Genomic DNA, 55,131 nt, shown 5'->3' on the forward strand with positions numbered 1-55,131 from the left:
TTCGATGACGCTGGTCGGATGACCAAGCGGGCGTCACCGAACTACCAAGGCTAACATCAGATCCCATCTGTACGGCGGACCGCAGGGGTGGAATCCTCATCTCTTGCGGATGTATTCGTACTCCCTCCGGGGTACATAACCCCTTTGGATCGGAACCATCCAGATTGACGGAGCGAGTTGAACGCCCCGTCGATCACGTCTTCTTTCGCGTTCATATCCAACGACCCTCGTACATATAAGGGCATCGGATCACGTCCAGGCCGGAAATCGCATCCGGCGTGGACTTCCGCGTACTCTGAAATACGCGCCATATTATATAAGGGCGTCGTATCGTACCGCCAACGGTCGGCGGCAGTCGCGTTGAATCCAAATGCCCTCGAGAGAGACGGAAGCGGACCGACCGTTCTCGTCGCGAGGGTGGATATGATGCCTACCTCCGTGCCGGGTCGCGGCCGGAGGGAACGTGACGGAGTGCGCCACGTCGTTCGCATTACTGTCGAAGGCCGGGTGAACAGATAAGGCCGTCGTCTCGGACGCACATTGCTCTCCGTTGGGCATTCACGAGGGAGACGGAGTCCCACGGGACCGAGGTGAGGCGACGAGAGCTGGCAGACTGCGGGTATTCGGCACAAACACGTCGATCGAGTCCGAATCACCGCGCGACGAGCCGGCCGCGTCCGATTACGACACCGACTCATGGAGCGTGGTCTCTTTTGTCAGTAGCCGACGGACACGTGGTATGGGCGAGCGACCAGCATGCGATGGGCGCGGGCGGAGTTCGGAAGCGAGTACGGACCCGACCGATCCGTTTGCGAACGGCGTCGATCGGCGGCGACTGTTGGAGTCGTCCGCGGCCGTGGGTGCGACGGTTTCCGTAGGGGGCTGTCTCTCGCAGGAAAGTACCGAGCGCGCACCGACGATGTTCGTGTTCAACAACGGCGACCGAACGGTGAGCGTCATCGACGCCGAGACGGACGAACACCTCGAGAGCCCGTTCGTCGATACGACGGCGTCGTTTCCCGCCAATCAGTACGGAACGAGCGCCGACTCGGAGTACGACGTGCTCTGGCTCAACGTCAGCGGGGGCGTTCGCGCGCTCGATCAGCACACGCTCGAGGAGATCGACAGCGTCGAGACGGGCTACGGGCCGAACTATCCGAACCTGACGCCGGACGAAGAGCACCTGCTGGTCGCGTCGGGCGGGACGACGACGCTCGATCCCGATCCGAACGAGCCCGAGACGCACGCGATCGTTCGGATCGATGCCGATCGTGAGAGCGACGAGTTCGGGGAGGTGACCGGCGAGATCGAGACCGAGTACACGGGACCCTGCGATGCGACGCTCGGGCCGGACGGCGAGTACGTCTTCGTGCCGGAAATCGCGAACGAGACGCTGGCCGTCGCGTCAGTCGATCCGTTCGAGGTCGTCGCGCGGATCGACGTCGGCGAGCCCGCCGGTGACGGGAAGGTCTTGCCGTTCATGGGAACGGCCTCGTTCGGGGGAGACACCCTGATCGTCGAGAATGGCGAGGGCGAGCTCGGATCCGATCCAGCAGTGCCACGCGAGGGGTCCGAGAGCATCTGGGACGTTTCGGATCCGACGGAACCGGTCGAGCGCGATCGGATCACCCGCGACGACGGACTCCCGGCAGCGCCGATTACGAGCGAGATCGCTCCCGACGGGGAGACGGCGTACCTCTTCACCCCGGACGCCGAGAGCGTGACGGTGGTCGACTGCGAGGCCGGCGCGATCGAGGACGAACTCGACGTCGGCGGGCGGTCGATATCGGGCGCGTGGGGGCCGTTTCGCGAGAAGCTGTACGTTCCGGTACAGACGGCGAACCACGTTGCGGTCATCGACCACGCTCAGCAGGAGATCGCGACGACGATCGATGCGGGCGAATCACCGACGGGTGCGGTCGCCGGAACCGTCCGTCCGGACACGGACGCGAGCCAACGACTCCTCGGGTCGCTCTCGACGCTCGGCGTCGACGTCGGCGACCAGGAGATGGCCTTCTGTCCGGACGGCAACTGTTACTGCGGCTGAGTATCGACGGGAAGGAGTCGGGACCTACCGTCGGTTCGGGTCGTTCTGATTTGAGGCGGTATCCCGTTCCAGCACTGCGGTGACCGCTCGAGCGCTCGCTCGCAGACACTCTCGGAGGACGGGAGCGCCGTCGAGAAGCCAGACGAGCATCGCAAGCCCGGCGAGTCCGACCTGTATCCAGAGGTACGTCGAGAGCTCACCGGCGAGGATGGTACTCGCGTAGCGACCGACCAGCATGAAAAACACGTCGAGGACGTCGGGGCCGGGTGGCTGGCCCTCGACGGGTGAGACGGGCCAGAGCATGATCTCGATGAGGAGAGCGTCCTGTCGGAACACGGAATCCACGACATCGGCGACGGGATGCGACAGGTAGCCGACTCCGAACGCGAGGCCGGCCAGCGGTCGATCGGCCGCGCGTGCGATCGTTCCGACGAAGATTGCCAGCGGCACCGCGAAAAAGATCGAGTGGCCGATCCCGTAGCCGACGTCGAAGACGCCGTACGTCCACGCGAGGGGTTTGTCGATCAGGTCCGGGAGGACCGACGCGAAGACGACGGCGAAGGCGTCGAGCCCACCGGGCGAATCGCGAAAGACGGTGTGACAGAGTAGCGAATACGAGAGATAGGCGACGATCGCGTGTTCCCACGGCCACATACGACGGTGGTGCAGCGGACGCAGAATAGTTATGCAGCGCTTGTCGGCGCTGAACGTGCGCCGGCAGGTCGTTCTCGAGAGCGAGATGGATGCGAGAACGTCGCCGATGAAAGGCCGTCTCGGCGAAAATCGGATTACGGGCGGCGTATAGCGGGCGACCACCGAACGGAAACGGCCTCGTCCGAACCGTCGGATCGTCGCGGATCTCCGTCCAACGGGAGACGGGCCGGGCGACAACGTGACTTCCGACTCACACGTATTTCCCTGTGGTCGCCCTAGCACGACCGTGACCGATTACGCTATCGAGGCCCGCGACGTGGCGGTGACGTACGCGGACGGGACCGAAGCGGTTCGCGGCGTCGAACTCCTCGTAGAGAGCGGAGAGTTCTTCGGCTTTCTCGGGCCCAACGGCGCGGGAAAGACGACGATGATCAAGACGCTGGTGACGCTGTTGCGGCCGACCGACGGTTCGGTGACGGTCAACGGGTTCGACGTCGTCGGGGACCCGAGAAGCGTTCGCGCGACGGTCGGATACATGGCCCAGGAGACGAGCATCGATCCGGAGCTGACGGCCCGCGAAAACCTCCGATTCGCCTGTGACGCCTACGGGGTAGGGCGATCCCAGCGGGGCGACCGGATCGCCGAACTGCTCGAGCTCGTCGAGCTGACCGACGTCGCGGACAAGGTCGCCGACGACTTCTCCGGTGGGATGAAAAAGCGCCTCGACGCGGCAACCGCGCTGGTCCATCGGCCGCCGCTGGTCTTCCTGGACGAACCGACGACCGGACTCGACCCGGCGGCGCGAAACCGCCTCTGGGCGTACTTCCGGCGGATCAACGACGAGGGGACGACCGTCTTCCTGACGACTCAGTACCTCGAGGAGGCCGACCAGCTGTGCGACCGGCTGTCGGTCATCCAGAACGGAGCCGTCGTCGCGGAGGGCACGCCCGACGCGCTGAAACGCCGCGTCGGCGGCGAGATCCTCGCGGTCGAACTGGCGGACGCCGATGAGAGTGACCGGGCCGTCTCGATCGCACGCAAGGAGGGACTGTTCGCGGACGGCGCGGTGATCGAGCCGAGCGAGTCGGGACTGACGGTGACCGCGCGCGACGCGCGAACGCGCGGAACGGACTTGCTGGTCGCCCTTCGCGACGCCGACATCGACGTCGTGGGATTCGACGTTCGGGCACCGACGCTCGACGACGTGTTCCTCGCGGTGACCGACGAACGGGACGGGGGCGCGTCGGGGACCGAAACCGAACCGGGACCGACCGACGACGCTCGGTCCGGAACGGTCAGTGACGGCGGGCGTGACTCGAGCGAGCGGTCGGCGAGCGGCACCGGCGATCGGACGGGGAGCGAGGCGGGCCGATGAGCGCGCCGAGCATCGACCGCCACGGCGGGAGCTTCGCGAGCGACGTGTGGGTCACGTTCGTCCGGTGGACGATCAAGTCGGTCCGGAACCCGTTCGTGCTGGTCGTCTCGCTCGTCCAGCCGATCATCTTCCTCGTCCTGTTCACGCAGGTGTTCGGCGGCGTCGCGACGAGCGCCCTCGAGGGGATCAGCTACGAGACGTACCTCGTGCCGGCGATCGTGATTCAGGTCGCGCTGGTGGCGGCCGCAACGTCGGGGATCGGGCTGGTCAACGACATCGAGAACGGCATGTTCGAGAAGACGCTGGTGAGTCCGATGAACCGCAGCGCCGTCTTCTTGGGTAAGACGCTGGCCGAGGTCGTCCGCATCGTCGTTCAGGTCACGATTGTGCTCGTACTGGGCGTGCTGCTCGGTGCCGAGATTTCGACCGGGGTGGTTGGTGCGGTCGCGATCGTCGGCATTTGCGTCCTGTTTTCGATCTGGTTCACCGCGTTCTCGAACGTCCTCGCCGTGATGACCCGCGACGAGGAGTCGACGATCATCGGGGCGAACCTGCTCCAGTTGCCCTTGCTGTTCGTTTCGAGCGCGTTCCTCCCATTGCCTGCGCTGCCGGAATGGATCCGGACGGTCGCGACGTTCAACCCGATTACCTACGGCGTCGACGCCGCTCGTGCGGTAATGCTCGGCGAGGACACCATGACGGTCATCGAGATCGCGCGATTCGACGGGATGTGGAACACCCTCGCTCCCGCGCTGGCCGTCCTGTCGGGGCTGGCCCTGATCTTCGGATCGGTGGCCGTCTACGCGATCGGCCGTGCGGCGAGCGCCGACGTGCAGTGAAGAGTCCGGCGATCGGACCGAACGTGGCGTAACCGACATGATTTAGCGACCGTGGTCGTAGGATAGCACATGGACCGATCGGGATTCGTCAAACTCGCGGTCACCGCGTTCGGACTCGTGGTTTTGAGCTTCTTCGTGCGCGGTACCAGCCGCCTCGTACTCGGAGCGGAAACCGCCGAGTTGCTGCAGGCACCGCTCGCCGTCGTCGGCTTCGGACTCCTCTGCTATCTCTTCATCAGGGCGACGCTCGACGCCGTCGGGGTCTGGAGCGTCGAAGATCCCGACGCGTGAGCGGAAGGAAACCGTTTTTCGCCCGCCGCTCGAACACTGACTCATGACAATCGACGTGCAGACGGTCGCCGACCTCGGGCCGGACGACCGCGTCGCCTTCTTCGAGCGCGACGCCGGTATCGAGTCGGTCAGGGGAAACGTCCAGGAGATCGTCGAGCGGGTTCGAAAGGAGGGTGATGTCGCCGTCCGCGAGTTCACCAGCGAGTTCGACGACGTCGAGGTCGGCAACCTCGAGATCACCGACGACTGTGAGCGCGCGTACGACGAGATCGACGACGGGATTCGGAACGCGATCGAGACGGCCGCGGCGAACGTCCGCGAGTTCCACGAGGCCCAACTCCCCGAGGACTGGCAGCAGGAGTTCGATACGGGTCGAGAGCTCGGCCGTCGGTTTCGACCGATAGAGCGCGTCGGCGTCTACGTCCCCGGCGGCTCGGCGGCCTACCCCTCGAGTGCGATCATGGGCGTCGTGCCCGCGGTCGTCGCCGGTGTCGACCACGTGTCGGTGGTCACGCCGCCGGCGGACGACCTGAATCCGGTGACGCTGGCGGCGATCCACGCGGCGGGCGCGGACGCGGTCTACAGCGTCGGCGGCGCACAGGCGATCTCGGCGCTGGCCTACGGGACGGAGACGGTCACTAACGTCCAGAAGATCGTCGGCCCCGGCAACAAGTGGGTAACTGCGGCCAAAGCCGAGGTCCGGGGCGACGTCGAGATCGATTTCCTCGCGGGACCGAGCGAAGTGGTCGTGGTGGCCGACGAGAGCGCGGACCCCGACCTCGTTGCCGCGGAACTCGTCGCGCAGGCGGAACACGATCCCAACGCCTCGGTGGTGGCCGTCACCGACGACGAAGACACCGCCGACGCGGTGGCCGCAGCCGTCGACGAGCAGGCCAACGCACGCGAGCGCGAAGACGTGATTCGAGATGCGCTCGGGAACGACGCGAGCGGCGTCCTCTGTGCTCGCTCGATGAGCGAGGCGATCCTCTTCACCGAGGAGTACGCCCCCGAACACCTCTCGATCATCGCCGAGGACGACGAATCGCTCCTCGAGCGCATCGACAGCGCCGGTAGCGTCTTCCTCGGTCCGAACACCCCGGTCGCTGCGGGCGACTACGCCAGCGGGACTAACCACGTCCTCCCGACAAACGGTGGCGCGCGCGCGACCGGCGGGCTCGCCGTCGAGACGTTCCTCCGATCGACGACGGTCCAGCGGCTCTCCGGCCAGGGTCTCGCTGACTTGGGCAAGACGATCACTACGCTCGCGGAGGCCGAAGGGCTCGAGGCCCACGCCGAGAGCGTCCGACTCCGACTCGAGGACGACGCGAATCGGGACGAATAGCCATCGGTAACGTGTCTAACGCGGTTTCAGTAAACGGAATCGCAGACTGGTTTTACGTAGCTGGAGGCCGGAGTAGTGACCGAGATGGAACCGCGTGTCGATCCGATGGACGGGCGCGTCCTCGAGCGCAACTACGATTACGCACAGCGGAACGTGCGGCTCCTCTCGATGTGGTACGACTGTGAGCTCGAGCGGATGCTCGAACTGCTGGCGAAACACGACATCGAGCTCTCTCGGAACGACGAGCGGCAGTTCGGAACGTGCTACCGGTCGCTCCGGCGTGCGAACTGCTAGACGGGTCGGTACTGCACGAGGCCGTACGTAACCGAATTCGGCTAGTTCGGTTGTGCGGGAATGGCGTCACAGTTAACATCGTTGCGCCGGAATGGAGTGGTATGAGCACGGATAGTATGGATGGCGGGGAGGCGGAGACGCGCCCGAAGATCGAAGTGACCGAAGAGGCGGCCGACCAGGCGCTCTCCCTCCTCGAGGGCGAGGATCTGGACGTGACGGAAGCCGGCCTTCGGCTGTTCGTCCAGCAGGGCGGTTGTGCCGGTCTCTCCTACGGAATGCGATTCGACGACGCGCCGGACGAGGACGACACGATCTACGAACACCACGATCTGCGCGTGTTCGTCGATCCGGCGAGCCTGAAGTACATCGAGGGCAGCGTCCTCGACTACGAGGACGGGTTGCAGGCCGAAGGCTTCCACGTGGACAATCCGAACGTCGTCAGCGAGTGCGGCTGTGGCGAGTCGTTCCGAACGTAATCGGGTTCGGCCACACCGCGTTTCGTACCGCTCCCCTTTTTCACGTTTTGACTCGCGACTGGCGACCGACAGTCGGTGGTCTGGTGACTCTCTCAAAGAAGGGACGATCACGAGCGGCAAGCCAGAACCGTCGCTCCGATCGGTTACTCCTCGAGTTCGAAGGCGACGGTGACTTCGGCCTGGTACTCCCGGTCGTCCGCACTAGCGACTTCCACGCCGAGTTCGTCGACCTCGATCCACTGGACGTTCTGAAGAGTCGCTTCTGCGCGGTCGATGGCGTCGTCGGCCGCGGCGTCGAAGCTTTCGGGACTGGTGCCGATGAGCGTTATCTTCTTGAAGACCATGGCGTCAGCGTCTACACCCCGTAGCGACGTAAAACACGGCGTCCGTTCAGGGAGGAATGAGACTATCGTTACCGATGCCGACCGACTCAATCGTCCCGGGCTTCGAATCGGTCGCGAATCGCGCCCTGGACGTCGGAGAGATAGGCACCGCCCCACAGCGCGACGAGCAGGCCGCCGATCGAGTTGAAGACGAAGTCGAGCATCGTGTCGCCGAGGCCGTACTGGGTGAGGACGGCCCTGATACCCAGTGCCTGAGCAGAGAGGGCGATGGCGAACTCGAGGATCTCCCAGAGGACGCCGAAGGCGATGACGAACAGGAGGATGAACACGGCGACGAACTTCCGCGGGAGGTGGACGCCCTCGGCGTGTTCGTCGAACGCGCGGACGGTGGCGTACCCGACGCCGGCGACCAGCGACGCCGACAGCGCGTGGGTCATGTGGTCCCACCACCAGACCTGACTGTAGAGCGTTCTGGTGGCTCCCGGAAGCCCGACGGTACCGAACGCGTGGAGGAAGACGGCGGTGGTAATCCACAGTGTGAGCCGCGGGTCCATCGGAATCTCGTAGTCGCGCTCGAGGATCGGGGGGAGTTGGGTCACGATCAGTGCGACCCCGGTGTTGATGACGATACCGCCGTTGCCGCGCTCGATACCGACGAACAGCATGCCGATCAGGCCGATCTCCATGAGATAGGTGAGCTGGCGCTGGCGATGCCGAGAGGGCAATCGGCTCGCGAGGTTACGCATCGTCCACCTCGGCGACCGACTGGACCTCCTCGGGGAGGCGCTGTTCGGGGCGGGCGAGCCGTCTAAAGTAGAGTTCGAAGACGACGCCGGCACCGAGACCGGCGACGGCGGAGTAGACGAACTCCCACATCACCTCGTCGTGGTCGGACAGAAACGGGACACCCAGCAGCTGAGCGGCACTCCATCTGAGCAGCGCCCACAATCCCGCTGCGGCCATCGTCGCGACGACGACGAGGACGACGGCGAAGCTGGGAGTCATCCCGACTGACGTAAACGACTGCAGTTCGACGGCGAGAACGAGCGCGATGGCCGCGACCGAGAGGTAAGCCGCGAAGTGACCGGTCAGTCGGTCCGCACCGACGGCCATCCCGAGCACGGGCAGGGCCGCCAAGAGCAGGACCTCCCAGGGAAGCATCACGAACGCCGATCGAAAGGCGATCGGGGGGAGCAACGCCAGCGCCACGAGTACCGCGGCGAACGTCGCCCACAGGAACCCGCTGCCGGTCAGGAGTTCGCTGACGCCGATGGCCGCGATCGCGGCGACCAGTACCCACGCGATCGCCGCGTTGGTCCGGCCGTCAGCGATCAGTTCCTCGAGTGAAGGCTGAGACACAATGATCGGTATTGACTGTTCTCACAAAAGCGTATGTAGTCCGTTACTGAAAGAGGGGTGATCGGAGGGGGCCGGATACTCTCACGCCGAGACCACGAGGAGTTGATAGACCGTCGCGTACGCCGCAAGCGCGACGGTCACGGTCGCCAGGGTTGTAAGCGCCACCTCGAGAACGCTATCGGGAGACGGCGGCCCGGGATAGCCCGCGCGAGGCCGTCGCAGCGAAGAGGCCTCTCGAACGACGCCACAGAGAATGCCGACGCCGAGAATGGAGAAGACGAAGTGATAGGACACCGCCAGCGTCGGCGGCGTCACTGCGAGCGCGGCGATGCCGTAGGCCGCACCGATCCCGGCTCGACGGTTGACAGTCGCAGGGATCGACCGGTCGGTGAGCCGGCAGACGACCGCGAGCGCGAGCCAGATCGTCGCGAGTTCGATCCCGAACGCGCCGAGCAGGTGGAGCGTCGGGTCGGAGTGGAGCACGAGACGCGACTCGAGGACGGGGGAGGGAAACGGGAAGAACCAATCGGGTGGCGATCCGGTGAGGAGGTCGCCCCACGGATGCGACCAGAGCCCCCAGAGTGCGGCGATAGCGACCGCCACCGGCGAGAGCGTCGACGCTCGAGCGGCGGCGCGGGCGACGAGGAGGCCGCTCGCCGCGAACAGGCTCATGACGAGCGCGGCGATCGGGCCGTCCCAGACGAACGCGATCGCGACGAGCGCCGCGAGGAGGCAGATCGCAGCGGCGCGGCCGAATCGCGCGCGATTCGAGCCGCTGCGGGCGGCGAGCGCCCCGAACGCCGGCGCGGCGAGCGCGCCGACGACCAGCGAGTGGGTGACCGATCGGTGGACGTCGCGACTCGCGTCCCAGAAGGCCGTCGGTGCCCCCATCGCCCCGTCTGCCGCCTGCCACTCGAGGAGGCCGACGAGCGCGTAGGCGACATCGATGTCCGGAATCGTCGCGAACGCGCCGGCGACGGCACCGACGAGGAGCGCTCGTCGGGCCTCCCAGCCTCGCCAGTCGGCGACGAACGCCGCGACGGCAAACGCGAGGAGCCCGTGACCGATAAACACGATATATCGGTTATGTGTTGAGTGGGCTTAAACGGCTCGCAGCAGTGACAACTGCTGTCAGTCGACGCAGATCGTCTCGTGGGGCAAGCTGGATCGGTCAGTGACATCGAACAGAGCGGGCTCGCTTCACTGCTCGGGACCTTGTAATTCGCCGGTGCCGGTAGGTCTTTGCGAGTGGCCGGCGAGCACACGCCCATGGCTCAGGACGCGTCGAACGAGGCGGCTCGAGCGCCATCCGTCGGCGAACTCACACCACCGGAACGGACCCTCATGGGGCCCGGACCGAGCGACGTGAATCCGCGCGTGCTCCGAGCGATGAGCACGCCGCTCGTCGGCCACCTCGATCCCTCCTTCATCGAGATCATGGACGAGGTCCAGGAACTGCTCCGGTACACGTTCCGGACGGACAATCAGTGGACCATTCCGGTCTCGGGGACCGGCTCCGCGGCGATGGAGGCCGCGATCGGCAACGTGGTCGAACCCGGCGACACGATGCTCGTCCCGACGAACGGCTACTTCGGCGGCCGAATGGCTTCGATGGCACAGCGGGCGGGCGGGGAGGTCGTCGAGGTCGACGCGCCGTGGGGCGAACCGCTCGACCCCGACGACGTTTCGGACGCACTGGCCGAACACGACCCCGACGTCTTCGGATTCGTCCACGCCGAGACGAGTACCGGCGTCCTCCAGCCAGACGTACCGGAACTAACGGCGGCGGCCCACGACCACGACGCCCTCGTGATCGCCGACACCGTCACCTCGCTGGGCGGCGTCGAGTTGCGAGTCGACGAGTGGGACATCGACGTCGCCTACTCGGGCCCGCAGAAGTGTCTCTCCTGTCCGCCGGGGGCGAGCCCGCTCACCCTCTCGGACGGGGCCATGGAGAAGGTCCTCTCGCGCGAGGAAGACCCTCGCTCGTGGTATCTCGACCTCTCGCTGCTCGAGGGCTACTGGGGCGAGGAACGGGCCTACCACCACACCGCACCGATCACGAACGTCTACGCGATCCGGGAAGCTCTGCGACTCGTCGCCGAGGAGGGCATCGAGGAACGCTGGGCTCGCCACGAGCGACTGGCCGGCGCGCTGAAAGCCGGCGTCGAGGCGATGGGCCTCGAGATGAACGCGCCCGACGAGTACTGGCTGCCGAGCCTGAACGCCGTCCGCGTGCCCGACGGCATCGACGACGGCGATGTCTGTGATGCGCTGATCGACCAGTACGATCTCGAGATCGCCGGCGGGCTGGGCGATCTCGCCGGAGAGATCTTCCGGATCGGCTGCATGGGCCACTCCGCGCGCCCCGAAAACGTGATCTACGTCGTGACGGCGCTCGGTGACGTCTTGGAGTCGATGGGCGCGGACGTCGATCCGGGCGCAGGCGTGACTGCGACGCGCAACGCGCTCGAAGAATAGGACGGTAGTCGCTGCCGGTTTTATGCTGTTACTCGCGGTCCTGGTGGCGCTCGTTCGACCTGATAGTCCTCCCCGTCGACGACGATGATGGCCCACTCGTAGTTCGGATTCGTCCGCTCGAGTCGCGCCTCGAGATCGTCTGCGTCCTCGGGTTCGGCGACGAAACAGTGGAACTGTCCCGACGAAGCCGACGGGAGCTCTCCCGTCTCGAGGACGGTGTTTACGTGGACGACTTTCCATGCTCGTTCGGCGCGGAACTCGGGGCCGTTGCCTTCGACGGTGTAACCCAGCTCAGCGAAGATCGACCTGGCCTGCTCGACGAGTCGCATGTTAACAGGACCCATTCACTACCACCTATGTCGGCATCCACCATAAATGTTAGTACGTGACAAGAAGGACCGGCACGTCCCAGCGATTCGGAACTGCCCCGTGGTTTCGCTGTGTCTGTGTCGTACTGTGCGGAGAGTTCGGTCAGTAATAGTCGATTACCGGTAGTCTCGCCGGTCGACTGACTGAGAGGACGTTCGTCGAAGGAACTAGAATGGACTCCAGCGGCAATTACTCGTGGGCGGCGTCCCACTCGGTCGGCTTGCGGAAGTTCCCACACTGGTTGCACTTGATTCGACCCATCGAGTCCATCGCGTTGTCGAAGCTCTCACAGTTCGCACAGAACCAGCCGTACCGGTGCTCCGCGTCGGGCGATTCGAAGGCGACGAGGAACGGACCCTTCGACCCTCTGTCGCCGTCGGTCTCCGAGACGTAGACGGTGTTACCGTCGTCGGTCGACCAGGTTTGCATGCCCGCCCGTACGCTCGCTCACGGTAAATGACTGTCTTTCCGGGTCGAATTCGCGACTGCGTGCAACTCATTGGGACCGCGGGACTCGGACGGGTCCGTTGAATGGTATAGGTCGCCACATGAGACAGGTTCGCAGCGTGGACTGTCCGTACTGAAAGGTTTACCCGCCCGGGAATCGTTCGAACGCCTAATGTCGCTGGTCGTGGTTCCCGTTCGGTATCCGCTGTCGAAGCACTCGCAGCGGACGCTCGAACGGGCGATCGAGGTCGCTCGCGAGCGCGAGGCAGCGTTGACGATACTCCACGTCGATCTCTATCAGAACGGAAAGAAAGTGACGCGTATAGATCTGAAAAACGCCGTCGAGCGGGTCTTCGGACGGCTCGAGAACGCTCGGTACGTCGTCCGAACCGGCTTTCTCGTCGAAGAGAGCATTCTCGACGAAGTCGCCGCGGAGGGGGCCGACGCCGTCGTCATCGGGAGCAAACAGGCGAGTCGCCTGCGGCGGATCTTCCAGCGCTTTACGGACAATCCGGATATCGACCGCTATCTCCGGACCCATCTCGACTGTGAAGTCATTACGGTCGACGGCGCGCGCGCCTAACTCCGTGCGGGAGGCCGGCCGCTACCGGCCGCTTACTCCTCATTGCCCGCGTTTCGAACGACGAACACCGGAATCGAGGCGTTGTCGACCACCCGCTCCGAAACGCTGCCCAGCGACGTCACCTTCTCTCGCGGGCTCTTCCCCCGCGTGCCGATCACGATCAGATCGATTCCTTCCGTCTCGGCGTAGTCGAGGATCGTCTTCGCGGGCGTCCCCTGGCGGACCTCACCGACGGTCTCGAGCCCCTCGGCCGCCGCTCGCTCCTCGACGGCGGCGACGGCGTCACGACCCTCGTCCTCGAGCGAACGCTCGAGATCGGTACTGGTTTCCTCGTCGGCGGCAGCGGTGACGCGGCTATCGACGACGTACAGCGAGTGGACCGTCGCGTCGTTGTCCGCGGCGATCGGCAGTCCGTGGGTGAGCGTCTCGGGAATCGTATCGCTTCCGTCCGTGGGAATGAGAATGTCGTCGTACATCTGTCGGCTGACTGCGAATTGAACCGGCGAGAGCATAAATCACCCCCACGGTATCGGCCGATAGAAAACGCTGACCGCGACATCCCGGTTTGTCCGGGGTGAGACCGACGCGGGTGCCGTCACTGATCGGTCGGATCCGCGGGACTTTCACCCGCCGACCCTGGCGATCGGGGCGAGTCCGCGCGGGGTCGCTCGAAGCCGGAGTCGTCGACGGACACCCGCGCGGTACCGCTGCTCTCGTCGAAGACGTGGTGGCGACGCGGGTAGGCGAACTCCGCGTCGATGTCCGCGAAGCGCTCGCCGATGGCGTCCTGAACTGCCGACCGGATGACGGTCTGCTTGTAGGGATGTTTCATCCAGAAGAACAGTTCGAGCGCGATCCCGTGATCGCCGTACTCGGCGATGTAACAGGAGGGGGCCGCGGCGTAGCGGGCGCTGCCGATCCGGATGTCGGGACCACCCGATATGACGTCGTCGACGCCCCTGGCGGCCCGCTCGGCGGCCTGGCGCGCCGTCTCGAGGTCGCTGTCGTAGGTGATATCGAACCCGACCGAGATCCGCGTCCGTTCGTCCTCCGCGGAGTAATTGATCACGTCGCGCGTGTGGATCTCGGAGTTCGGGATGACGATGAAGGAGTTCTGGAGCGTGAAGATCTTGGTGTAGCGGATCGTGATGTCCTCGACGAACCCGCGGTGGCCGGCGTCGGTGACCTCGATCATGTCGCCGATCTCGTAGGGGCGATCCGCGAGGACGTAGAGGCCGTTGATCAGGCTCCCGACCAGCGGTGCGAGCACGATCGCGATCACGGCCGAGATGACGGTCACCGAGAGGAGGATCTGCGTGTCGCCGACGCCGAGGATGCCGGCGGCGACGACGGCCGACCAGAGGAGAACGGTGAGTCTGACGCCGCGCAGGACGGTCCGCGTGACGCTCGGCCGTTCGATCCGGCGCGCGACCGTGCGGCCGGCGAGCCGGACGACGAGCTTCGAGAGGTACCAGCCGGCGACGAGGACGACGAGGGCCAGGGCGATCTCGACCGCCAGTTCGGGCGTCCTACCCGGAACGGCGCTCCGGATCGCCTCGACCGCTGAACGCTCGTCCATCTGGAGAACCTCGGGCATATCAAGACGCTCAGGCGCGTTGTGGTTAAGCGTTCTGACCGTCAGGTTCGGGGACCGGAGTCATCACAACCCGATTTCGAAAACGCGTGCTACTCAGAATATAATAAATGATTTAGCGGGCGGGAGCGTAACGGTGGATATGGCACCAGACGAACTTCGCTCGACCGTCGAGCGCGTCGGGGATCGGTTCAACCTCGGCGAGTACGAGATCGACGCCTACCTCACCGTCTTAGAGCAGGGACAGCTCACGGCGAGCGAGATCGCTGACCGAACGGAGATCCCCCAGCCCCGCGTCTACGACACCGTCCGTAGTCTCAGCGACCGCGGACTGGTCGAACTGCGGGAATCCCGCCCCATGAAGGTCGTCGCGATCGATCCCGGGGAGGCCTTCGACGACGTCCAGTCCTCCTTCGAGCAGATGATCTCGGAACTCGAGGCCCGGTACACTGCGCCGGCCCGCGATACCGAGGCCGTCTCCCTCGTGAAATCGCGATCGACGATCCTGCGCTACCTCGAGGAGGTCATCGACGCCGCAGAGTACGAACTCTCCCTGTCGCTGACGCCGGACCTGTTGACCCGGTTCGAGGCGGAGTTGCGCGCGGCCGTCGAGGCCGGCGTGAGCGTCGACCTGATCGTGACGCCGGCGAGCGAAGCGCCCGATCCGTCGGAGTTCGCGTACGGCGAGGTCGCGTCGACGGCTCGCGCTCGGCGGGGGATCACGACGCCGGTCATCGCCGTCGCCGACGGCAACTACTCGGTCTACGCGACGCAGGATGCGCTGCGGGACGATCAGGATCGGTACGGCGTCATCTTCAACCGATCCGCGCTCGGCTTCCTCATTTCCGGGTTCTTCGGAACGGTTCTCTGGACGACCGCTGAACGAGTACTCGGCGAGGACGGTTCCGGCCGAACGTACCCCCGGAAGTACGCCTCGATTCGCCGGTGCGTCAAGGACCTCCTCGAGGAGGGCGGGGAGTTCTACGCGACCATCGACGGCCGCGACGTCGAGGTCGGCGGCCAGCGGACCGTCCGCGGCCGCATCCGCGACATCTCGTTCGAAGTCAGCGAGGAAGTCGCCAGCCTCACGATCGAAACCGAGGAGGGTGAGGACGTCTCCGTCGGTGGCCGCGTCGCGGCCCTCGAGGACGTCGAGGCGCACGAGATCCACATCGGCCGAGACGAACCGCCGGCGATCGAAACGCCCTGAGCGTCACAGGCCGAGCAAGGAAGCGATCGAGTACCGCTCCGTAGAGACGCCGTTCGTCGGACTGATTCGCACCGTCGGACCGAACTCGTTCGACAGATTTGCGCAGTAATGGACGGCACGTGGCCACGTAGTCCATCGGCCGGCACCTGCCGACCGACGGCCGGCAATAGGTGATTAGAGAGCCGTTCGCGATTCTCACTGACAGCGAATCGACGGCCGGTCTCGAGGCGTTCGACAATGGGTGATCATAACTGAAACGAGATCCGAACACTCCCAATTTATTACCATATTTATAGCTAACAATTAAGGTGGAGAACGTAGTCCGTTGCTGCGCATGGGACGCGATGTCACCGGCCAGCGCGACCGCGCCCGTCTGAGACGACGGTCGTTCCTGAAGGCTGCATCGGCATCGACGGCGGGGGCGGTCGCCGTTACCGGCTGTCTCGGCCGGGGTCGCAGCCCGGACACCGTGGTGATGACCGCCGACTCGGGTGTCGCAGGGATCATACACAGCGACGGCGACGAACCCTCGGTCCAGCAGGCGCTCTGGGACGCCGGGCTCGACGAGGACATCCGCCTGGAGATCCAGACCGTCGTCAGCGACTCCGCATCGCGGATGCAAACGGCTCAGTCGGCGCTCGAGGCAGGACGCGCTCCGCCCGACATCCACATGATGGACAGCGGCTGGACGGTTCCGTTCGTCCTCCGGAACCAGACGGTCAACCTGACCGAGGAGCTCTCGGACGACGTCCTCGAGCGCGTCAACAGTAACTACCTCGATGCCATCCTCGAAACGGCGCGTCATCCCCAGACCGGGGACCTCCACGCCCTGCCGTTCTTTCCGGACCTGGGGTTCACGCTGTACCGCGAGGACCTGATCGAAGACGCCGGCTACGACACCGGCAACTGGCCGTCGGAGCCGCCGTCCTGGGAGGAGTTCTCGGCGGCGGTCCGCGATGCGCGCGATCAGGCGGGCCTGGACTACGGGTTCACGACGCAGGCGGCCGCCTACGAGGGACTGTCCTGCTGTACGTTCAACGAAGTGATGACGTCCTGGGGCGGGGCCTACTTCGGCGGCGTAGATAACCTCTTCACGGCGGGCGACCGGCCGATCACCGTCGACGAGGAGCGGTGCATCGACGCGATCCGAATGATGCGCTCGTTCATCGCGGGTGAGGAGGAAAACACCATGGACGGCTACGCCCAGATCTGTCCGTCGGCGATCGTCCAGTGGACCGAACAGCAGTCGCTCAACCCCTTTGCGGCCGGCAACGCCGTCTCGAACCGCAACTGGTCGTACGCGATCGCGGAGACGGGTGGCGAAGACGCCTTCGGTGAGAACCTCGGGGTCACGACCCGGCCGTACGCGGTCTCCCAGCAGGAAGCCGAGTACGACGGTACCGGCGGCACCGTCGCAGCGCTTGGCGGCTGGAACCTCGCCGTGAGCCCCTTCTCGGAACGACAGGAGCAAGCGCTGCAGGTCCTCGAGGCGTTCGCCACCGAGGAAGTGATGCTGACGGTCTTCGAACTCGGAGGCTATTTGCCGCCGAACCTCGATCTGGTCGCGGAGGCCAGTCCCGACGAGGTCGGCCCCGTCGCCCGCTACGGCGACGTGGTCCAGCAAGCCAGCGAGAACGCGATCCCGCGGCCGGCGACCGACCTCTGGCCGGAACAGTCCGCGCTGATCTATCAGTCGGTCAACGCCGCGTATCGCGGCGAACAGTCCCCCGAGGTGGCGATGAACGATCTCGCGCAAGAACTCGAGCAGAGCGAAGCGGAGGTGGAAACGAATGGCAACTGATACCGATACGGACGGGTTGATCGGCGGTGAGTCCGGACGGGAACAAGACCGTGAACGGTCCGGAAACGCCGTCGTCAACTGGATGGAGGGGCTGAGCGAGGCGGCATACGCGTACCTGCTGTTGCTACCGGCGTTCGCGTTGCTGACGCTGATCGCGTTCTATCCGATGATACGGACGTTCGTCATGTCGCTTCGCGCCAATCAGACGCGGGGACTTGACCCCCTGGGCGGCTTCGTCGGCATCGAGAACTACGTCGACATCCTCACCGGGAACGCGCGACTGGCGCGACAGTTCCTCGACGTCGGACTGACGTCGTCGTTCCCCTTTATCGAACTCGGTACCCCGTTCTTCCAGCAGGCGCTGTTCGTCACGCTCGCCTTCGCGGTCATCAGCGTCGTCGTCGAGACGGTGATCGGGTTCGGCCAGGCCTACGTGCTCGACCAGGAGTTCACGGGGCGTCGCTGGGTCCGCGTGGCGATCATCCTCCCGTGGGCGGTGCCGATCGTCATTCAGGGCATGATCTTCTTCCTGCTGTTCCAGCCGACGGTCGGGTTCGGCTCCGACCTCATGCAGAGCATCGGCATCTTCAGCGGGACGCCACTGGCCAACAGCCGGGACGCGTTCATCATCATCCTCGTGGCCGACATCTGGAAGTCGTCCGCGTTCATGGCCCTGCTGATACTCGCGGGGCTCCAGAGCGTCGACCGGAGCCTGTACGACGTCGCGCGCGTGGCCGGGGCCTCGCCGTGGCAGCGGTTCAAACTGATCACGCTCCCGCTCGTGATGCCGGCGCTGCTGGTCGCGATGCTGTTCCGAACCATGGACGCGATGCGGGTCTTCGGGCTCATCGAGTCGACTGCCGGCTGTACGACCGTCCCCTCGCTGAGCTGTCTCGTCGTCGAAGCGATGTTCGGCGGGACCCGCATCTACGCGACGGCCGCCGCCGTGGCCTTCGCCACGGCGCTCGTGATCGGCCTGATCATCGGCGGCTACGTGCTACTCTTCCGTGACACCGAAGGAGGGATGTATTAATGTCCGATCCAAGGGATTCCACCGATCCGAACGACACCGGAGGCATCGACGACGCGGGCAGCGGACCGCCGCGAGACCCGACCCTCCGCCGACCCGACGGCGGCACGTCCGTCCTCGAGGACGACCGCGACGCCGAACTCGACCGCGGCCCGTTCCAGCGGTGGGTGGCGAACTCGATTTCCCACCCAGAGCGGGTATACCGGGCGATGTTCTACGTCGCAGCGATCTTCTTCCTCGTGACGACGCTGTTCCCGTTCTACTGGCTGCTCATGGTCGCGTTGACGCCGGAGGGACAGCTGCAGGATATCGTCTTCACTCCCAACGGGTTCAATCCGGGCGCGTTCGTCGAGGTATTCCAGGTCATCCCATTCCACGTCTACATGTTCAACAGCTTCGTGATCGCGCTGGCCTCGACGGTCGTCGTCCTCGTCATCGCCAGCCTCGCCGGCTACGCCTTCGGCCGCCTCGAGTTCCCCGGTCGAACGCCGCTCATGCTGCTGGTGTTGATCATTTCGTTCTTCCCGCCGGCCGCCTTCTTCATCCCGCTGAACGACCTCTTCAACACTTCCTTCGCGTTCCTCAGACCGATCACCGGCGACGGCACGCTCTACAACACACCGTTCGCCCTCGTGACCCCGCTGTCGGCGATCTTCATGCCGCTCGCGATCTTCATTCTCACGACGTTCTACGGACAGATCCCGGACGGGCTGGAGGACGCGGCCCGCGTCGAGGGAACGACCCGGCTCGGCGCGCTGTTCCGGGTCATCATCCCGCTGTCGGCACCTGGCGTCGCGACGGCCGGCGTGTTGACCTTCATCGCCGTCTACAACGAGTTCTTCTTCTCGTTCCTGATGACGGACGGCCAGCCGGAGAACTGGGCCCCGATCCTCGACGGGATCCTCGCGTATCAGGGACAGTACGAGGTGCTGTACAACCTCATGGCCGCCGCGAGCATCCTCGGGGTGATCCCCGTCGCGATCCTCGTGGTCATCGCACAGGAAAAGATCGTCAGCGGACTCACCGCAGGAGCACTCAAGGAGTAACACAATGGCACGAGTACGACTCGAGAACGTCACGAAACGGTACGGAGAGGAAACGGCGGTCGACGACATCAGCCTCGAGGTCGAGGACGGCGAGTTCGTCACCTTCGTCGGCCCCTCGGGCTGTGGGAAGTCGACCACGATGGAGACGGTCGCGGGACTGACCCAGCCGACCGAGGGCCGCGTCTACATCGGCGATGACGACGTCACTACCCTCGCTCCCAAGGATCGAGGCGTCGCGATGGTCTTCCAGAACATCGCGCTGTTCCCGCACATGGACGTCTACGAGAACATCTCCTTCGGACTGCGGCTCCGCAAGTACGACGACGAGGAGGTCCGGCGCCGCGTCGAGCAGGCCGCCGACATCGTCCAGCTCGAGGGAATGTTAGATCGGATGCCCAAAGAGATGTCCGGCGGCCAGCAACAGCGGGTCGGCATCGCCCGCGCGATCGTTCGCAACCCGGACGTGTTCCTGATGGACGAGCCGCTGGCCAACTTGGACGCGAAGCTGCGGGTCCACATGCGGACGGAACTCCAGCGACTCCACCGGGAACTGGACGCGACGGTCATCTACGTCACTCACGATCAGGCCGAAGCGATGACGATGTCGAACCGGATTGCCGTCCTGAACGACGGCAAACTCCAGCAGATCGCGCCGCCGCTGGTCTGCTACAACGAACCCACGAACCTGTTCGTCGCCGGCTTCATCGGCTCGCCGTCGATGAACTTCGTCGAGGGCGAACTCGTCGAAGGCGGCCTCGAGACCACCAACTTCACCGTCGATCTCGATCCGTCCCGTCTTCCGGGCGTGACCGTCGGCGATGACGTCACGCTCGGTATCAGGCCGGAAGACGTCCACCTGTCGGAGTACGCCGACTCGCTCGCTTCGTCGACCGACAGGATCGACGCCCGAACCGACGTCTTGGAACCGATGGGCGACGAGGTCTTCGTCTATCTCTTGCTCTCCGAGGCGACGGCGGGATCGATGGAGCAGGATCCCGCCACGTCGCCAAACCAGTTACTGATGAGCGTCACGCCCGATACGGATATCGAGGCGGAGCAAGACGTCGACGTCGTGCTGGACCGATCGAAGATCCACCTCTTCGATACCGCGACCGGCGACGCGCTGGTCCACGGTATCACCGACCTCCCGGAGCGAGAGCCCGGAACGACGCCGACGGAAGCGGACAGCTGAATGTCCGACATGGTGGTGGGGCTGCTCGAGGGGGTGCTCGTCTCCGGTCCCCATCGACGAGTGCTCGCCGTTTGGCGACGGACGGAAGTCCCTCGAGCCAAAGAATTCGATATAGCGGTGGGCGGTGTATCGGACCGGAACGAGACGAACGCCGGCAGTGCCAGAATAACAGGGAAATGACACGAGATCGATCAGAGATAGAAACCGGGATCGTTGGCCTCGGCAACATCGGCCAGTACCACGCCGAACGGCTCGTCGACCTCGGCGTGAGCCTCGCCGGGGGAATGGACGTCGCGGCCGAGGCGCGGACGCGCTTTGCACGACGGTACGACGTGGACGTCTACGACGACCACCACGAACTGTACGACGCCGTCGACGCGGTCATCATCACGACACCGAACAAGTATCACGAGGGGTACGCGATCGACGCGTTCGAGCGGGACCTCCACGTCCTGCTCGAGAAACCGCTCGGCCACTCGATCGAGAGCGCCGAGCGGATCGCCGACGCGGCGGCGTCGTCGGACGGCTACGCCATGGTGGGGTTCAACAACCGATTCGCGAACACGGTCCAGATCGTGAAAAACCGGATCGATCGGGGCGATCTCGGTGACGTGTCCCACGTCGAAGCGAACTACGTGCGGCGGCGCGGCATTCCGGGGCGGGGCTCGTGGTTTACCCGCCAACAGATCGCCGGTGGCGGCGCGCTGATCGACCTCGGCGTCCACGCCATCGATCTCGCCCTCTACCTGCTCGGCTATCCCGAGGTCGAGGAAGTGAGCGGCGTCGCCCGCAGCGAGTTCGGCTCCCGCGAGGAGTACGCCTACCTCGATATGTGGGCCGACGACGCGGGCCCCGAAGGGTTCGACGTCGACGACTCCGCCAGCGCGTTCATTCGCTGTGCGGGAAACCGAACCATTTCGCTCGAGGTTGCGTGGGCGACCAACCGGCCGGCGACCCACGAGTTCGTCGCCCGCGGGACCGAGTCGGCCGCCCGCTTCGATCTCCTCGACGGCGATCTCACGATCCACTCGGCGAGCAAGGTCGGCCCGGACCACCTCGAGGACACGACCATCGAGACGCGCCAGAACGACACCCACTCCGACGAGCAACGGGAGTTCTTCGATCGGATCGCCAACGAGGGAGACCACGGTAACAGCGTCGAGGAGGCCCTCGCGGTGCAGCGGGTCATCCACGGTATCTACCGCTCGAGCGAGAACGGACGGACGTTCACCGTCGAGGAGTAGCGGGTCGTTCGTCGCGGACCGGAATCGACGCCGCTCGGCGGATCGCCGAGTCGAGACGCCGCCGGACGGTACTGGCACTGTCCGACGGGGCAATTTCGTGCACGACGTTTACGGCGGGGAGTCACCAACGCCCGAATATGGAAACGCCTCCCGAACTGAGAGACGCGGCCGGTGGTGAAGACGAAATCACGATCAGTAACCGCGAATACGAGGACGAGAGCGTCATCGCCGTGGACTTCGGCCCGACCGGGGAGAAGCCGTCGGTCGACGTCGTCGGCGAGACGGCGATCGTCACCGTCGGCGAGAACCAGTTCGAGTTCGACGTTCCGGCCGGCGCGAGCGACGTCACCGTCAACGACGGTATTCTGACGATCAGGGGCTGACGAGTCCTCGAGTCGCCGACCGGAGCCGCCGAGGCCGTCGACCGATCGGACCGACTGCCTGCCAACCCCCGTTTTATTTTCTCGGGGATAGTCGGTCGTCCTATGGATATCGGTGTACACACGCCACCGTTGGCGGACGAACCGCTCGAGAGCGCGCTTCCCTACCTCGACGGCCTCGGCGTCGGGGCGATCGAGCCGGGCGTCGGTGGCCATCCGGGACAGGACCACCTCACTCGGTCGGAGTACCTCGACGACGAGACCGAACAGGCCGAACTCCGCGACTTGCTCGAGGAGTACGACATGCGGATCAGCGCGCTCGCGACGCACAACAACCCGCTCCATCCCGACGAGGAGCGGGCCGAGGAGGCCGACACCGAACTCCGCGAGGCGATCCGACTGGCCGCCCAACTCGAGGTCGGGACCGTGACCTGTTTCTCCGGGCTCCCGGCCGGCGGACCGAACGACGAGGTTCCCAACTGGATCACCGCGCCGTGGCCGCCGGAACACGCCGACGCGCTCGAGTATCAGTGGGAGCGAGCCGTCGAATACTGGGGCGAGATCGCTGACGTCGCCGCCGATCACGGGGTCGACATCGCGATCGAGATGCACCCCAACATGCTGATCTACGAACCCCACGGAATGGCGCGGCTGCGCGAGGAGACCGGCGAGCGGATCGGCGCGAACTTCGACCCCTCACACCTCTACTGGCAGGGGATCACGATCACCGACGCGATCCGCTATCTGGGCGAGCGCGAGGCGATCCATCACGTCCACGCCAAGGACACCAAGATCTACGACGCACAGGCCCGCGAGAAGGGAGTGCTGGACACGACGGCCTACGACGACGAGCCGAATCGGTCCTGGCTCTTCCGTTCGGTGGGGTACGGCCACGACGAAACCCACTGGAAGGACATCGTCTCGACGCTCCGGATGGTCGACTACGACGGGGCCCTGAGCATCGAACACGAGGACTCCCTGACCAGTTCGCGGGAAGGCCTCGAGAAGGCGATCGATCTCCTCGAGCGAGCGATTTTCGAGACGCAGCCCGGAGAAGCCTACTGGGCGGAATAGGCCGCTCCCGACGCCTACTCCTCGATCGGACTGTTGACCGAGTCGCGAGACGAGGAGTCGCGGATGTCGACGTCGCTACCCGGGCGGACAACGATGTCGTATCCCTCGTACTCGAGTCGGACCACTACGTCGCTCGCGGTGCCGGCGGTCGTGTGGAACAGTTCGTCGAGCGCCTCCGGATTGACGACCGTGAATAGCGGGTCGTAGGCGGGGGGCTCGACCTCGGTGACGTCGACGCCCTCGTGTGCGGCGATCGCCTCGATGATGGCTTGGGTTGGCGGTACCTCACCATCGGGCGTCGACGTTTCGTCCCGGGAGGACATGCTAGCGCCTAAGATATTCCAGCGGATAAGGGTAATGGCAAATATAATTGATCGATGTCTATCAGTAATATCTGCTTCGACCGTCGATTACCGAATCGGCAACCGTTCCTGGAGGATAGTCGGACGCTCGTTACTCCGGGGCCTCGCCGCGAGCCCGCTCGAAGAGTTCGATGGCCCGCTCCCGCCGATCGGCGTGGTCGACGATCGGTGCCGGATAATCGGGGGCGATCCGCTCGCACTCGGCCGGCTCGAGGTCGTGCCAGCCGTGGATCTCATCGGCGGTCGAGTCCGCGAGCTCGGGGACGTGCTCACGGATATACTCGGCGTCCGGATCGTACTCGCGGCCCTGTTTCATCGGGTTGAACACCCGGAAGTACGGCTGGGCGTCGGTGCCGGTCGAGCCCGCCCACTGCCAGCCGCCGACATCGTTCGCGGTGTCGTGATCCGCCAGCATCTCCCGGAACCAGTCGTAGCCCGCCCACCAGTCGGTCAGGAGGTCCTTCGTCAGGAAGGAGGCGACGAGCATTCGCACGCGGTTGTGCATCCACCCCTCCGTGCTGAGCTGTCGCATCCCCGCGTCGACGATCGGATACCCCGTCTCTCCGGCCTTCCAGGCCTCGAGCGCGTCGGGATCGTCGCGCCACTCGATCTCGCGTTCGTACCCGTTGAAGTTCTCGGTGACGGTCTCCGGGTTGAACGCGAGGACGTGGGCGTAGAATTCCCGCCAGGCGAGCTGGCGCTGGAACTCGCGGACGCTCTCGCGGTCGCCGTCGCTCTCGGCCCGGTCGGCGGCGCGCTCGGTCGCGGCGTACAGTTCCCGCGGTCCGATCGTTCCCCACTTGAGGTGCGGCGAGAGCCGCGAGGTCCCGTGCTCGGCCGGGAAGTCGCGCCGGTCGGCGTAGTCGTAGATCGGCCCCGCACGGAAGTCGGCGACCCGTTCTCGGGCCGCCGCCGTCGTCACCGTCGGCGGCGTCGCCTCGGGCTCGTCGAATCCGAGATCGGCGAGCGACGGGATCGGCTCGCCGGAAACGTCCGCGAGGTCGCTCGCCTCGGGTTCGTCGGCCGGCGCTCGCTTGTCGCGGTCGCGCCACTTCTTCCAGAAGTAGGAAAAGACCGAGTAGTGGTCGCCCTGATTCGGCGTTATCGATCCGGGTTCGTGGTGGATCGCGTCGTGGACCGACTCGGCTGCGACCCCCTCGTCCTCGAGCGCCGCCCGGACCGCCCGATCGCGTTCCCGTGCGAGTCCGCTGTAGTCCTCGTTCCAGACGACCGTCGCGGCGTCGTACTCGGCCGCGACCCGCGGCACGGCCGCGCTCGCCTCGCCACGGACCACGAGCAGGTCGCTCCCGTGGTCGCGGTACTGCGACCGGAGGCCGTCGAGGGCCTCGAGCAGACACGCGACCCGGACCGGTGAGGCGTGCGCGAGGACGGTCGGGTCGAGTACGAACAGCGGGACGACTGGATCGTCGGACGACGCGGCGCGTGCGAGCCCGCGATTGTCGGCGGGACGGAGATCCCGACGGTGCCAGTGAACGATCACACCGGATCTGACGGCCGGAGCACCGAAAGCGTGGGGATGTCGGCGATCCGCGAGCGATGAACCGCCCGGAGCGCGATCGGAGAGCCGGATCGACGATGGAAGCGACCGACGCGAGGAGTGCTAGCTATCGATGAAAGTCTGTATTAGCTGATAGTAATGAGTTCATGAGCGTATTTTCTTCGTCTATATGTCGAGCATAACAATACCCGTTTCCGCGGACTCACGGGACGTGGAACCCGTTCCCCTCCCGGCCGATCCGGCCGGTCCACGACGGCCGGTCGCGATCGCGCCGGGGAACGGCCACGACAGACAGCTATGAAACTCGCACTCATCGGCTTCGGTCAGGCGGGCGGGAAGGTCGTCGACGAGTTCCTCGCCTTCGACGACGCGATCGACGGCGGCTTCGTCGAATCGGCAATCGCGGTCAACTCGGCGACGACGGACCTCAAGGGCCTCGAGCGCGTCTCCGAGGAGAATCGCGTCCTCATCGGGCAGGCGCGCGTGAAGGGCCACGGCGTCGGCGCGGACAACGAACTCGGCGCGGAAATCGCCGAGGCGAACATCGACGAACTCCAAGGCGCGATCGATCGGATCCCGATCCACGAGATCGATGCGTTCCTCGTCGTCGCGGGGATGGGCGGCGGCACGGGAAGCGGCGGCGCGCCCGTCCTCGCGAAACACCTCCAGCGGATCTACACCCAGCCCGTCTACGGGCTGGGTATCCTCCCCGGAACGGACGAAGGCGGCATCTACACGCTCAACGCGGCCCGCTCGTTCCGGACGTTCGTCGACGAGGTCGACAACCTGCTGGTCTTCGACAACGACGCCTGGCGCAGCGCCGGCGAGTCCGTCGAGGGCGGCTACGACCGCATCAACCGCGAGATCGTCGAGCGGTTCGGCCTCCTCTTCGCCGCCGGCGAGGTCCGAGAGGGCGATCACGTCGCCGAGAGCGTCGTCGACTCGAGCGAGATCATCAACACGCTCTCGTCCAGCGGCGTCTCCACGATCGGCTACGCCAGCGAGACGGTCGAAACGGGCGGCGGCCTGCTGTCCTCGCTGACCGGCAGCGACGACGCCTTCGACGACGGAGCGGCGACGAACCGGCTGACCAGCCTCGTTCGCAAGGCCACGCTCGGCCGGCTCACCCTTCCCTGCGACGTCGGCAGCGCCGACCGCGGCCTCGTCGTCGCGAGCGGCCCGCCGAGCTACCTCAATCGCAAGGGCGTCGAACGCGGCCGCCAGTGGCTCGAGGACGAGACCGGGAGCATGGAGATCCGCGGCGGCGATTACCCGATCACGGATCGGGACGAGGTCGGCACCATCGTCCTGCTGTCGGGCGTGACCGACGTGCCCCGGATCGACCAGCTCCAGCAGGTCGCGATCGAGGCCCAGGAGACGACCGAAGACGTCCGAGCGACCGCCGAGGCGGACTTCGCCTCGCTGATGGACACCGGCGGCGAACTCGACGCGCTATTTTAAACGCCGCTGCGGCTCGATCGATTTTCTCGCCGGAGGGACGGAGCGACTCCCTCGAGAACCGTGTGAGGTCGTCGCCGGCGGTCTCGTTCCACTCGCAGAGTCGTCGCCTCTAGGAGCCACTGAAACGATTTACACACTGATCGAAATGTCATCGTTCGATCAGATGTGCGATGACTTTCAGTGGCTCCTATCGCGTCACGTCCGCTCCACCGTCGGCTGATTGATCTCGCCCGGAGCTGTCGCCTCCTGACGGTTCTTCGCCGCGAGTCCGACGAACAGGACGAACCCGATGCCGCGAAGCGCGAGATCGAGCAGGAGCGCGTCGACCGAGACGGTCACGCCGACGAGTCCGAGGAGGTCGAAGACCGACGTCGACAGCAGTCCCGGTGCCATGAGCAGCAGCGAACTGAGCGCGAAGCCGGCTCGCTCGAGCCGATTGGCACCGGTATACAGCGTTCCGATGACGGTCGCCCCGAGGGCGATCACGCCGAGGAAGACGCCGGCGACGGGGATCAGGATTTCCGGAACCGAGTACGAGAGTTCCGCGAGGTCGGAGAAGCCGACGACGCGGTACTGCTCGCGGATCGGCAACTCGGTGGCGTTCTCCTTCTCACGAAGCAGCACGATCCCGGGGACGAGAACGAACGCGAAGGGGACGATCGCCTTGTTCAGCGACAGCGAGAACGCCTTCACGCCCGTCTCGAAGGGGTCCGACTTGGCGACCCCGCTCGCGGCGTAGGCGGCGACGGCGACCGGGGGCGTGATATCGGCGATAACGCCGAAGTAGAGGATGAACAGGTGGGCGGCGAGCAGCGGGATGCCGAACTCCACGAGCGGCGTTGCGAGCATCGAGATGAGGATGATGTAGGTGACCGTCGTCGGCATCCCCATCCCGAGGATGATGCTGGCCACGGCGGTCACGAGCAGCATGATCACGAGCGAGCCGCCCGACAGCGCGAGCAGCAGCGACGTGAGGTTCGGACCGAGCCCGGAGACGCTGATGACGCCCGGGATGATGCCGGCGGCCGCGACGGCGATCACGACCGGAACGGCCGTCCGCGCGCCCTCGTCCATCGACTTGACGACGAACGTTCCGAGACGGAACGGCTGGCTATCGCCCAGATCGCGACCGGTCCGATTGCCGATGGAGTCGGCGGTGGTCTTGACCGTCGGGTTGAGATCGAGCAGCGGCGCGTCGAGATTCGGACGAGACAGCAACGTTAGTGCACCGGCCAGCATCGCGTACCATTCGATCCGAGAGACGACGAGATCGATCGCTTCCCCAGTGGGTAGTAGTCCGGCCCCGCCGGCTCCGGTGACGAGTCCGGTGACCGGGACGCCGGCGTAAACGTAGCTGGCCAGTTCGACGCCGACGATCGCCGCGAAGACGCCGAGGAGCCGCCCGCGCGTCTCCTCGCTGTAGGCCGAGACGAGCGCGATCAACGCCACGAGCGCGACGAGGGTGAACCACGCCGATCGCGAGACGGACAGCCGCTCGATGATGAGGTAGTACAGCAGCAATCCGATCGGGACGAGGTAGAACCATCCGCGTTTGAGGTGCGACAAAAGCGGGACGGTGTCGGCGTCCTCGACGCCGCCGATTCCCTCCTCGACCGCCTTGAGGTGGACCATCACCCAGACGCCGAAGAAGAAGACGATCGCCGGAATCGTCGCGAGAATGATGATGTCCGCGAACGGCGTCGCCGTGTACTGGACCATGAGGAACGCCGCGGCCCCCATCACCGGCGGGAGGATCTGTCCGCCGGAGGACGCCGAGGACTCGACCGCGCCGGAGAACTCCGGCGAGTACCCCGAGCGCTTCATCAGCGGGATCGTGAACGCGCCGGTGGTGACCGTATTGGCGATCGACGATCCCGAGATCGTCCCCATAAAGCCGCTCGCGAGAATGCTCGCCTTCGCCGGGCCGCCCTTGCGGTTCCCCGTGGCCGCGTACGCGAGGTCGATGAACCACTGGCCCGCACCGCTCATCTCCAGGAACGAGCCGAAGAGGATGAAGATGTAAATGAAGCTCACCGATACCGTCACCGGGATACCGAAGACCCCGTTTTCGGTGTTATACCAGAGGTTCTGTACGATGTCCGGCCAGGTCAACTCGGGGATCGCGAGCAGGCCGATAAAGGGCGTCCCGCCGCTGATGAGGTAGCCCCAGCGCGCGTAGACGATGAAGGTCGCGACGATGATCATGAGCGGGAGCCCGAGCGTTCGACGGGTCGCCTCGAGCACCAACAGGACGCCGATCGCGCCGAGCGCCATCGCGTAGGAGTACTCGCTGACGAACGGAATGCCGCCGAGGAGGGGCTGGAGGAACGCGTACACTTCGGTGATCGGCCGCCCGGACTGAAGGCCGAACACCCGCATGTTCTGGATCTCGGAGAACTCCGTCATGAAGTAGAGCGCCGACAATATCGACGCACCGATACACAGGACGTCGAACGGCGTCACGCGCTCCCGGTCGGGATCGAGGAACGCCCACCGGGACGCGGCTCGAGCGCGCTCAAGAAGGTTCGTGAGGGGGTTTCGTTCCCCGAGCCTGCTGGACGCGGCGGGAACGATCCGACCCAGGTTTCGCGCGACGATTCCGTCGCCCATACTCGCCGGGAACAACAGGAACGTGAGCACGAGCGCGAACGAGACGTGGATCGCGTTCGCCTGCAGGAGCTGTAGCGAGACGTCCCAGTTGTCGACGATCGGCAGCCAAATCGTGAACGAGAAGCTGCGTGCGGCCAGGAAGAGCTGGAAGACCGAAAACAGGATACCGATCGCCGCGACGGCCACCGCGGCAGCGCCCTGTAGCGACCGCCGGCGCTCGATTTCCTGGATTAGCTCCTCGGCCTCCTCGTGTGAGACCTCTTCGGTCGGTTCGTCGTCCGTCCCGTTGCGGTCGGCGTTCGGTCCGTCGGTACCGTCGTCCGATGGATCGTTCGTGTTCATGAAATAATCTCAAGTAGTGATCGTCGTTCGACGCGAATGTGAACGTCGCTGGCGTTCGTCGCTTCGACCAGATCGTACCGTCGATCGTCGACGATCAGCGTGTGACCGGCGACCCGTCCGGGTGAGACGGAGAGGCTCCGAAGTTCCGCGATCGGCTCGGGGGGCTCGTAGACGAGCGTCCCGTTCACGTTCGTGACGTCGACTCGCGAGGGCAGTCCCCAGCCGTAGGACTCGAACTCCATTCGAGTGTTCACCAGCGTTCGATCGTCTACGCGGTACTCGTCGTACACGCGAGATTTCTCCACGCTATGCGTGTACTCGAGGGCCACGGTACTCCCGTCGTCGACCGGTGTAGTGAGGTACCGATCACCGGTCTCGACGTCCTCGACGACGAGTACCGGCTCGATCGGGACCGTCGCGGCGACGGCGACGAGAATCAGTACCGCCGCTACGAGGAGTGCGGCGAGGACGTTCGGACGGGGAACACGGCCCATTCTCTCGTGAAACTCGGTGACAGTCGATCGATTACAGGGGAGCGCAGACGGCCACGAGGGCAGTGCGGCCGAACCGGCGCTGTCTCGTCGGCCGGGTTAGGCGTCGAAGTACGCCGCCGCACCCTCGTGGAGTTCGATGGACATCCCGTCCTGTGCGCTGTCGACCGAGATGAAGTCGGTCTTGATCGTGAGTTCATCGACGTTGTCGAAGATGGCCGCGGTGACCGTCTCGACGGTATCGGCCGGCACGTCGGCGTGCGTCGCGATCATCGCTTGCACCGCGACGGTCTCGACGTCCTCGTCGACGCCGCTGTAGGTTCCACCGGGAATGGTGTCGTCGGCGAACCAGGTGGCGTCCTCCTTGACGGCCTCGCGGTCGTCGCCCGCGATCGGAACGATTTCGATGTCGTTCGTGTTGGCGAGGTCCTCGATCGCACCGACCGGCCAGCCGCCGACGACGAAGGCCGCGTCGATGTCGCCGTTGGCGAGCTGTTCGGACGCCTGCGAGAAGCCGGCGTTCTGCTCGTCGAACTCGGAGATTCCGACCGACTCCAGAATCTGGAGGGCGTTGACCTGCGTCCCGGATCCGAGGTCGCCGGTGTTGATCGTCGCACCGCTGAGGTCCTCGAGCGACGAGATGTCGTTTTCGGCGAGCGTGACGAGCGTGATCGTCTCCGGGTACAGCGTCGCGACGCCCTGCAGGGTATCGATCTGGTTGTCCTGGAAGGCGTCGATACCGGTGCCGTTCTTCGCGAAGGACGCGATGTCGTTCTGGATCAGCGCGAAGTCGGCCGAGCCGTCCGCGAGGCTGCCGACGTTCTCGACGCTCGCGCCCGTCGACTGGACGTTCAGCGAGAAGTCGGTGTTCTCCTCGACGACGGTCTTGAACTCGTTCGAGAGCGGATAGTACGTCCCACCGGTACCGCCCGCGTGCCAAGTGAGGCGATTGCCGTCACCGTTGCCGTTCCCCCCATCGCCACCGATACAGCCAGCGAGTGCGGCAACACCGGCGGCACCGGTCAGTTCGATAAATCGACGTCGGTTCGTGTCGGATGGCATCTCTACGTATTTTTCACCACATCGGTATATATACCTAATTATTTTAGAGATGAATGCCAACTTCGTATCATTATGCCGTTTTATGTACATCGTCGTTATCATGTTCCTATGGGCGTAGCAGCTAGAAAATGCTTTTAACCATTCTAAAATTTATATGTTATCGTATCTATATATGATTGGAATATTATAGGAATAGCAGAACGGAAGGCAATCGGGCCGTCAGTGAGGATACTGTTCGCGCCTTCGAGACCGAGAGTCGGTTCATTGGTACCGTCCCGACTTTCAGACGGCGTCTCTGTGAGATTCATCGATCCGCGTCGTATCGGGGTACCCGTCCGTCTGACCCGTTTTCCCAGTGGAACGGCCGAACCGACGACTGACTGCGCGTCCGAGGCTATAGGGACCGATTACCACGAATCGGAGCTATCCTTTCCCGTGTCAGTCAGTATAGTAAGACAATAACGAATTGTTATATTCCCGACTGACCGGGCATGAGGGGTCAGGAGAACGGTACCACGACGCGATCGACGATGCGGAAAGCGCTCGAGCGGGTCTTGCTCCGGAGCAACGACGGAACGGTCATCGAGGAGTGTCGCCGGTGTGGCACGACGCTCGAGTCGACGCTCGCGAACTGTCCGTCCTGTGGCTGTAGCGATATCGTCGAGTATCGGATCCAGTGATCGGGTCAGTGGCGTCGATCGATGCGGAAGCCGGCGTCATCGGTCAGGCGGAAGCCGGCGAGTATCGCTACGCGATCGGGAGTGCGGTCGTCTCGATCCCGTCTCGTCGTCCGTTGAGCACCGCAAATCGCTCGTCGCGGCGCACCTCGAGCCAGGAGAGGAGCCGTTCGGCCCACTCGAGTTTGCGCGCTTTCAGCGGGTCGACGGCGGGGTCGTCGAAGTCCCAGCCGACGAACGTGAGCCGGGCGGCCCCGAGGTGATCCGCCAGAAACGCCGCTCGGTCGCCGTCCGTGAACCCGCCGAAATTTCGGACCGCTCCCCGAGGTGCGGCCTGCGTCGTCGGCAGGACGTACTCGTGGTCGCAGTCCGGAACGACCGCCCGGATCGCGTCGAGATTGTCGCCGTGGCCGTGCACCGCGACCGGAACGCCCCGTTCGGTGAGTCGCTCGACGGTCGCCGGGTTCTTATCGAGATCGGTCACCATGCAGTCGGCGGTGACGCCATGGCTCGCGAGCGTGTCGACGGCCGTGGACGCGGCGACGACGACGTCGGCCTCGCGAGCCCGCTCTATGTCCCGGTCGGTCTCGAGGGACGGCCCGGCACCCGCGACGGCGACGGTCGTGTCGGGACCGATCGGCAGCTCGTCGGGGTCGAACGACGCCTCGAGAAGGGAGTCGAGGCAGTCACGCCCTCGTTCGTCGCCGACGCGCTCGTAGCCGAAGTCCCGGAGAATCGCCTCGTAGACCGGCTCCCACTCGTCGAACTCCATGGTCAGTACCCGTACTCGTCGCTCTATCCGTTTGTGTGTTCGGTGTCAGAGAATCGGCTGTATTCGCGTGTCCGGTGTCGGAAACTCGGCTGCGTTCGCGTTCGGTGTCACAGAACCAACCCCGCTCGTGTTCAGTATCGGAGAACGCTCGGTCGGCACCGACGTCAGTTCGAGTCGTCGAGACGTCGGGGAAACCGGCGTCGAATCCGCCCGGAAGAGCGCCGTGAGCCCGCGAGTAGACCCAGTCGAGACTGGGCGACGTAAGAGCACAATAATTCCGTGTTATGGGCCGGGGGTCGCCTCCAAAGTACCCCTACCCGGGAGGCTGCCCGGCGTCCAATCCCCCCTTTCGAAGCATACGGCATAAGCTTTCTCTTAACGCAGCAGCTTTGACAGCTTCTGGCCGAGGCCGCCGAGGCTGCCACTTTTTCCGTCGAGACGATCTGAAACATCGGAAACGGCCGTCGTCGATCCCATGAGGAGGAGACGACCGTCGGACGCGCGTTGGACGACCGCGCCGTGGTCGGCTGCGATCGACGTCAACCGCTCGCTCGCGTCGGCGTCGAGCCCCTCGACCTCGAGGAGTTGCGCCTGCCAGTCGTCGGCGAACGCGGGATCGATATCATGCTCCCTGAGCTGGGTGCGGAACTCGCGGGTCGAGTTCACGTCCAGTCGCGAGATCGTGACCCCGTCAACGGTGGCGCTCGCACGCTCCGTGAAGGCCTTCCCGATCAGGGCCGCGTCCCGCGTTTCGGCCACGTCGTGGGTCCGGATCACGTGTGCGCCGCGCTCGACGGCCATCGAGGTCGCCGCCAGACTGACCGGCAGCCGTTCGTCGGTCTCGCGACCCGCGATCTCGCCGAGGAAGTTCTTGCGATTGATCGAGACCAGCATCGGCCGGTCGAGCGCGCGGAACTCGCGGAGCCGGCGGAACGTTTCGCGGTCGTCCTCGAGCGTCTGGGCCTCGCTCCACCCGCCGAACGCGGGGTCGACGATCGTCTTGTCGGTCAATCCGTTCTGTTTCAGTGCTTCGTACACTCGGTCGACGTAGTCGGCGTTCGCCGCCCACTCCGGGGACTTCCGCGCCGCCCAGTCGGTCTCCTCGACGGCACCCGGTCGTTTCAGATCCGGTGGGCTCGCCATCTTCGCGACGGCGACGTCGTGGTCCTCGCAGACGGTCGGCATCTCGGAGTCGGCGAAGCCGCAGATGTCGTTGACCATGTCGAACCCCTGGGAGAGCGCCTCGTCGGCGACCTCGGCGTACCGGGTCTCGATCGAGAAGATCGCATCCCCGGTGACGCTCTCGATCGTTTCGAGCGCGACGTGGAGTCGCTCGAGCTCTTCGTCGGCCGAGAGCACGTCGAAGCGCTTGTTCGCCGACTCGAGGCCGATGTCGACGATGTCGGTACCCTCGCCGATCAGGTCCTCGTCGACGTAGCGGGCCGCTTCGCCGGGGTCGTTGAAGACGCTCGGGTCGTACGGAGACTCTTCGCTGACGTTCAACACGCCCATGATTCGGGGCGGATACTCGTCACCGATCCCCAGGCCGGCGGCGTCGACGCTGTTCATACCCGGTCTGCGGAAGCGAGACAAAAAGGCACCGCGGTTCCGGCGAACCGTGGCGAACCGCGAGGGCCGAGAGCCGCCTAGTCCTCGTCCTCGAGGACGGCCAGCCGCGAGTCCCGGAGGAGTACCTTCTTGACGATCGAGGGGTTCTCGAGGAGGCGGTGTTTCGCGTGCGCGCCGCGGCCGCGGCCGCGACCCTCGCGCTCGGACTGGATCACGTTGAGGAAGTTCTGTTCCTGAAGGATCTCCTGGACCCGGCGTTCCGAGAGGACGTCGAAGTCGAGCCGACGGGCGACCTCCTTGTACTGGTTGTAGATGATCTTCGTGGGGAACTCCTTCTCCGAACTGTTCTCGGTCAGCAGCGTCAGCGAGTAGAGGATCGCCTTGGCCTGCTGGGGCGAGCCCTCGATCAACTCGTTGAAGCGGTCGGCCTCGGTCTTCTCCTTGGCGTCCCGGACGTGGTCGGCGGTGACGCGCGTGTCGTTTCGCTTCTTCGCGATCCGACCCGCGTTCCGGAGGATGTCGATCGCCTTGCGCGCGTCGCCGTGTTCCTGGGCGGCGAGCGCAGCCGTGAGGGGGATCACGTCGTCGGAGAGCACCCCGTCGTGGAAGGCGTCGCGCCGTTTCTCGAGGATCTCGACGAGCTGGTTGGCGTCGTACGGCGAGAAGACGAGTTCGTCCCGCGAGAGACTCGACTTGACGCGTTCGGAGAGGTGATCGGGGAAATCGATCTTGTTCGAGATACCGATGATGCCGATGCTCGAGTCCGAAATCCGTCGGTTTTCGCCGGCCCGAGAGAGTTTCCGGAGAACCTCGTCGTCCTCGAGCATGTCGATCTCGTCTAAGATGACGATGGTCACGTCGGTACAGTGATCGATGGCCTGCCAGAGGCGCTTGTAGTAGTCGCCGGTACCCAGTCCGCGGTCGGGGATGGTGACCCCGCTCGCGTCGGGCTCGTTGACGATCTGGGCGATCGTCTTGACGATGGAGGCCTCCGTGTTCTGTTCGCCGCAGTCGATGAAGGCGTACTTGACCGTGATATCGTCGTGCTCGGCCTCGGTGATCACGCGCTGGGTGACCGACCGCGAGATGAGTGATTTGCCGGTGCCGGTCTTGCCGAAGATGAACAGGTGGTTCGGCTCGCTCCCGAAGATCGCCGGATTCAGGGCGTCCGCAACCCGTTGCATCTGCTCGTCGCGACCGACGATCCGATCCGGACCGGGCAGGTGCGTGATCTCGAGCAGGCGCTCGTCGGCGAAGACCGGATCGTCGTACCGAAAGAGCGGGTCTCGATCGTCGTTGGCGGACATTGCGATATCCGGCTCCTTCCGGCTGGATTGAAATAAAGGTATGGAGATCGATCGCGTATGTAAATAGGTGGTGTGAGCGCTCGATGCGAGGGATAACGGCAGTATAATCGGAGGAGTGGTACAGGGCCACCCTCGCGTGTCTAACTGTAGGCGGGACCGCACCCGGGACGGACACCCCCATCGCGGATGTAAGTTCGGACGGTTGGGTCGGTATGAGAGCCACTCGATTCGGTTTCGGGAATCGGATTCCGTCCGAGAGAGACGGACGAAATAGCTGACATTCTCGAAAAAGAAACCTTTCAGGCCGTGAGAAGGCAATCCATTGCTTCCGCACGGGGGACACACCCCCCTCGCGTTTGTAACGGCAATAGCGTGGTGGCGTGAGCAGTTATTTTCGAAATATCCGGATCGATGCCCGCATTTCGGATCGAATTTACATCCGCGGTGGAGGTGTGTTTCCGAACAGGGACCCCACACGAAACTGCCGTTACAAACGCGAGGGGGGTGTGTCCCTCTCTCACTGAATAGGTTGTCGGACTCTCCTGCAGAAAACCCCAACAAGCGTGTTCGAGACGGCGTCTTTCCCTCGAAGAACTCTAGAAACTAGCTACTAGTACTAGTGTAGGTGATAGAGAAGTAAGAGAAAGAGAGAAAGGCAGAGAACCAGAGAGAGGCAGCAAGGAGGAGAACAAAGCAGCGATCCGTTCCGTTCGGCGATCCATCCCGCTCAGCAATCCGTTCCGCTCGGCGCGGTCGATCGAGCGAGGCGACGAACGCGCTCCTTTTTGCGTTCCCGCTCGCTATTCCGGATATGAACGCGATCACTGACACATCGTTTCCGCCGACCGTGATCTCTCTCGGTCGCTCCGGAACCGAACCGAGACGGAAACTCCCTCGCCTCGAGTCCACGACACCGACGGACCAATGAGCGACGAATCGTCCGCTCCCGATCGGTCCGCGGATCGAACGTCGCCGGCCGTCGCCGTCGTCGACGCCCAGTCGCCGGGCAACGTCGGTACGATCGCTCGCGCGATGAAGAACTTCGGCTTCGAGGACCTCCTGCTCGTCGACCCGCCCGAACTCGACCCCGACGGCGAGGCGTACGGCTTCGCGGGGCACGCTCGAGAGGACGTCCTTCCGAACGCCGAGGAGATTACGTTCGATCACCTCGCGGAGAACTACCACACGATCGGCTGTACGGCGGTGACCAACGAGGACGACCGCAGCCATATGCGGTTTCCCTACTCGACCCCCGCCGAGCTGGCCGATCGACTGCCGACCGTCGAGGCACCGACCGCTTTCGTCTTCGGCCGCGAGCGCGTCGGCCTGACGAACGAGGAACTCGCACGGATCGACGAGATCTGCTCGATCCCCGCGAACGCCGAGTATCCCGTGCTCAATCTCGGACAGGCCGCCACGATCACCCTCTACGAACTCCGCTCGCTCGCCCTTGAGGAGACGCAGTTACCTGATCTCGAGCGCGTTCGCGCCCCCGAGCCGACGATCGATCGGCTCTACGACCAGTGGGCGGCGCTGCTCGAGGAGATCAACCATCCCGAGGAGAAGCGCGACAAGACGATGCGGATGCTGCGACGGGTGTACGGCCGGGCCGACCTGACCGAACGCGAGGCGAACACGCTGCTGGGACTCCTCCGGCGGGCGACCGAACGACCCGCCGAGGACTGATGCTCGAGCGGAAGGTGTCAAATCTATCACCACAGCCGCTCTCGACGGCCATTACAGTAATACGGCCCCAGTGAACACGACTACTGGATGACCGAATTTCGCCGACGGAGCGCGTTGCAGTTGCTGGGCGGTGGCATGGCGTTTCTGGCCGGGTGTTCGGAGACCGCCGACGGAAACGGGAACGGGACCGACGACACCGGCGAGAGCGGATCGAACGGCGAGACCGCCTCGATCGAGGGCGACCTCCCGCCGTACGCCTCGATGCTCCCGACGAACGATCGCTCGGCGTACTTCTACGGCGCGATCGACGTCGAGACGATGAGTACCTTGCTCGAGGACGAGGGCGCCGAAGCCGGAGCGGAACCGACGGACCCGCTCGTCGGCAACCCCGTCGTTGTCGCCCTCCTCTGTTCGTTCGGACTCCGGCAACTCGGTTCCTCGGCCGGACGCCGTGCGTACACCGACAACAACGAGACGGCCGACGGCGAGGAACAGTTCGTCTACGCCGACGGCGTCTACGCCCTCGTCGGCTCGTACGATCGCGACGGCCTCGCGACGGCTCTCGAGGCGGCGGGCTACACCGCCGAGAGCGAGGCGGAGGCGTACGCCGTCTACACCGACGACGAGAGCGACGAGGTCGTCGGCGTCTCGGACGACGTCTACGCGTACTCGTATCCGAACGAGGGCGAGTCCGCGTTCGATCCGGTCGACGCGGTCGAGCGAACGGTCGCGACGGCGGCCGGCGATCGAACGCCGAAACACGAGGCCGACGACGGCTTCGATCGCTTGCTTCGGGCCGGCGAGAACCGCGGCATTACGAGCTGTCTGTACACCGACGCCGACGAGTTCGACGCGGACTCCCTCTCGAGCGATCGGGCGACCGACGAGGATGGCCTGCAGTTCGCGTTCGACGCCTTCGAGGGGGCGAACGGCGTCCACCAGCAACTCGCGGTGGCCGACATCGACGCGGCCGCGACCGCGAGCGCCGTCGTCACCTACGACAGCGAGGACCGGGTCGACGAGGCCCGCCTCGAGTCGTCGCTGGGAACGGAAGCGGAGACGGTCGATTTCGTCACAATCGGCTCGAGAGTCGAAATCGACGCCGAGTACAGCGGGGAGTTCGCCCGCGAATAGCTCCGAAATTACCGACTGAGTCTGGCCCGACTCGGTTTCCACAAATTCGGGGGTTTCCGGTTCAGCCGTTCCCTCGTCCCTCGAGTCCGACTGAACTCCGTTTCTCGAGCGTTACCGGGTTTCAGCGACCGACGGCTCGCGCTCTTCTGCGGACCGGTCCGATTGCGGTTCGTACCGTCCGAACTCGGTGACGGTGCCGACCCAGCCGCAGTCGCTACAGCCGAACAGCCCCTGCCCGTCGATCAGCGACCCGCCGCAGTCGGGACACGTATCCGTCGTCGCCGACTCGAGGTCCTCGTCCGCCTCGGCGACCGATCCGAGCGGCGTCGGCAGTTCGCCGGTCCGGAGCGTCGCGATCGCCTCGTCGGTGGTGTAGGTGTCCTCGGTCGCCTCGTCGGAGTGGGGGAAGACGCCGACCAGTTCGTCGTCGGCGTAGAGCTCGAGACACAGCAGCGGCGTTACGAGCAACTCTCGCGTCTCGCCGGTCACCTGCGACGTCGTCGAACGCTCCCGGAACGGCGGGCGGACCGTCACGCCTCGCTCGTCGGCCCACTCCGCGAACCGCTCGTAGTTCTCGAGGACTTCCTGGTGGGGGCTCTCCGCGGACAGCGAGACCTCCTTGGGCCAGCTCCGGAGCAACAGGTCGTCGATCGCGCCCTCGGACTCGCAGGCCTGCAGCGTCTCGATCTGTGCGTCGACCGGCTCGAGCAGCAGCGGTGCACGCACGTGACAGACCGCCGTTATCTCTGATGTCTTGTCAGTCATGTGTTCTCGTTGGCAACTTCTCCAACGGACCTACTAATAAAGGTTTCTGGGTGGAAATTAATGTCAGCTAGGGGAATATTAGGGAGTACTAGGCAAGCGAGAGCCGGTCCGCCTGCGGACCGAGTACAGCGACCGACTGAATATGGCGACCGACCCGAACGAGACCGCGATCAGCGGTTCCGAAACCGGCCGGGAAACCGGTTTCAGTCGGTCGGGGAGCCGATTTCGGTCGCTCGAGGCTTCGGGATCGACGAGGGGATTACGCCCGTTTCTGGATCTCTTCGCGCAGGAGTTCGCTCACGAGGTCGCCGTCCGCCTTCCCGCGGAGCGCGCCCATGCACTCGCCCATGAGTCCCGAGAAGGCCTGCATTCCCTCTTCTTCGACCTGTCCTTCGTTTCGTTCGACGACCTCGGCGATCGCCTCCCGGACCTCGTCCTCGTCGGCGCCGCCGAGCCCGGCGTCTTCGGCCGCCTCCTCGGCCGTCCGATCCGGCTCCTCGGCCAGCGCCGTGAGCAGGTCCGGAACGCCCTCGTTGGGGAGATCGCCCGCCTCGACCATGCGGAGGACGCCCTCGAGGTGGCCCCGAGTCAGGGTCTCCACGGGCACGTCGTCGCGCCGGAGTTCGGTCAGCGTCGACTCGAGCGTGGTCGCGGCCAGCGTCGGATCGATGCCCTCGGCGACGACGTCCTCGAACAGCGGCATGTACTCGCCGTAGGCGACCTGTTCGGCCAGCCCCTCGCCGAGGCCGTACTCCACCTGATAGCGATCGACTTTCTCGGTGAGCAGTTCGGGCTCGGGCACTTCGCTCGGGTCCGGCTCGACCGGCGGTACGTCCGTCTCGGGGTACATCCGCGCCGCGCCGGGCAGCGGTCGCAGGTACCGGGTCGTCCCGTCGTCGTTCGCGCCGCGGGTCTCCTCGGGGACGCCCTCGAGTGCGGTTTCCGCGCGCTCGGCGGCGGCCTCGATGGCCGACTCCGCGACTTCGGTATCGGCAGCGACGATCGCGACGGCGTCGTCGGGGCCGGCACCAACCGCATCGCGCAGGGCCGCGACCTCGTCCTCCGTGACGCCGTACGCAGGCAGTTCGTCGGTGTGGAAGATGCCGCCCGCGCCGTGGCGCTTCGCGTGGTCCGAGAACTCGGTCCCCAGGCGGCGGTCGGGCGCGATCTCGCGACCGACGATACCGTCGAAGCCGTAGAGCGGGACCGCGGTGACGGACCCGCCCGAATTTAGTGCCCCCGAAATAACGCCGCTATCGGTGTCCTCGAAGACGTCGGTCACGTCCCGAACCTCGCCCACGGAGGCCTCGCGGTCCCGCAACTCGTCGGCGATCTCGACGAGTTCGGCCTGTCGAGCGACCTCGTTGCGGACGATGTCGTCGATGTCGTCGAGGCTCTGGACGCCCTTGATCTCGACGCGCGCGCCCTCCTCGATCGAGACGTTGACGTCCTGGCGGATCGTCCCTAGTCCCCGCTTGACCTTCCCCGTCGAGCGCAGCAACATCCCGATCCGTTCGGCCGCCTCGAGCGCCTGCTCGGGGCTCGAGATGTCCGGGCTCGTCCCGATCTCGACCAGCGGAATCCCCAATCGGTCGAGGCTGTAGCGCACCCCGTCGTCGGTCTCTTCGACGCGCTGGGCGCTCTCCTCCTCGAGCAGCATGTCCTCGATCCCGACGGTCCCCTCGCTGGTCTCGATCGCGCCGTCGGTGGCGATCAGCGACGAGCGCTGGAAGCCCGTCGTGTTCGAGCCGTCGACGACGATCTTGCGCATGACGTGGGCCTGATCGACCGGCTTCATGTCCATGAGCTGGGCGACCTCGAGGGTCGTCTCGAGGGCCTCCTCGTCGAGTTCGTGCGGGGGTTCATCGTCCTCCTCGACGAGACAGGTCGTGTCGTAGGCGAGGTACTCGAACTCGCGTTCGACCTTGCTCTCCTCGACGGCAGCATCGTCGAGTTCGCCCAGTTCGCTCCGGGTGGGATGGAGGTAGCGCGTGAAGCCGCGCGTCGACTCCTCGGGCTCGCGAAGCTCGGTCGGACACTGGCAGAACAGCTTCGTCGCCGTATCGAGTTGCTGGTGAATCTCCAGCCCGGCGACGAGTCCGAGAGACTCGTAATCGTAGTCGGTCATTGGCGGCCACTCGGTGGCGGAGGGGTAAAAAACCGTCCAGTCCGGCTCGCCGCGCGCCGGTCAGCCCCCTCAGTCGTCGGCCTCGTCGGCCGACGAGGCCGATCGCGACCCCTTCGCGGCCGCCTTGGCAACCGCCTCGAGAACCGTCTCCGGCGTCGCCGCGAGCGCTCGCTCTCGGATCCGTCGGTCGCCGGTTCGCAGCGCCGTCTCCGCGTCGGTCTCTTCGCCGCCGGCCGCTCCCGCCGTGACGAGCACGAGCGGCGTCGAGCCGTCGAGGCGTAATCGGTCGAGGATCTCCCCGTCAGAGCCGTCGATCGCCGCACGGACCGCCACGTCAGCGTCGCCCACCAGTCGCTCCGCCTCGGCGCGATCGTCGGCCGAGAGGGGCGTGAACGGTTCGAGCGTGAGCGCATCGATCCCCAGCGAACGGGCCGTCTCCGCCGCCGCGTCGCCCCTCGAGACGGGCCCGAGCGTGACCTCGATACCCGCGGCCGTGAGTCGGGCGATGACGCCAGCGGCGGCCGTTCCCGTTCCCAGCACGTGTACCCGATCCGGGAGCGGCACTGATTCGGCGTCGTTCGCGAACGCGGTCACCGTTTCCGTCCCCGTCACCGGGTTCGGCGTGACCACCGCGTTCGCGTCGAACGACGCCGCGAGCGCGTCGCCGGTCAGCACCGCCGAGGGCGGCCCGTCCCGGCTGACCGCTCCGTCGGCGAGCATCACGAGCCGATCGCAGTACCGCGCCGCCAGGTCCAGATCGTGGATCGCCGCGATCACGGTCCGACCCCCGTTGACCAGTTCGCGGACCAGCTCGAGCGTCTCGACCTGATGGTTGACGTCCAGACTCGCCGTCGGCTCGTCGAGCAGCATGACCGGCGTCTCCTGGGCGATCGCCCGCGCGAGCACGACCCGCTGACGCTGGCCGCCGCTGACCTCGTCGATCGGTCGGTCGGCGAGATCTGCCGTTCGCGTCCGCTCGAGGGCGCGTTCGACCGCGTCGCGGTCCTCGGGCGTCGGCGAGGAGAACCGCGAGCGGTGCGGATGACGCCCCATCTCGACGACGTCGCGAACCGGGAAGGAAAACGAGAGCGTCGTGTCCTGCGGGACGACGGAGACGAGCCGACTCGAGTCCCGCGAGGAGAGGTCGTGGACGTCGACGCCGTCGATCGAGACGGTTCCGGAATCGGGCTCGAGCGCGCCGCTGATGAGGCGAAGCAGCGTCGTCTTTCCGGCCCCGTTCGGACCGACGAAGCCGACGAACTCGCCCGGCTCGATCGTGAGAGAGACGTCCTCGAGCACCGAGAGGTCGCCGAAGGAGAGCGAGCAGTTCGCGACCGAGACCGTTGCCGGCTCGGGATCGGCCCCGTCGACCTCGGATCTGCGGTCTGAGGTGGTCACAGCGAGTGCACCTCCCGGCGGGTGAGCAGGAACAGGAAGAACGGTGCGCCGAGCGCGGCCGTGATGATACCCACTGGAACGACGGCCGGCCCGGTTCGGGCGAGCGTGTCGGTCGCGACGAGGAACGACGCGCCGGCGAGCGCGCTGGTCGGCAACAGGATCCGGTGGTCCGGGCCGACGATCAGCCGCATGATGTGCGGGACGACGAGGCCGACGAAGCCGATGACGCCAGCGACCGCGACGCCGGCCGCGGTGACGACGCTCGCGAGCGCGAGTAAGAGCAGTTTGGTCCGCTCGACCTCGATCCCGAGGTGGTGGGCGTCTTCCTCGCCGAGCAGGAGGACGTTCAGCTCCTGCCGGAACGCACAGAGGACGAGGACGCCGACCAGCGTGACCGGCAGGGCGAACCGCACGTCGCTCCACTGGCTGTTGTTGAGATGGCCCATCATCCAGAAGACGGCCTCCCTGAGCGAGTCGCCGCTGTGGACGAGCATGTAGGAGATCATCGCGCCGAGGAAGGCCTGAACCGCGACGCCCGCGAGCAACAGCGTCGCGACCGGCGTCCGGCCGCCGTCGGTCGCGATCGCGTAGACGAGAAACGCCGTCCCGAGCGCGCCGACGAACGCCGAGAGGTGGAGGCCGCCGAACGGGATCAGGGCCGGAAACGCGATCGCGGCGACCGCTCCCGCGGCGGCACCCGACGACACGCCGATGATCGACGGATCCGCCAAGGGGTTTCGAAAGAACCCCTGCATCACGGTCCCCGCCGCAGCGAGTGCGAGCCCGACCGTCGCCGCGAGCGCGATTCGGGGCAACCGAATGTCCGCGACGATGATCTGGCGGGTCTCGGGCACGTCAAAGGAAAAAATCGCGGCGTACTCGAGCCCGGGAACCGGAACCGAGACGCCGAGGACGGGAACCGAGGCGCTGCCGACCGTCACGCCGACGGGGACGACGATCTCGTTCAACATCGCCATCCCGACCGTGAGGGGGTCGATCCTGACCGGGCCGAGTGCGGCGCTGGCGAGGGTGACGGCGACGAGCAGGACGACCAGTCCGGCCGACCACGCCGCCGTTCGGGCCGGTCGATACATACGACAACCAAACTTGCAGTGGGCAAATATTTGTTGAAGTAGGGTGGAGGATGGTGCGATGCGACGATACCTCCCCGTCCTCTTGGCCGTACTGATCGCCGTTTCGGCGTTCGCACCCGCTGCAGCCGGACAGTCGAACGGCGAGACCGAATCGACCGTCGAGTGCGAGTTCCCGCTCGAGGCGACCGACGCCACGGGCGAGACGATCACGCTCGAGGAGCAACCCGAGTCGGTCGTCGCGCTTCAGCCGAGCGACGCCCAGACGGTGTTCGAAATCGGTGCCGAGGATCGCCTCGTGGGAATGCCGGACAACCCGGCGACGAGCGGCCTCGAACTCGGGAATCGAACGGCCGTCACCGATACGTACCAGCTCGTCCCCGAACGGGTCGTCGATCTCGACCCCGACCTCGTCCTGGCCGCCAACGCGACGGACGAGGGGAACGTCGAGCAACTCCGCGACGCCGGTCTCACCGTCTATCACTTCGCGAACGCCGAATCGCTCGACGACGTCCGTGAGAACGTCCGAACGACCGGCGAACTCACCGGCGAGTGCGACGGTGCCGAGGAGACCGTCGACTGGATGGACGAGCAACTCGAGATCGTCGAAACGGCGCTCGAGGATGAAGATCGTCCGCTGGCGTACTACGCGATGGGCGACGGCTACACCGCCGGAACGGGGACGTTCATCCACGAAGCGATGACGACGGCGGGTCTCGAAAACGTGGCGGAACGCGCCGGGATCGAGGGCTACGGCACGATCAATCCCGAAACGGTCGTCGACGAGAACCCCGACTGGATCGTCTATCCCGACGACAGGGAGGAGCCGCCGATTCACGAGTCGGTTCGGGCGACGACGGCGTACCAGGACGACAACGTCCTCGCCGTTAACGCGAACCAGATGAGTCAGCCCGCGCCGCAGATCGTCACCGCGATCGTGGACATCGTCGAGACGGTCCACCCCGAGGCCTACGAGCAGGCGAGCGACGAACTCGAGGCGGCAAACGAGAGCAGCGACGGGAGCGACGAGGGTGACGACACGAGCGGTGAGAGCGCCATTCCCGGCTTCGGCGTCCCCGCCGCGCTGGTCGCGTTGCTGGCCGTTGTCGGAGCCGCCGTTCGGCGACGATAACCCGCTATCTTCGTCTCCGTCCCGTTCCGACCGTTTCCGCTGCCGTCGTCCGCCGACGTATCGTTTTGAAAAGGGTTTACTCGCCGGACCTCCCAGGAAAGCGCATGGTCGAGAACGTCATCTGGCCCGCCTATCTCGATGCGGCCCTCTCGCGGGCCGAGGGACGGCGCGTGTCCGAGGACCTGGCAGTCGAGGAGCCGACGGTCGACGAGATCGCGAAGGCCGTCCAGCAGATCGGGTACGACGCCACGATCGAGCGGGACAAAGCCTACTCTCGAGAGCACTGGGCCGATCGGGGGCGGGTCGTCGTTCGCGGGGCCGACGACTCGACGAAGAACGACCTCGTCCAGGCCGTCGCGGCGTACGTCGTCGCGATGCGTGAGTAACATGCATCGGGTTGGCACAGTCGTCCGTACCGCACAGGGGCTCGCGATCCTGCGGGCGGACGAGGTCGACGGCGGCGGGAGCGACACCGATATCGACGGCCATCGTGACGACATCGGGACGATGGTCATCGACGACGACCTCGAGACGGTCGGCCGCGTCGTCGACGTCTTCGGGCCCGTCTCGCGGCCCTATCTGGCGGTGACGCCCGACGACGGCGTCCACCTGCCGTCGCTGGTCGGATCGACGCTGTACGCGCGGTAGAGTTACGGTCCGGCCGTGTTCCGTTTGAGACTCGTCCGCTTTTTTCGGCGACCGCGAAGTGGAAAAGCCAATAGGAGCGGGGTGCAAACCCCGCGCCATGAACGACCGAACCCGGATCCTCGCCGCTGTCGGCGCGACGGTCCTCCTGTTTCTCGGCGTCCAGCTCGGCGCGCTGGCGCTGGTCGACCCGTTCACCGAATCGGGTCGGCAGGCCGTCGAGAACCCCGAGGATCCGACTAATAGCATCCTCTACGTCGGCGTCATGCTCGTCGCGACGGGACTCATGCTCGCCGCATTCAAGTACGACCTCGACCGCCTCATCAGGCTCCTGCTCATCGGCGTCAGCGTGATGATCTCGTGGTACGTCTTCGCCGAACTCGTCCCCTCGATCGTCGGGCCGTTCGTCTCCGAGGGAGTCGCGAGCGGCCTCGCGATCGCCGCCTCGCTGGCCGTCGGCGGCGCGCTGCTGTGGTATCCCGAGTGGTACGTCATCGACGGCGCGGGCGTCGTGATGGGTGCCGGTGCCGCCGCCCTGTTCGGGATCAGCTTCGGCCTTCTCCCCGCGCTGCTGTTGCTCTCGGTGCTCGCGATCTACGACGCCATCAGCGTCTACGGCACCGAACACATGCTCGACCTCGCCGAGGGCGTGATGGATCTCAAGATTCCCGTCGTCCTCGTCGTCCCGATGACCCTCTCCTACTCCTACCGCGCGGCCGGTAGCACCGACGACGTCCTCGAGGACGGCGGCACCGAGGCCGAGTCCAGCGAGACTGGCGGCGATACTCCCGGAGCCACCTCCGGCAACACCACCGCTGGCGACACCGCCGGCGAGATGACCGGCAGCGATGCAGCCGAAACCGACGATACCGCCACGGCCGAAGACGACGGACCGGCCGAGAACGGGGCGCTCGACCGCGACGCGCTGTTCATCGGGCTCGGAGACGCCGTCATTCCGACGGTCCTCGTCGCCAGCGCGGCCGCCTTCCTCGACGTCGGTACCATCGACGTTCCACTGATCGCGCTGAATCTGCCGGCGCTCGGCGCGGCGCTCGGAACGATCGCCGGCCTGCTCGCGCTCATGTACATGGTCCTCGAGGGGCGGGCCCACGCCGGACTGCCGCTGCTCAACGGCGGCGCGATCGGCGGCTACCTGCTCGGCGCGCTCGCGAGCGGGCTCTCGATCGCCGCCGCGATCGGCCTCTGAACGCGATCTCGGTCACTCCTCCCCGCCGTCCGCACCGTTCTCGACGAGATCGACCTCGAGATCGTCGTAGTGCTCGAGACCGCGGACCAGCGTGTCGATTCGCCCCTGCTCTGACCCGCCGGGAAAAACGTCGTCGGCGGGGTAGACGGCGGCCACGACGATATGATCGTCCTCGTGGTTGCGCTGAACGATGTCGAGGACGACGTCAACCTCGTACTCGCCCTGCAGCATCGCCGTGCCGGCGTACGACTGGACCGAAAAGCGTTCGCCCAGCGCCTCGAGCGCGCGGCCGCCGACGGCTCGATCGATCTCGAGTTCCTCGTAGTGGCCCTGAAGGCGGCCGGCGATCTCGCGGTTCGAGAGGTCGCTGACCGGGTTGAAGTCCTCGTCACCGACGCGGACCTGTGGCGTCGTGAGCACGCCGAACGCGCCGGATCGAACCGGCTCCTCGCCGAATCGATCGGCCGGCAGATCGATCGCTCGAGCGTACGTGCTGACGTAGCTCGTCGCCTCGACGGCCTCGCCGCCGACGCGTTCCTCGTCGAGCCGTTTTCTCGTGCCTTCGTACTCGTAGCCGACCTCCGCCGTCGCGTCCTCGCCGACGCGCGCCGGTGCCGCGGAAAACGTCGTCGCGTCGTCGACGACGTCACTGAGGCAGCCGGCCGCCGTTCCGAGACCGCCGACCGCGAGCGCGCCGATGAACTGCCGTCGATCCATATCACTCACTCCGACCAGCGTCGAAGAAATAAGCGCCGCGGTGGTCTTCACGTCCTGATGACCGCTCGAGTCGGCGACACGTCTCCCTCACGGACCGATCATCGGGACGCCACGAACCTCGAATCTGGCACCGCCGTTAGACCCGGTCGTCGCCGAAACGGACCAGCCGTGTGCGTCGGCGACCGTCCGAACGATCGCGAGGCCGAAGCCGGATCCGCCGTCGCCCGAGTACCCCGACTCGAACGCCCGTTCGCGCCGGTCGGCCGGAATCCCCGGTCCATCGTCTTCGATATAGAACCCGTCGAACGCGGTCGTCTCGCCCGGCCAGTCCGCGACCGCTTCCTCGAGGCCGTTCCCTCCCGCCGGATCGAGAGCGCTCTCGGTCCCGGTGTCCCTCTCGAGTGCCCCGATCTCGACGTGCGGGTCGTCGCCCGCGTGGTCCACGGCGTTTCGGAACAGGTTCTCGAAGAGATGGCTCACGAGCGAGGCGTTCGCGCGGATCGCGACGTCGTCGCGGACCGAGAAAGTCGCCGCCCCCGTTCGGACGTTCGCCCACGCGGTTTCGACCGCCGTCGCGAGCGGAATCAGTTCGGTCTCCTCGACCTCGTCGGTGGTGACGAGCACTAACGCGTCGTCGATGATCGACTCCATGCGCTCGAGCGACGAGCGCAACGGACTGGGATCGTCGCCGTCGGCTTCGAGGCCGACGTCGTCGTCCGACTCGAGCATCTCCGCGTGCGCCAGAGCGACCGATAACGGATTGCGCAGGTCGTGCGAGAGCAGTTTCGCGAACGATTCCATCCGTTCGGCCTGATCCCTGTTCCGCTGCTCGAGCAGCCGTCGCTCGGTGATATCGACGTGCATGACGAGCACGTACGCGTCGCCGTCGTGCTCGTACGGCGTCGCCTGCATCATATACCAGCCGTCCTCGCCCGGCGCGTGGCAAGGGTACTCGAGGGAGAACTCCGCTCGTTCGCCGGTCGCGACTGCCCGAATGCCCCGCGCCGTCGCCGTCGCATCGGGATCGTCGCTGGCTTCGCAGACCGCGAGATAGTTACTGCCGATCCCGCCCGCGTCCTCGGCCAGACCCTGTTCAGCGCCGAACGAATCCCATGTCTGGTTCGTGTAGACGATTTCACCCTCGTCGTCGAGAATAGCGACGCGTGCCGGGAGAGCATCGAACCCGGTCGCGACGAACGAGCCAGCTGTCATGACGTTCTCCATGAGCGCCACCTACTTGAGACATGTTGCTAACGGGACTGTCTCACGCAGAACACTGGTCAGTCGACAGTACTGTCAACCGGATCATCAATCGAACACGACAGGGACGGGCCCCTCTGCGGAGGCCGAGCCGTCACTCGCCGGAGGGCAGCCGATACGTCGAGCCGTCGTCCGTGTCCTGGACTTCGATTCCCAGCGCCTCGAGTTCGTCGCGCAGTTCGTCGGCGCGCTCGTAGTTGCCGGCCTCGCGCTCTCGCTCGCGGACGTCGAGCACGAGGTCGACGACGTCGCCCGCGAGTTCCGCGGAACCGGTCGTCTCGCCGGTAAAGGAGAGCCCGAGAATTTCGCCCAATTCCTCCAGCGTCTCGACGGCCCGCCGAAGCCCGCGGTAGTCGTAGCCGTCGGTCTCGGTGTCCCGCCCGCTATCGTCGGTCGCGTCCTCGAGATGGCGGTTGATCGCCGTGGCGACCGACAGCAGCGCGGACTGTGCCTCCCGCGTGTTGAAATCGTCGTTCATCGCGGTCGTAAACGCCTCGCGTGCGCCGTCGACCTCGTCACGCAAGGACTCGTCCGTGACCTTCGAACTCGCCGCCGGGGAGTCGAGCGCCTCGACGGCCGCCTCGTAGCCCCGCTCGAGTTGCTCCCACCGCTCTTCGGCTTCGGCGATCGTTTCGTCCGAATAGAGCTGCTGGCTGTTGTAGGAGCCAGCGGTCAGGAACGTCCGCATGATATTCGCCCCCCAACGGTCGATCGCTTCCGCGACCGTGACGAAGTTGCCCAGGCTCGAGGACATCTTCTCCTCGTCCATCTGGAACAGTTCGCAGTGGAGCCAGTAGTTCGCGAACTGCTGGTCCGTCGCGGCTTCCGACTGTGCGATCTCGTTTTCGTGATGGGGGAAGACCAGATCGCGACCACCGACGTGGATATCTAAGGTCTCGTCAAGGTGGGTCATGCTCATCGCCGAGCACTCGATGTGCCAACCGGGGCGACCCTCGCCCCACGGCGAGTCCCAGATCAGCCCTTTCGGCGGATCGCTGCCGTGGTCGACGCCCTCGTGGCGGTGCTCTTCGACCGCCTCGGGGTCGACGCCACCGGCCTTCCAGAGCGCGAAGTCCGCGGGATTGCGCTTCTCGGTTCGCTCGTCAGGGTCTCCCTGAGACTCGATCTCGTCGAGTTCCTGATTCGAGAGCTTGCCGTACTCGTCGAACCCGCTCACGTCGAAGTAGACCGAGCCGTTGGACTCGTAGGCGTAGCCCTTCTCGATCAGGGTCTCGACGAGGTCGATGATCTCGGGGACGTGTTCGGAGACGCGGGGGTAGACCTCGGCCCGCAGGAGGTTCAGCGAGCGCATGTCGTCGATCGTCCGCTGGATGTAGGTCTCGGCGACGTCAGCCTCGCTCTCGCCGATATCGTCCTCGCCGACGCGGGCGACGATCTTCTCGTTGACGTCGGTGAAGTTCTCGACGTGACGCACGTCGTAGCCGAGGTGCTCGAGCCAACGGTGCATGACGTCGACGTGGACCCACGAGCGCGCGTGGCCCAGGTGTGGCGGGTCCGAGACCGTCAGGCCACAGTAGTAGAGGAGAACGTTCTCGGGATCCCGTGGCTCGAACGGCTCTTTCTCGCCCGTCAACGTGTTCGTCACGTGCAGGGTCATTACCCTCACTTCCCCCGGACGACAGTTAAACGGTGTGATGCCGCCCGAACGCGGCGCTTCCCCTTTCACGACGCGCCGCGTGACGAACCCGACGAGACGTTTGGACGCATTCGTCAGAATCCATTTTTCAGTATCGGACGAAGCCGTGAGCGAGAATGATTCGAAACGACGTCCCCGTCTCCGCAGCTGTCTGCACTGACGCCGGCACGACCCCCGCCGAGATTCGGTGGGAATCGAGGCAGCGTCGCCATCGACTCGTCGCACACCTCGAGTCCCGACCCGACGGCGCGACCGTCGACGAACTCGTCGACGCGCTCGCGAGCGACGACGGAGAGTCCCTCGAACCCACCCGGCTTCGAATTCGGCTCGTCCACGTCGATATCCCCCGACTTGAGGACGCGGGGGCGATCGGTCACGATCCGGAACGCGGGTCCGTTCGGCTCGTCGGCGAGCCCGATTGGTATCGAACGGAGACGTGAATCGCCGCGGTTTCCCCGGGATCGATCGAGAGTAGGGCGGTTACGTCTCACTCGCTATTCCGCGCGAGGAGTGGCCTGCGCGTCGCCCACGCTAGTCGGCTGCTTCGTCCACTTCTTCTCGACGTCGCGATTGGCGAGCACGACCAGCGTTTCGTCGTCGGCTCGAATTCGCGTCTTGCGGAGGTCGATCCGCGTGACCGTCCCCGTGACCGACGCCGTCTCGACGGTATCGCCGACCTCGAAGTCCGGATCACGGAGCAGGTAGACGCCTGCCACCGTATCGGCGATCATCTCCTTGAGCGCGAACGCGACGCCCAACCCGACGAACCCGCCGGCGGTCCCCAGACTGGCCGCCACGTCGCCCAGCCCGACGATTTTCAGAAACGCCAGCACAGCGCCGAACCAGAGGAACAGGCCGACGATCGTCACGGAGAGGTCCACGATGAGCGTCTGGTCGGCGGGGTGCATCCGCTCGAGGACGGACCGCGTGAGCAAGAGCGCGAGTTTGATCACGAAGTAGGCGAGCACCAGGAAGAGTGCCCCGGAGATGACCTTCGGAATCGCGGTGACCGCGTCGTCGATCAATTCGGAGAGGATCGTTCTGGGGATCGGTTCGGCCGTCGACTCCGCGGCCGCCTGTATCAACATACACGACAGTTCGGTATGAGACACAAGTCAGTTCCGCCGGTCCGAAGCCGCCTCCGTATCGACCGTCCGCGAGCCGCCTCCGCAACGACCGTCCGCGAAATCGGCCGCTCGCCGTCACTCGAGGGCCTCGAGATCGCCGAACCGCTCGCGATTCATCGTCGTGACGACGAACCGACGCACCGTATCGATCAGTTCCGTCTCCGTCCCGTACGTTTCGATCCGGAGGTCCCAGCGACGTCGCGCCGACCGGATCATCTCGCTGGTCACGTTCGCCTCGTGAACGAAGACGATCCTCTCGCCGTGCGTCTCGGCGACGTTCTCGAGGATACTCCCCGCTTCCTCCCCCACGCCGAAGTTGTGTCCGAGGAAGGGGAGGACGAAGACGGTCGCGTTCGCCCGTCGCGCGTACTCGATGCTCTGGGTCACTGCATCGATCTCGTCGGTGTCGATGTCGACATCGACCGCGAGGAAGGCGTTTACCCCCGGGTCGGTCCGAAGCGTCCCCTGCACCCGCCGGAGCAGGGCCGCCGCCTCGTCGATCGCGTCCTCGTTCTGGAAGAGTTTCCTGAACGGGCCGGGCAGGTCCTCGACCGAAATCTCCTCGAGTTCCTCGTCGCTCAACACGTAGTTCAGGTTGAACGACTTGTACGGCCCCATCAGATAGAGGAGGAACCGATCGTACGCCACGTCACCGAGTCGATTCGCGACGACCTCTCTCGTAATTTTCCGGGCCACGTTCGGAACGATCCGAGCCGCAGTATATAAAAGACTGTGTTTTCAGCAATGGCTGGCTTGACAAGGACTAAGAGTCGAGCGCGAGTACTCCTCGGTACGATGGGGACGAAACGCACGCGGATCACCGACGACGCCCCGGAGGATCCGGCCGACCTCCTCCCGGAGCGAAGCGTACTCTCGCTCGAGGAGTACCTCGAGATGCAGGCCGCGGTCGGGAACCGGACTCGGTTCGAGATCCTCTACCGGCTCGCTCACACGGACGAACTGACCCCCACGGAACTCGATTCGGTCCTGGACGTCGACGACAGCACGCTCCACTACCATCTCGGGAAGCTCCGGGACGTGGGACTCGTCGAGAAACGCGTGCGGACCGACCGCGACAGCGAGGGGCTCTACGCGTACTACCGGGCGACGATGCTCGGCGACGTCCTCCTCGAGCACGGCGTCGAAGAACTCATCCGACGCGAACGGGAGTTCAGCGAGGCGTACGATAGCGACGCGCGTAACTGAGCGTCCGAAAACGGGTCCGAACGAGCGATCGGCGGGTCTATTCTCGGTCGTTACTCGGACCAAACGGTCGCTCGCTCGAGCGCGTCTTCGATCGCTCGGAGGGCATTCGCTCCCTCGAGGCGGTCGACGACGATTACCAGCGTTCCGTCGGCGACGCCGGCCGCTTCGGGTGCAATATCATCGACGGAGAGTCGCGCGAGCGCGTCGGCGAGCGCGGACGTGTCGACGTCACCGGTCGCGACGAGAGCGGTCCGGTCGCCACCGTCGGGACCGAAAGCCGCGCCATCGACCGTGACGAGCGCGTCGCCGTCCGGTTCTCCCGCCTCGAGCCGCCCGATCCCGCTCTCCATCCGCACGCGGACGTCCCGCGACTCGGTTTCGTGCGACGGCAACTCGTCGGCGTACCGGCGCAGCGCCGTCGCGATCGCGTCGGTCTCGCCGTCGACCGCGAGCGACCGGGCGGCGGCGGTGTAGTTGACGACGCCGGCTCGCAGGGCGGTCCGGAGGAACGGACGGCGGTCGACCGCTCGGCGCGTCTCGGCTGCCAGTGACATATCGGGGACGGGGTCTCGAGTCAGCATAAAGTCGCCGCCATCGGGTCGGACGGCTCGCAGCCGCTCGGTCCATGCCGTTTCCGACACGTGGGACCCTTTGCCCGACAGTATATATCGCTCCAGTCCCTCGTCTCTCCCATGAGCGAGTCCGACACGGAGCAGTCCCCCGAGGACGCGGTCCGCGAAGCGGTATCGCTGTTCCTCCGACGGAACTTCCCCCAGATCGAGATGCACGGCGGCGACTCCTCGATCACCGACGTCGATCTGGACGAACGCCGCGTTTCGATCAATCTCAGCGGCGCGTGCAGCGGCTGCGGGGTCAGCCCGATGACGACCCAGGCGATCCAGCGGCGGCTCCCCGACGAGATCGACGCGATCGATCACGTCTCCGTGAGCACCGGCCTCGATGGGCTAGCCGACGATGGGTCCTCGGGCCGGGACGTCCCGCCGGATACGCCGTTCTGAATCGCCCGGATCACCGTCTCACTGGCCGCGACCGCGGTACTTTTGGCTCGAGCGGTTCAGTTGTCCAGTATGAACCCGACCGCAGTCGAGGAACTCATCGAATCGAATCTCGAGGACGCCGAGGCGACGGTCACTCACGCGCGCGACGAACACGACGAGGACCACCTCGCCGCGACGGTCGTCTCGCCGGTCTTCGACGGCTTGTCGCTCGTCCAGCAACATCAGGAAGTGTACGACGCGCTCGGCGATCACATGACGACCGACATCCACGCTCTCGAACTCTCGACGTACACGCCCGAGGAGTACGAGGACCTCGAGGCCGACCAGTAGGGACGGTACGTCTTCGCTACGCTCTCAGTGCCGTGCCGTCGGAGCGGGCACGAGTCCGTTCTCGTCCGACCTACCACCGATGACGAGCAGCGCTTCGATTCTGGCGCCCGATAGCGGAGCGAGAACCGATCAGGAGCGCCGCTTTCACGCCGTGAATCGAATTCACGACGCGAAATTCCGTTGGAATGTGAAAAGTCGAAAGGGATTGAACGGTTTTCTGGACAATTATATATCGATCCCGCCCGTGTTACGTACTAATGGCATCGTCATCTCTGGGAACGACGGAACCGACAGTCCTCGAGGATCGCGGGTCGGCAAGCGGAACGGCGAGCGACCCCGGGTCGTTCGACCGCATCCTCGTCGCGGTCGACGGCGATACCGACGACGGCGTCGGCGCGGCGGCCGTCTCGCTGGCCGCCCGTCACGACGCTCGAGTCGACGCGCTGTCGGTCGTTCGGATGACCGCGTCCGTCGACCACTGGGACGTACGGGTCGAGCGACGGGAAGCGAGTGCCGAAGCGGCGCTAGATGCAGTCGGTGACGTCGCCGACGAAACCGACGTGTCGGTCGCGAAGCAACTCCGCTACGGCGATCCGGCCGAGGAGATAGCCCTGTACGCGAGTCACAACGACGTCGACCTCATCGTCGTCGGCGAACCGACCCGATCCGGCCTCCGACGGTACCTGTCGCCGACGAGCGTCACCGAGCAGGTCCACCGATCGGCGTCGGTGCCGGTGCTCACGGTTCCCACTGCCGACTAATTGGCACCGTCTCCCGTCGCCGACTGACTCGCCCGATCCTCATCCGCGACTGATTCACATTGGTCCACACCGCAGACTCGTTCGCGCTCGAGACGCCGTCCCCGTCGGTGATTCCGATCGCTGCGCCGTGGGGCCGCTCGGAACCGTAAGTTTATCCCTCAGTCTTGACATGATACGGACATGGAGTCGCTTCATCCCCGCATTCGACTGCTCTGGATCGCCCG

General features: G+C 65.5%; 58 protein-coding genes (1 of these 58 only partly in view). 31 read left to right on the plus strand and 27 right to left on the minus strand.

The window, feature by feature from the left end; translation table 11 throughout:
• Positions 1 to 739: 739 nt before the first annotated feature.
• Complete coding sequence (locus LDH66_RS20090) at positions 740 to 2,047, plus strand: beta-propeller fold lactonase family protein (RefSeq protein WP_226482862.1); 1,308 nt, start codon at positions 740 to 742, stop codon at positions 2,045 to 2,047.
• 24 nt (positions 2,048 to 2,071) lie between these two features.
• Here LDH66_RS20090 and LDH66_RS20095 read toward each other — a convergent pair whose 3' ends face one another.
• A complete protein-coding gene (locus LDH66_RS20095) occupies positions 2,072 to 2,701 on the minus strand; it encodes a metal-dependent hydrolase (protein ID WP_226482863.1) in 630 nt (209 codons plus the stop codon).
• Positions 2,702 to 2,987: 286 nt separating this feature from the next.
• Here LDH66_RS20095 and LDH66_RS20100 point away from each other — a divergent pair, with 286 nt between their 5' ends.
• From LDH66_RS20100 to LDH66_RS20125, 6 genes are all read left to right on the plus strand, one after another.
• Entirely contained in the window at positions 2,988 to 4,076 is a 1,089-nt protein-coding gene (locus tag LDH66_RS20100; RefSeq protein WP_226482864.1) for an ABC transporter ATP-binding protein, read from the plus strand.
• Complete coding sequence (locus tag LDH66_RS20105; RefSeq protein WP_226482865.1) at positions 4,073 to 4,915, plus strand: ABC transporter permease; 843 nt, start codon at positions 4,073 to 4,075, stop codon at positions 4,913 to 4,915. The genes LDH66_RS20100 and LDH66_RS20105 overlap by 4 nt, the downstream gene beginning before the upstream one ends.
• Before the next feature lie 69 nt (positions 4,916 to 4,984).
• Positions 4,985 to 5,206: a hypothetical protein gene (locus LDH66_RS20110; protein WP_226482866.1), complete on the plus strand. Its 222-nt coding sequence runs from the start codon at positions 4,985 to 4,987 to the stop codon at positions 5,204 to 5,206.
• A 43-nt stretch (positions 5,207 to 5,249) separates the two neighbouring features.
• On the plus strand, positions 5,250 to 6,548 hold the full coding sequence (gene hisD / locus LDH66_RS20115) for a histidinol dehydrogenase (RefSeq protein ID WP_226482867.1): 1,299 nt from the start codon (positions 5,250 to 5,252) through the stop codon (positions 6,546 to 6,548).
• A gap of 84 nt (positions 6,549 to 6,632) precedes the next feature.
• Positions 6,633 to 6,842 (plus strand): hypothetical protein, encoded by a 210-nt coding sequence (locus LDH66_RS20120; RefSeq protein ID WP_226482868.1) that lies wholly within the window; start codon positions 6,633 to 6,635, stop codon positions 6,840 to 6,842.
• Positions 6,843 to 6,943: 101 nt separating this feature from the next.
• Positions 6,944 to 7,318 carry a HesB/IscA family protein gene (locus LDH66_RS20125; RefSeq protein ID WP_226482869.1) on the plus strand — a complete coding sequence of 125 codons (375 nt, stop codon included), beginning with the start codon at positions 6,944 to 6,946 and terminating at the stop codon, positions 7,316 to 7,318.
• Positions 7,319 to 7,461: 143 nt separating this feature from the next.
• Here LDH66_RS20125 and LDH66_RS20130 read toward each other — a convergent pair whose 3' ends face one another.
• The 4 genes from LDH66_RS20130 to LDH66_RS20145 all read right to left on the minus strand — a co-directional run bounded on the left by LDH66_RS20130 (position 7,462) and on the right by LDH66_RS20145 (position 10,095).
• Positions 7,462 to 7,662 carry a dodecin gene (locus LDH66_RS20130; protein WP_006180927.1) on the minus strand — a complete coding sequence of 67 codons (201 nt, stop codon included), beginning with the start codon at positions 7,660 to 7,662 and terminating at the stop codon, positions 7,462 to 7,464.
• A gap of 86 nt (positions 7,663 to 7,748) precedes the next feature.
• On the minus strand, positions 7,749 to 8,408 hold the full coding sequence (locus LDH66_RS20135) for a DUF2238 domain-containing protein (protein ID WP_226482870.1): 660 nt from the start codon (positions 8,406 to 8,408) through the stop codon (positions 7,749 to 7,751).
• The gene (locus LDH66_RS20140) at positions 8,401 to 9,021 is read right to left on the minus strand and encodes a hypothetical protein (RefSeq protein ID WP_226482871.1); all 621 of its coding nucleotides are present in this window, start codon (positions 9,019 to 9,021) and stop codon (positions 8,401 to 8,403) included. The genes LDH66_RS20135 and LDH66_RS20140 overlap by 8 nt, the downstream gene beginning before the upstream one ends.
• 81 nt (positions 9,022 to 9,102) lie before the next feature.
• Complete coding sequence (locus LDH66_RS20145; RefSeq protein WP_226482872.1) at positions 9,103 to 10,095, minus strand: metal-dependent hydrolase; 993 nt, start codon at positions 10,093 to 10,095, stop codon at positions 9,103 to 9,105.
• Positions 10,096 to 10,290: 195 nt separating this feature from the next.
• Between LDH66_RS20145 and LDH66_RS20150 the strand changes: the two genes are divergently transcribed.
• Positions 10,291 to 11,502: a pyridoxal-phosphate-dependent aminotransferase family protein gene (locus tag LDH66_RS20150; protein ID WP_226482873.1), complete on the plus strand. Its 1,212-nt coding sequence runs from the start codon at positions 10,291 to 10,293 to the stop codon at positions 11,500 to 11,502.
• 20 nt (positions 11,503 to 11,522) lie between these two features.
• Here LDH66_RS20150 and LDH66_RS20155 read toward each other — a convergent pair whose 3' ends face one another.
• Entirely contained in the window at positions 11,523 to 11,831 is a 309-nt protein-coding gene (locus tag LDH66_RS20155; protein ID WP_226483035.1) for a DUF7116 family protein, read from the minus strand.
• Positions 11,832 to 12,060: 229 nt separating this feature from the next.
• Entirely contained in the window at positions 12,061 to 12,300 is a 240-nt protein-coding gene (locus tag LDH66_RS20160; protein WP_226482874.1) for a DUF5816 domain-containing protein, read from the minus strand.
• A 190-nt stretch (positions 12,301 to 12,490) separates the two neighbouring features.
• Here LDH66_RS20160 and LDH66_RS20165 point away from each other — a divergent pair, with 190 nt between their 5' ends.
• Positions 12,491 to 12,901 (plus strand): universal stress protein, encoded by a 411-nt coding sequence (locus LDH66_RS20165; RefSeq protein ID WP_226482875.1) that lies wholly within the window; start codon positions 12,491 to 12,493, stop codon positions 12,899 to 12,901.
• 32 nt (positions 12,902 to 12,933) lie between these two features.
• On the opposite strand, the gene LDH66_RS20170 is transcribed toward LDH66_RS20165, so the two are convergent.
• Both LDH66_RS20170 and LDH66_RS20175 read right to left on the minus strand, forming a co-directional pair.
• Positions 12,934 to 13,377, minus strand: a complete 444-nt coding sequence (locus LDH66_RS20170) for a universal stress protein (RefSeq protein WP_226482876.1) — start codon at positions 13,375 to 13,377, stop codon at positions 12,934 to 12,936.
• A gap of 119 nt (positions 13,378 to 13,496) precedes the next feature.
• Positions 13,497 to 14,498 (minus strand): mechanosensitive ion channel family protein, encoded by a 1,002-nt coding sequence (locus LDH66_RS20175; protein WP_226482877.1) that lies wholly within the window; start codon positions 14,496 to 14,498, stop codon positions 13,497 to 13,499.
• 139 nt (positions 14,499 to 14,637) lie between these two features.
• Between LDH66_RS20175 and trmB the strand changes: the two genes are divergently transcribed.
• From trmB to LDH66_RS20215, 8 genes are all read left to right on the plus strand, one after another.
• Entirely contained in the window at positions 14,638 to 15,705 is a 1,068-nt protein-coding gene (gene trmB / locus LDH66_RS20180; RefSeq protein WP_226482878.1) for an HTH-type sugar sensing transcriptional regulator TrmB, read from the plus strand.
• A gap of 334 nt (positions 15,706 to 16,039) precedes the next feature.
• Positions 16,040 to 17,506: an extracellular solute-binding protein gene (locus LDH66_RS20185; RefSeq protein WP_226482879.1), complete on the plus strand. Its 1,467-nt coding sequence runs from the start codon at positions 16,040 to 16,042 to the stop codon at positions 17,504 to 17,506.
• The gene (locus LDH66_RS20190; RefSeq protein WP_226482880.1) at positions 17,496 to 18,539 is read left to right on the plus strand and encodes a carbohydrate ABC transporter permease; all 1,044 of its coding nucleotides are present in this window, start codon (positions 17,496 to 17,498) and stop codon (positions 18,537 to 18,539) included. Before LDH66_RS20185 ends, LDH66_RS20190 begins: the two co-directional genes overlap by 11 nt.
• Entirely contained in the window at positions 18,539 to 19,582 is a 1,044-nt protein-coding gene (locus LDH66_RS20195; RefSeq protein ID WP_226482881.1) for a carbohydrate ABC transporter permease, read from the plus strand. The genes LDH66_RS20190 and LDH66_RS20195 overlap by 1 nt, the downstream gene beginning before the upstream one ends.
• A gap of 4 nt (positions 19,583 to 19,586) precedes the next feature.
• The gene (locus tag LDH66_RS20200) at positions 19,587 to 20,774 is read left to right on the plus strand and encodes an ABC transporter ATP-binding protein (protein WP_226482882.1); all 1,188 of its coding nucleotides are present in this window, start codon (positions 19,587 to 19,589) and stop codon (positions 20,772 to 20,774) included.
• Between the two features lie 176 nt (positions 20,775 to 20,950).
• Positions 20,951 to 22,018: a Gfo/Idh/MocA family protein gene (locus LDH66_RS20205; protein WP_226482883.1), complete on the plus strand. Its 1,068-nt coding sequence runs from the start codon at positions 20,951 to 20,953 to the stop codon at positions 22,016 to 22,018.
• A 137-nt stretch (positions 22,019 to 22,155) separates the two neighbouring features.
• Positions 22,156 to 22,401 (plus strand): DUF7127 family protein, encoded by a 246-nt coding sequence (locus LDH66_RS20210; protein WP_226482884.1) that lies wholly within the window; start codon positions 22,156 to 22,158, stop codon positions 22,399 to 22,401.
• A 102-nt stretch (positions 22,402 to 22,503) separates the two neighbouring features.
• Positions 22,504 to 23,472: a sugar phosphate isomerase/epimerase family protein gene (locus LDH66_RS20215; protein ID WP_226482885.1), complete on the plus strand. Its 969-nt coding sequence runs from the start codon at positions 22,504 to 22,506 to the stop codon at positions 23,470 to 23,472.
• 14 nt (positions 23,473 to 23,486) lie between these two features.
• Here the strand turns inward: LDH66_RS20215 and LDH66_RS20220 are convergent, their stop codons facing one another.
• Positions 23,487 to 23,795, minus strand: coding sequence for a HalOD1 output domain-containing protein (locus LDH66_RS20220; RefSeq protein ID WP_226482886.1), 309 nt, complete (start codon positions 23,793 to 23,795; stop codon positions 23,487 to 23,489).
• Positions 23,796 to 23,925: 130 nt separating this feature from the next.
• Positions 23,926 to 25,335, minus strand: a complete 1,410-nt coding sequence (locus LDH66_RS20225; RefSeq protein WP_226482887.1) for a cryptochrome/photolyase family protein — start codon at positions 25,333 to 25,335, stop codon at positions 23,926 to 23,928.
• Between the two features lie 315 nt (positions 25,336 to 25,650).
• Between LDH66_RS20225 and LDH66_RS20230 the strand changes: the two genes are divergently transcribed.
• The gene (locus tag LDH66_RS20230; protein WP_226482888.1) at positions 25,651 to 26,814 is read left to right on the plus strand and encodes a tubulin/FtsZ family protein; all 1,164 of its coding nucleotides are present in this window, start codon (positions 25,651 to 25,653) and stop codon (positions 26,812 to 26,814) included.
• 195 nt (positions 26,815 to 27,009) lie between these two features.
• Here LDH66_RS20230 and LDH66_RS20235 read toward each other — a convergent pair whose 3' ends face one another.
• From LDH66_RS20235 to LDH66_RS20245, 3 genes are all read right to left on the minus strand, one after another.
• On the minus strand, positions 27,010 to 29,766 hold the full coding sequence (locus tag LDH66_RS20235) for a TRAP transporter permease (RefSeq protein WP_226482889.1): 2,757 nt from the start codon (positions 29,764 to 29,766) through the stop codon (positions 27,010 to 27,012).
• Positions 29,763 to 30,260 (minus strand): DUF1850 domain-containing protein, encoded by a 498-nt coding sequence (locus LDH66_RS20240; RefSeq protein WP_226482890.1) that lies wholly within the window; start codon positions 30,258 to 30,260, stop codon positions 29,763 to 29,765. Before LDH66_RS20240 ends, LDH66_RS20235 begins: the two co-directional genes overlap by 4 nt.
• Positions 30,261 to 30,356: 96 nt before the next feature.
• Positions 30,357 to 31,319, minus strand: coding sequence for a TAXI family TRAP transporter solute-binding subunit (locus LDH66_RS20245; RefSeq protein ID WP_226482891.1), 963 nt, complete (start codon positions 31,317 to 31,319; stop codon positions 30,357 to 30,359).
• A 491-nt stretch (positions 31,320 to 31,810) separates the two neighbouring features.
• On the opposite strand from LDH66_RS20245, the gene LDH66_RS20250 reads away from it, so the two are divergent.
• A complete protein-coding gene (locus tag LDH66_RS20250) occupies positions 31,811 to 31,999 on the plus strand; it encodes a hypothetical protein (RefSeq protein WP_226482892.1) in 189 nt (62 codons plus the stop codon).
• A 67-nt stretch (positions 32,000 to 32,066) separates the two neighbouring features.
• On the opposite strand, the gene LDH66_RS20255 is transcribed toward LDH66_RS20250, so the two are convergent.
• From LDH66_RS20255 to LDH66_RS20265, 3 genes are all read right to left on the minus strand, one after another.
• The gene (locus LDH66_RS20255; RefSeq protein WP_226482893.1) at positions 32,067 to 32,768 is read right to left on the minus strand and encodes a 6-hydroxymethylpterin diphosphokinase MptE-like protein; all 702 of its coding nucleotides are present in this window, start codon (positions 32,766 to 32,768) and stop codon (positions 32,067 to 32,069) included.
• 375 nt (positions 32,769 to 33,143) lie between these two features.
• The gene (folP, locus tag LDH66_RS20260; protein ID WP_226482894.1) at positions 33,144 to 34,337 is read right to left on the minus strand and encodes a dihydropteroate synthase; all 1,194 of its coding nucleotides are present in this window, start codon (positions 34,335 to 34,337) and stop codon (positions 33,144 to 33,146) included.
• Between the two features lie 77 nt (positions 34,338 to 34,414).
• Positions 34,415 to 35,644, minus strand: coding sequence for a Cdc6/Cdc18 family protein (locus LDH66_RS20265; protein ID WP_226482895.1), 1,230 nt, complete (start codon positions 35,642 to 35,644; stop codon positions 34,415 to 34,417).
• A 924-nt stretch (positions 35,645 to 36,568) separates the two neighbouring features.
• Between LDH66_RS20265 and LDH66_RS20270 the strand changes: the two genes are divergently transcribed.
• Entirely contained in the window at positions 36,569 to 37,330 is a 762-nt protein-coding gene (locus tag LDH66_RS20270; RefSeq protein ID WP_226482896.1) for an RNA methyltransferase, read from the plus strand.
• Between the two features lie 87 nt (positions 37,331 to 37,417).
• Complete coding sequence (locus LDH66_RS20275; RefSeq protein ID WP_226482897.1) at positions 37,418 to 38,464, plus strand: hypothetical protein; 1,047 nt, start codon at positions 37,418 to 37,420, stop codon at positions 38,462 to 38,464.
• Positions 38,465 to 38,575: 111 nt separating this feature from the next.
• On the opposite strand, the gene LDH66_RS20280 is transcribed toward LDH66_RS20275, so the two are convergent.
• The 4 genes from LDH66_RS20280 to btuC all read right to left on the minus strand — a co-directional run bounded on the left by LDH66_RS20280 (position 38,576) and on the right by btuC (position 43,849).
• Positions 38,576 to 39,229 carry an HTH domain-containing protein gene (locus tag LDH66_RS20280; RefSeq protein ID WP_226482898.1) on the minus strand — a complete coding sequence of 218 codons (654 nt, stop codon included), beginning with the start codon at positions 39,227 to 39,229 and terminating at the stop codon, positions 38,576 to 38,578.
• A gap of 259 nt (positions 39,230 to 39,488) precedes the next feature.
• Entirely contained in the window at positions 39,489 to 41,357 is a 1,869-nt protein-coding gene (gatE, locus tag LDH66_RS20285; RefSeq protein ID WP_226482899.1) for a Glu-tRNA(Gln) amidotransferase subunit GatE, read from the minus strand.
• 69 nt (positions 41,358 to 41,426) lie between these two features.
• A complete protein-coding gene (locus LDH66_RS20290) occupies positions 41,427 to 42,755 on the minus strand; it encodes an ATP-binding cassette domain-containing protein (protein WP_226482900.1) in 1,329 nt (442 codons plus the stop codon).
• Positions 42,752 to 43,849, minus strand: coding sequence for a vitamin B12 ABC transporter permease BtuC (gene btuC, locus LDH66_RS20295; protein WP_226482901.1), 1,098 nt, complete (start codon positions 43,847 to 43,849; stop codon positions 42,752 to 42,754). Before btuC ends, LDH66_RS20290 begins: the two co-directional genes overlap by 4 nt.
• Positions 43,850 to 43,907: 58 nt before the next feature.
• Between btuC and LDH66_RS20300 the strand changes: the two genes are divergently transcribed.
• From LDH66_RS20300 to LDH66_RS20315, 4 genes are all read left to right on the plus strand, one after another.
• Entirely contained in the window at positions 43,908 to 44,978 is a 1,071-nt protein-coding gene (locus LDH66_RS20300; protein WP_226482902.1) for a PGF-CTERM-anchored ABC transporter substrate-binding protein, read from the plus strand.
• A 104-nt stretch (positions 44,979 to 45,082) separates the two neighbouring features.
• Positions 45,083 to 45,364, plus strand: a complete 282-nt coding sequence (gene srp19 / locus LDH66_RS20305) for a signal recognition particle subunit SRP19 (RefSeq protein WP_226482903.1) — start codon at positions 45,083 to 45,085, stop codon at positions 45,362 to 45,364.
• Between the two features lies 1 nt (position 45,365).
• Positions 45,366 to 45,626 carry an H/ACA ribonucleoprotein complex subunit GAR1 gene (locus tag LDH66_RS20310; protein WP_226482904.1) on the plus strand — a complete coding sequence of 87 codons (261 nt, stop codon included), beginning with the start codon at positions 45,366 to 45,368 and terminating at the stop codon, positions 45,624 to 45,626.
• A gap of 97 nt (positions 45,627 to 45,723) precedes the next feature.
• Entirely contained in the window at positions 45,724 to 46,830 is a 1,107-nt protein-coding gene (locus tag LDH66_RS20315) for a presenilin family intramembrane aspartyl protease PSH (RefSeq protein ID WP_226482905.1), read from the plus strand.
• A 12-nt stretch (positions 46,831 to 46,842) separates the two neighbouring features.
• Here the strand turns inward: LDH66_RS20315 and LDH66_RS20320 are convergent, their stop codons facing one another.
• The 3 genes from LDH66_RS20320 to cysS all read right to left on the minus strand — a co-directional run bounded on the left by LDH66_RS20320 (position 46,843) and on the right by cysS (position 50,425).
• Positions 46,843 to 47,547 (minus strand): DUF6517 family protein, encoded by a 705-nt coding sequence (locus tag LDH66_RS20320; RefSeq protein WP_226482906.1) that lies wholly within the window; start codon positions 47,545 to 47,547, stop codon positions 46,843 to 46,845.
• An 87-nt stretch (positions 47,548 to 47,634) separates the two neighbouring features.
• Positions 47,635 to 48,759, minus strand: coding sequence for a sensor histidine kinase (locus LDH66_RS20325; protein WP_226482907.1), 1,125 nt, complete (start codon positions 48,757 to 48,759; stop codon positions 47,635 to 47,637).
• A gap of 142 nt (positions 48,760 to 48,901) precedes the next feature.
• Complete coding sequence (gene cysS / locus LDH66_RS20330) at positions 48,902 to 50,425, minus strand: cysteine--tRNA ligase (RefSeq protein WP_226482908.1); 1,524 nt, start codon at positions 50,423 to 50,425, stop codon at positions 48,902 to 48,904.
• Between the two features lie 155 nt (positions 50,426 to 50,580).
• On the opposite strand from cysS, the gene LDH66_RS20335 reads away from it, so the two are divergent.
• A complete protein-coding gene (locus LDH66_RS20335; RefSeq protein ID WP_226482909.1) occupies positions 50,581 to 50,904 on the plus strand; it encodes a DUF7344 domain-containing protein in 324 nt (107 codons plus the stop codon).
• Between the two features lie 54 nt (positions 50,905 to 50,958).
• Here the strand turns inward: LDH66_RS20335 and LDH66_RS20340 are convergent, their stop codons facing one another.
• Positions 50,959 to 51,552 carry a mechanosensitive ion channel domain-containing protein gene (locus LDH66_RS20340; protein WP_226482910.1) on the minus strand — a complete coding sequence of 198 codons (594 nt, stop codon included), beginning with the start codon at positions 51,550 to 51,552 and terminating at the stop codon, positions 50,959 to 50,961.
• Between the two features lie 114 nt (positions 51,553 to 51,666).
• Positions 51,667 to 52,287, minus strand: a complete 621-nt coding sequence (locus LDH66_RS20345) for a DUF7509 family protein (RefSeq protein ID WP_226482911.1) — start codon at positions 52,285 to 52,287, stop codon at positions 51,667 to 51,669.
• A 99-nt stretch (positions 52,288 to 52,386) separates the two neighbouring features.
• On the opposite strand from LDH66_RS20345, the gene LDH66_RS20350 reads away from it, so the two are divergent.
• Complete coding sequence (locus LDH66_RS20350; RefSeq protein WP_226482912.1) at positions 52,387 to 52,797, plus strand: winged helix-turn-helix domain-containing protein; 411 nt, start codon at positions 52,387 to 52,389, stop codon at positions 52,795 to 52,797.
• A gap of 50 nt (positions 52,798 to 52,847) precedes the next feature.
• On the opposite strand, the gene LDH66_RS20355 is transcribed toward LDH66_RS20350, so the two are convergent.
• Positions 52,848 to 53,351, minus strand: coding sequence for a DUF7523 family protein (locus tag LDH66_RS20355; protein WP_226482913.1), 504 nt, complete (start codon positions 53,349 to 53,351; stop codon positions 52,848 to 52,850).
• 138 nt (positions 53,352 to 53,489) lie between these two features.
• Between LDH66_RS20355 and LDH66_RS20360 the strand changes: the two genes are divergently transcribed.
• The 4 genes from LDH66_RS20360 to LDH66_RS20375 form a co-directional block, all read left to right on the plus strand.
• Complete coding sequence (locus LDH66_RS20360; protein WP_226482914.1) at positions 53,490 to 53,816, plus strand: NifU family protein; 327 nt, start codon at positions 53,490 to 53,492, stop codon at positions 53,814 to 53,816.
• 69 nt (positions 53,817 to 53,885) lie between these two features.
• Positions 53,886 to 54,146, plus strand: a complete 261-nt coding sequence (locus LDH66_RS20365) for a BolA family protein (RefSeq protein WP_226482915.1) — start codon at positions 53,886 to 53,888, stop codon at positions 54,144 to 54,146.
• Positions 54,147 to 54,403: 257 nt separating this feature from the next.
• Positions 54,404 to 54,907: a universal stress protein gene (locus LDH66_RS20370; RefSeq protein WP_226482916.1), complete on the plus strand. Its 504-nt coding sequence runs from the start codon at positions 54,404 to 54,406 to the stop codon at positions 54,905 to 54,907.
• Positions 54,908 to 55,087: 180 nt separating this feature from the next.
• Positions 55,088 to 55,131 carry the 5' portion of a PH domain-containing protein gene (locus tag LDH66_RS20375; protein ID WP_226482917.1) on the plus strand. Its footprint extends 418 nt past the window's final position, so 44 of the gene's 462 nt are visible here — the first part of the coding sequence; it begins with the start codon at positions 55,088 to 55,090; its stop codon lies off the right edge, out of view.

It is taken from the genome of Natrinema amylolyticum (assembly GCF_020515625.1).
GTDB classification, from domain to species: domain Archaea; phylum Halobacteriota; class Halobacteria; order Halobacteriales; family Natrialbaceae; genus Natrinema; species Natrinema amylolyticum.

What these genes read in the sequence shown, in the direction of transcription:
- LDH66_RS20090 (WP_226482862.1), top strand. Translation starts at nt 740, where the DNA reads ATGGGCGAGCGACCAGCATGCGATGGGCGCGGGCGGAGTTCGGAAGCG.
- LDH66_RS20270 (WP_226482896.1), top strand. Translation starts at nt 36,569, where the DNA reads ATGAGCGACGAATCGTCCGCTCCCGATCGGTCCGCGGATCGAACGTCG.
- LDH66_RS20340 (WP_226482910.1), bottom strand. Translation starts at nt 51,552, where the DNA reads ATGTTGATACAGGCGGCCGCGGAGTCGACGGCCGAACCGATCCCCAGA.
- LDH66_RS20175 (WP_226482877.1), bottom strand. Translation starts at nt 14,498, where the DNA reads ATGCCCGAGGTTCTCCAGATGGACGAGCGTTCAGCGGTCGAGGCGATC.
- gatE (WP_226482899.1), bottom strand. Translation starts at nt 41,357, where the DNA reads ATGACCGACTACGATTACGAGTCTCTCGGACTCGTCGCCGGGCTGGAG.
- LDH66_RS20135 (WP_226482870.1), bottom strand. Translation starts at nt 8,408, where the DNA reads ATGCGTAACCTCGCGAGCCGATTGCCCTCTCGGCATCGCCAGCGCCAG.
- LDH66_RS20195 (WP_226482881.1), top strand. Translation starts at nt 18,539, where the DNA reads ATGTCCGATCCAAGGGATTCCACCGATCCGAACGACACCGGAGGCATC.
- srp19 (WP_226482903.1), top strand. Translation starts at nt 45,083, where the DNA reads ATGGTCGAGAACGTCATCTGGCCCGCCTATCTCGATGCGGCCCTCTCG.
- LDH66_RS20360 (WP_226482914.1), top strand. Translation starts at nt 53,490, where the DNA reads ATGAGCGAGTCCGACACGGAGCAGTCCCCCGAGGACGCGGTCCGCGAA.
- LDH66_RS20200 (WP_226482882.1), top strand. Translation starts at nt 19,587, where the DNA reads ATGGCACGAGTACGACTCGAGAACGTCACGAAACGGTACGGAGAGGAA.
- LDH66_RS20220 (WP_226482886.1), bottom strand. Translation starts at nt 23,795, where the DNA reads ATGTCCTCCCGGGACGAAACGTCGACGCCCGATGGTGAGGTACCGCCA.
- LDH66_RS20370 (WP_226482916.1), top strand. Translation starts at nt 54,404, where the DNA reads ATGGCATCGTCATCTCTGGGAACGACGGAACCGACAGTCCTCGAGGAT.
- LDH66_RS20165 (WP_226482875.1), top strand. Translation starts at nt 12,491, where the DNA reads ATGTCGCTGGTCGTGGTTCCCGTTCGGTATCCGCTGTCGAAGCACTCG.
- trmB (WP_226482878.1), top strand. Translation starts at nt 14,638, where the DNA reads ATGGCACCAGACGAACTTCGCTCGACCGTCGAGCGCGTCGGGGATCGG.
- cysS (WP_226482908.1), bottom strand. Translation starts at nt 50,425, where the DNA reads ATGACCCTGCACGTGACGAACACGTTGACGGGCGAGAAAGAGCCGTTC.
- LDH66_RS20160 (WP_226482874.1), bottom strand. Translation starts at nt 12,300, where the DNA reads ATGCAAACCTGGTCGACCGACGACGGTAACACCGTCTACGTCTCGGAG.
- LDH66_RS20310 (WP_226482904.1), top strand. Translation starts at nt 45,366, where the DNA reads ATGCATCGGGTTGGCACAGTCGTCCGTACCGCACAGGGGCTCGCGATC.
- LDH66_RS20280 (WP_226482898.1), bottom strand. Translation starts at nt 39,229, where the DNA reads ATGACTGACAAGACATCAGAGATAACGGCGGTCTGTCACGTGCGTGCA.
- LDH66_RS20185 (WP_226482879.1), top strand. Translation starts at nt 16,040, where the DNA reads ATGGGACGCGATGTCACCGGCCAGCGCGACCGCGCCCGTCTGAGACGA.
- LDH66_RS20315 (WP_226482905.1), top strand. Translation starts at nt 45,724, where the DNA reads ATGAACGACCGAACCCGGATCCTCGCCGCTGTCGGCGCGACGGTCCTC.
- LDH66_RS20190 (WP_226482880.1), top strand. Translation starts at nt 17,496, where the DNA reads ATGGCAACTGATACCGATACGGACGGGTTGATCGGCGGTGAGTCCGGA.
- LDH66_RS20170 (WP_226482876.1), bottom strand. Translation starts at nt 13,377, where the DNA reads ATGTACGACGACATTCTCATTCCCACGGACGGAAGCGATACGATTCCC.
- LDH66_RS20155 (WP_226483035.1), bottom strand. Translation starts at nt 11,831, where the DNA reads ATGCGACTCGTCGAGCAGGCCAGGTCGATCTTCGCTGAGCTGGGTTAC.
- LDH66_RS20150 (WP_226482873.1), top strand. Translation starts at nt 10,291, where the DNA reads ATGGCTCAGGACGCGTCGAACGAGGCGGCTCGAGCGCCATCCGTCGGC.
- LDH66_RS20255 (WP_226482893.1), bottom strand. Translation starts at nt 32,768, where the DNA reads ATGGAGTTCGACGAGTGGGAGCCGGTCTACGAGGCGATTCTCCGGGAC.
- LDH66_RS20350 (WP_226482912.1), top strand. Translation starts at nt 52,387, where the DNA reads ATGGGGACGAAACGCACGCGGATCACCGACGACGCCCCGGAGGATCCG.
- hisD (WP_226482867.1), top strand. Translation starts at nt 5,250, where the DNA reads ATGACAATCGACGTGCAGACGGTCGCCGACCTCGGGCCGGACGACCGC.
- LDH66_RS20210 (WP_226482884.1), top strand. Translation starts at nt 22,156, where the DNA reads ATGGAAACGCCTCCCGAACTGAGAGACGCGGCCGGTGGTGAAGACGAA.
- LDH66_RS20355 (WP_226482913.1), bottom strand. Translation starts at nt 53,351, where the DNA reads ATGTCACTGGCAGCCGAGACGCGCCGAGCGGTCGACCGCCGTCCGTTC.
- LDH66_RS20235 (WP_226482889.1), bottom strand. Translation starts at nt 29,766, where the DNA reads ATGAACACGAACGATCCATCGGACGACGGTACCGACGGACCGAACGCC.
- LDH66_RS20125 (WP_226482869.1), top strand. Translation starts at nt 6,944, where the DNA reads ATGAGCACGGATAGTATGGATGGCGGGGAGGCGGAGACGCGCCCGAAG.
- LDH66_RS20130 (WP_006180927.1), bottom strand. Translation starts at nt 7,662, where the DNA reads ATGGTCTTCAAGAAGATAACGCTCATCGGCACCAGTCCCGAAAGCTTC.
- LDH66_RS20365 (WP_226482915.1), top strand. Translation starts at nt 53,886, where the DNA reads ATGAACCCGACCGCAGTCGAGGAACTCATCGAATCGAATCTCGAGGAC.
- btuC (WP_226482901.1), bottom strand. Translation starts at nt 43,849, where the DNA reads ATGTATCGACCGGCCCGAACGGCGGCGTGGTCGGCCGGACTGGTCGTC.
- LDH66_RS20300 (WP_226482902.1), top strand. Translation starts at nt 43,908, where the DNA reads ATGCGACGATACCTCCCCGTCCTCTTGGCCGTACTGATCGCCGTTTCG.
- LDH66_RS20215 (WP_226482885.1), top strand. Translation starts at nt 22,504, where the DNA reads ATGGATATCGGTGTACACACGCCACCGTTGGCGGACGAACCGCTCGAG.
- folP (WP_226482894.1), bottom strand. Translation starts at nt 34,337, where the DNA reads ATGAACAGCGTCGACGCCGCCGGCCTGGGGATCGGTGACGAGTATCCG.
- LDH66_RS20120 (WP_226482868.1), top strand. Translation starts at nt 6,633, where the DNA reads ATGGAACCGCGTGTCGATCCGATGGACGGGCGCGTCCTCGAGCGCAAC.
- LDH66_RS20240 (WP_226482890.1), bottom strand. Translation starts at nt 30,260, where the DNA reads ATGGGCCGTGTTCCCCGTCCGAACGTCCTCGCCGCACTCCTCGTAGCG.
- LDH66_RS20245 (WP_226482891.1), bottom strand. Translation starts at nt 31,319, where the DNA reads ATGCCATCCGACACGAACCGACGTCGATTTATCGAACTGACCGGTGCC.
- LDH66_RS20105 (WP_226482865.1), top strand. Translation starts at nt 4,073, where the DNA reads ATGAGCGCGCCGAGCATCGACCGCCACGGCGGGAGCTTCGCGAGCGAC.
- LDH66_RS20095 (WP_226482863.1), bottom strand. Translation starts at nt 2,701, where the DNA reads ATGTGGCCGTGGGAACACGCGATCGTCGCCTATCTCTCGTATTCGCTA.
- LDH66_RS20320 (WP_226482906.1), bottom strand. Translation starts at nt 47,547, where the DNA reads ATGGATCGACGGCAGTTCATCGGCGCGCTCGCGGTCGGCGGTCTCGGA.
- LDH66_RS20265 (WP_226482895.1), bottom strand. Translation starts at nt 35,644, where the DNA reads ATGTCCGCCAACGACGATCGAGACCCGCTCTTTCGGTACGACGATCCG.
- LDH66_RS20325 (WP_226482907.1), bottom strand. Translation starts at nt 48,759, where the DNA reads ATGACAGCTGGCTCGTTCGTCGCGACCGGGTTCGATGCTCTCCCGGCA.
- LDH66_RS20250 (WP_226482892.1), top strand. Translation starts at nt 31,811, where the DNA reads ATGAGGGGTCAGGAGAACGGTACCACGACGCGATCGACGATGCGGAAA.
- LDH66_RS20335 (WP_226482909.1), top strand. Translation starts at nt 50,581, where the DNA reads ATGATTCGAAACGACGTCCCCGTCTCCGCAGCTGTCTGCACTGACGCC.
- LDH66_RS20205 (WP_226482883.1), top strand. Translation starts at nt 20,951, where the DNA reads ATGACACGAGATCGATCAGAGATAGAAACCGGGATCGTTGGCCTCGGC.
- LDH66_RS20230 (WP_226482888.1), top strand. Translation starts at nt 25,651, where the DNA reads ATGAAACTCGCACTCATCGGCTTCGGTCAGGCGGGCGGGAAGGTCGTC.
- LDH66_RS20110 (WP_226482866.1), top strand. Translation starts at nt 4,985, where the DNA reads ATGGACCGATCGGGATTCGTCAAACTCGCGGTCACCGCGTTCGGACTC.
- LDH66_RS20275 (WP_226482897.1), top strand. Translation starts at nt 37,418, where the DNA reads ATGACCGAATTTCGCCGACGGAGCGCGTTGCAGTTGCTGGGCGGTGGC.